The 57671-nt window shown below is 41.9% G+C and carries 48 protein-coding genes, 1 other RNA gene and 5 pseudogenes (2 of these 54 running past the window's edge); 21 read left to right on the top strand and 33 right to left on the bottom strand.

Features of this window, described 5'->3' with window-relative positions; genetic code table 11:
- The 4 genes from rnpB to groL all read right to left on the bottom strand — a co-directional run.
- Nucleotides 1–97, bottom strand: an RNA gene (gene rnpB / locus ANSO36C_RS26100) — RNase P RNA component class A; it reaches 327 nt to the left of the window's first position.
- A 50-nt stretch (nt 98–147) separates the two neighbouring features.
- Nucleotides 148–843, bottom strand: a complete 696-nt coding sequence (locus ANSO36C_RS26095; RefSeq protein WP_251956998.1) for a hypothetical protein — start codon at nt 841–843, stop codon at nt 148–150.
- Between the two features lie 64 nt (nt 844–907).
- Entirely contained in the window at nt 908–2050 is a 1143-nt protein-coding gene (gene corA / locus ANSO36C_RS26090; RefSeq protein WP_251956996.1) for a magnesium/cobalt transporter CorA, read from the bottom strand.
- 371 nt (nt 2051–2421) lie between these two features.
- Complete coding sequence (gene groL / locus ANSO36C_RS26085) at nt 2422–4104, bottom strand: chaperonin GroEL (protein ID WP_251956994.1); 1683 nt, start codon at nt 4102–4104, stop codon at nt 2422–2424.
- A 157-nt stretch (nt 4105–4261) separates the two neighbouring features.
- Here groL and ANSO36C_RS26080 point away from each other — a divergent pair, with 157 nt between their 5' ends.
- Nucleotides 4262–5344 carry an MraY family glycosyltransferase gene (locus ANSO36C_RS26080; RefSeq protein ID WP_251956992.1) on the top strand — a complete coding sequence of 361 codons (1083 nt, stop codon included), beginning with the start codon at nt 4262–4264 and terminating at the stop codon, nt 5342–5344.
- Nucleotides 5345–5702: 358 nt separating this feature from the next.
- On the opposite strand, the gene fabG is transcribed toward ANSO36C_RS26080, so the two are convergent.
- Nucleotides 5703–6449 carry a 3-oxoacyl-[acyl-carrier-protein] reductase gene (fabG, locus tag ANSO36C_RS26075; protein WP_251956991.1) on the bottom strand — a complete coding sequence of 249 codons (747 nt, stop codon included), beginning with the start codon at nt 6447–6449 and terminating at the stop codon, nt 5703–5705.
- Between the two features lie 361 nt (nt 6450–6810).
- On the opposite strand from fabG, the pseudogene trxA reads away from it, so the two are divergent.
- The 5 genes and pseudogenes from trxA to ANSO36C_RS26050 all read left to right on the top strand — a co-directional run bounded on the left by trxA (nt 6811) and on the right by ANSO36C_RS26050 (nt 9585).
- Nucleotides 6811–7093: pseudogene (trxA, locus tag ANSO36C_RS26070) on the top strand (thioredoxin).
- Nucleotides 7094–7310: 217 nt separating this feature from the next.
- Nucleotides 7311–7475, top strand: a complete 165-nt coding sequence (locus tag ANSO36C_RS26065) for a hypothetical protein (protein ID WP_251956989.1) — start codon at nt 7311–7313, stop codon at nt 7473–7475.
- A gap of 280 nt (nt 7476–7755) precedes the next feature.
- Nucleotides 7756–8637, top strand: coding sequence for a hypothetical protein (locus ANSO36C_RS26060; protein ID WP_251956987.1), 882 nt, complete (start codon nt 7756–7758; stop codon nt 8635–8637).
- Between the two features lie 18 nt (nt 8638–8655).
- Complete coding sequence (locus tag ANSO36C_RS26055) at nt 8656–9096, top strand: hypothetical protein (protein ID WP_251956985.1); 441 nt, start codon at nt 8656–8658, stop codon at nt 9094–9096.
- Nucleotides 9097–9111: 15 nt separating this feature from the next.
- Nucleotides 9112–9585 carry a GUN4 domain-containing protein gene (locus tag ANSO36C_RS26050; RefSeq protein WP_251956983.1) on the top strand — a complete coding sequence of 158 codons (474 nt, stop codon included), beginning with the start codon at nt 9112–9114 and terminating at the stop codon, nt 9583–9585.
- Between the two features lie 96 nt (nt 9586–9681).
- Here the strand turns inward: ANSO36C_RS26050 and ANSO36C_RS26045 are convergent, their stop codons facing one another.
- The 4 genes from ANSO36C_RS26045 to ANSO36C_RS26030 form a co-directional block, all read right to left on the bottom strand.
- Nucleotides 9682–11601, bottom strand: a complete 1920-nt coding sequence (locus ANSO36C_RS26045; RefSeq protein WP_251960442.1) for an iron uptake porin — start codon at nt 11599–11601, stop codon at nt 9682–9684.
- A 528-nt stretch (nt 11602–12129) separates the two neighbouring features.
- Nucleotides 12130–12396, bottom strand: a complete 267-nt coding sequence (locus ANSO36C_RS26040; RefSeq protein WP_251956981.1) for a hypothetical protein — start codon at nt 12394–12396, stop codon at nt 12130–12132.
- A gap of 50 nt (nt 12397–12446) precedes the next feature.
- Nucleotides 12447–12644, bottom strand: a complete 198-nt coding sequence (locus tag ANSO36C_RS26035) for a hypothetical protein (protein ID WP_251956980.1) — start codon at nt 12642–12644, stop codon at nt 12447–12449.
- A 661-nt stretch (nt 12645–13305) separates the two neighbouring features.
- Nucleotides 13306–14097, bottom strand: a complete 792-nt coding sequence (locus ANSO36C_RS26030; RefSeq protein ID WP_251956977.1) for a DUF1868 domain-containing protein — start codon at nt 14095–14097, stop codon at nt 13306–13308.
- Between the two features lie 165 nt (nt 14098–14262).
- Between ANSO36C_RS26030 and holA the strand changes: the two genes are divergently transcribed.
- A complete protein-coding gene (holA, locus tag ANSO36C_RS26025; protein WP_251956975.1) occupies nt 14263–15252 on the top strand; it encodes a DNA polymerase III subunit delta in 990 nt (329 codons plus the stop codon).
- A 109-nt stretch (nt 15253–15361) separates the two neighbouring features.
- The gene (locus ANSO36C_RS26020; RefSeq protein WP_251956974.1) at nt 15362–15844 is read left to right on the top strand and encodes a DUF4168 domain-containing protein; all 483 of its coding nucleotides are present in this window, start codon (nt 15362–15364) and stop codon (nt 15842–15844) included.
- Between the two features lie 43 nt (nt 15845–15887).
- Here ANSO36C_RS26020 and ANSO36C_RS34530 read toward each other — a convergent pair whose 3' ends face one another.
- From ANSO36C_RS34530 to ANSO36C_RS25995, 8 genes and pseudogenes are all read right to left on the bottom strand, one after another.
- Complete coding sequence (locus ANSO36C_RS34530) at nt 15888–16181, bottom strand: helix-turn-helix transcriptional regulator (protein ID WP_323374516.1); 294 nt, start codon at nt 16179–16181, stop codon at nt 15888–15890.
- Nucleotides 16182–16209: 28 nt separating this feature from the next.
- On the bottom strand, nt 16210–16500 hold the full coding sequence (locus ANSO36C_RS34525; protein ID WP_323374515.1) for a hypothetical protein: 291 nt from the start codon (nt 16498–16500) through the stop codon (nt 16210–16212).
- Nucleotides 16501–17139: 639 nt separating this feature from the next.
- A pseudogene (locus tag ANSO36C_RS35090) lies at nt 17140–17965 on the bottom strand (ATP-binding response regulator); the annotation flags it as partial.
- 112 nt (nt 17966–18077) lie between these two features.
- Nucleotides 18078–18857: a GAF domain-containing sensor histidine kinase gene (locus tag ANSO36C_RS35085; RefSeq protein ID WP_410174727.1), complete on the bottom strand. Its 780-nt coding sequence runs from the start codon at nt 18855–18857 to the stop codon at nt 18078–18080.
- 101 nt (nt 18858–18958) lie between these two features.
- Nucleotides 18959–20377, bottom strand: coding sequence for a PAS domain-containing protein (locus ANSO36C_RS35080; RefSeq protein ID WP_410174633.1), 1419 nt, complete (start codon nt 20375–20377; stop codon nt 18959–18961).
- Entirely contained in the window at nt 20370–20798 is a 429-nt protein-coding gene (locus tag ANSO36C_RS26005; protein ID WP_251956972.1) for a PAS domain-containing protein, read from the bottom strand. The genes ANSO36C_RS35080 and ANSO36C_RS26005 overlap by 8 nt, the downstream gene beginning before the upstream one ends.
- Before the next feature lie 310 nt (nt 20799–21108).
- Nucleotides 21109–21525, bottom strand: coding sequence for a hypothetical protein (locus tag ANSO36C_RS26000; RefSeq protein ID WP_251956971.1), 417 nt, complete (start codon nt 21523–21525; stop codon nt 21109–21111).
- A gap of 192 nt (nt 21526–21717) precedes the next feature.
- Nucleotides 21718–24177, bottom strand: a pseudogene (locus ANSO36C_RS25995) (glycoside hydrolase family 31 protein).
- Between the two features lie 1534 nt (nt 24178–25711).
- Here ANSO36C_RS25995 and ANSO36C_RS25990 point away from each other — a divergent pair.
- Entirely contained in the window at nt 25712–26542 is an 831-nt protein-coding gene (locus ANSO36C_RS25990) for a squalene/phytoene synthase family protein (RefSeq protein ID WP_251956969.1), read from the top strand.
- Between the two features lie 34 nt (nt 26543–26576).
- On the opposite strand, the gene ANSO36C_RS25985 is transcribed toward ANSO36C_RS25990, so the two are convergent.
- Entirely contained in the window at nt 26577–27809 is a 1233-nt protein-coding gene (locus ANSO36C_RS25985; protein ID WP_251956968.1) for an RNA-guided endonuclease InsQ/TnpB family protein, read from the bottom strand.
- Between the two features lie 526 nt (nt 27810–28335).
- On the opposite strand from ANSO36C_RS25985, the gene ANSO36C_RS25980 reads away from it, so the two are divergent.
- A complete protein-coding gene (locus tag ANSO36C_RS25980; protein WP_251956966.1) occupies nt 28336–29919 on the top strand; it encodes a serine/threonine-protein kinase in 1584 nt (527 codons plus the stop codon).
- A gap of 22 nt (nt 29920–29941) precedes the next feature.
- Here the strand turns inward: ANSO36C_RS25980 and ANSO36C_RS25975 are convergent, their stop codons facing one another.
- Nucleotides 29942–30112: a hypothetical protein gene (locus tag ANSO36C_RS25975; RefSeq protein ID WP_251956965.1), complete on the bottom strand. Its 171-nt coding sequence runs from the start codon at nt 30110–30112 to the stop codon at nt 29942–29944.
- 114 nt (nt 30113–30226) lie between these two features.
- Nucleotides 30227–30589, bottom strand: coding sequence for a hypothetical protein (locus tag ANSO36C_RS25970; RefSeq protein ID WP_251956961.1), 363 nt, complete (start codon nt 30587–30589; stop codon nt 30227–30229).
- Between the two features lie 256 nt (nt 30590–30845).
- Here ANSO36C_RS25970 and ANSO36C_RS25965 point away from each other — a divergent pair, with 256 nt between their 5' ends.
- Together ANSO36C_RS25965 and ANSO36C_RS25960 are read left to right on the top strand one after the other, a co-directional pair.
- A complete protein-coding gene (locus ANSO36C_RS25965) occupies nt 30846–31922 on the top strand; it encodes a DMT family transporter (protein WP_251956959.1) in 1077 nt (358 codons plus the stop codon).
- A gap of 160 nt (nt 31923–32082) precedes the next feature.
- Nucleotides 32083–32712, top strand: coding sequence for a DUF2996 domain-containing protein (locus ANSO36C_RS25960; RefSeq protein WP_251956958.1), 630 nt, complete (start codon nt 32083–32085; stop codon nt 32710–32712).
- A 112-nt stretch (nt 32713–32824) separates the two neighbouring features.
- Here ANSO36C_RS25960 and ANSO36C_RS25955 read toward each other — a convergent pair whose 3' ends face one another.
- Nucleotides 32825–33025, bottom strand: coding sequence for a hypothetical protein (locus ANSO36C_RS25955; protein ID WP_251956956.1), 201 nt, complete (start codon nt 33023–33025; stop codon nt 32825–32827).
- Nucleotides 33026–33208: 183 nt separating this feature from the next.
- On the bottom strand, nt 33209–33904 hold the full coding sequence (gene lipB, locus ANSO36C_RS25950) for a lipoyl(octanoyl) transferase LipB (protein WP_251956955.1): 696 nt from the start codon (nt 33902–33904) through the stop codon (nt 33209–33211).
- 626 nt (nt 33905–34530) lie between these two features.
- On the opposite strand from lipB, the gene hpf reads away from it, so the two are divergent.
- Entirely contained in the window at nt 34531–35175 is a 645-nt protein-coding gene (gene hpf, locus ANSO36C_RS25945; RefSeq protein WP_251956954.1) for a ribosome hibernation-promoting factor, HPF/YfiA family, read from the top strand.
- 111 nt (nt 35176–35286) lie between these two features.
- On the opposite strand, the gene ANSO36C_RS25940 is transcribed toward hpf, so the two are convergent.
- A complete protein-coding gene (locus ANSO36C_RS25940; RefSeq protein WP_251956953.1) occupies nt 35287–35745 on the bottom strand; it encodes a peroxiredoxin in 459 nt (152 codons plus the stop codon).
- 118 nt (nt 35746–35863) lie between these two features.
- On the opposite strand from ANSO36C_RS25940, the gene ANSO36C_RS25935 reads away from it, so the two are divergent.
- Together ANSO36C_RS25935 and ANSO36C_RS25930 are read left to right on the top strand one after the other, a co-directional pair.
- Nucleotides 35864–36994, top strand: a complete 1131-nt coding sequence (locus ANSO36C_RS25935) for an acyltransferase family protein (RefSeq protein WP_251956951.1) — start codon at nt 35864–35866, stop codon at nt 36992–36994.
- A gap of 194 nt (nt 36995–37188) precedes the next feature.
- Nucleotides 37189–37893 carry a CAP domain-containing protein gene (locus ANSO36C_RS25930; RefSeq protein ID WP_251956950.1) on the top strand — a complete coding sequence of 235 codons (705 nt, stop codon included), beginning with the start codon at nt 37189–37191 and terminating at the stop codon, nt 37891–37893.
- 2 nt (nt 37894–37895) lie between these two features.
- On the opposite strand, the gene ANSO36C_RS34520 is transcribed toward ANSO36C_RS25930, so the two are convergent.
- The 4 genes from ANSO36C_RS34520 to ANSO36C_RS34505 all read right to left on the bottom strand — a co-directional run bounded on the left by ANSO36C_RS34520 (nt 37896) and on the right by ANSO36C_RS34505 (nt 39170).
- Entirely contained in the window at nt 37896–38078 is a 183-nt protein-coding gene (locus ANSO36C_RS34520) for an ATP-binding protein (protein WP_323374514.1), read from the bottom strand.
- A gap of 212 nt (nt 38079–38290) precedes the next feature.
- Entirely contained in the window at nt 38291–38602 is a 312-nt protein-coding gene (locus ANSO36C_RS34515; RefSeq protein ID WP_323374616.1) for a histidine kinase dimerization/phospho-acceptor domain-containing protein, read from the bottom strand.
- A complete protein-coding gene (locus tag ANSO36C_RS34510) occupies nt 38541–38852 on the bottom strand; it encodes a hypothetical protein (protein ID WP_323374512.1) in 312 nt (103 codons plus the stop codon). The genes ANSO36C_RS34515 and ANSO36C_RS34510 overlap by 62 nt, the downstream gene beginning before the upstream one ends.
- Nucleotides 38853–38858: 6 nt before the next feature.
- Nucleotides 38859–39170, bottom strand: coding sequence for a hypothetical protein (locus tag ANSO36C_RS34505; RefSeq protein ID WP_323374511.1), 312 nt, complete (start codon nt 39168–39170; stop codon nt 38859–38861).
- A gap of 244 nt (nt 39171–39414) precedes the next feature.
- Between ANSO36C_RS34505 and ANSO36C_RS25920 the strand changes: the two genes are divergently transcribed.
- A complete protein-coding gene (locus tag ANSO36C_RS25920) occupies nt 39415–40419 on the top strand; it encodes a Gfo/Idh/MocA family protein (protein ID WP_251956949.1) in 1005 nt (334 codons plus the stop codon).
- 10 nt (nt 40420–40429) lie between these two features.
- A complete protein-coding gene (map, locus tag ANSO36C_RS25915; protein ID WP_251956948.1) occupies nt 40430–41215 on the top strand; it encodes a type I methionyl aminopeptidase in 786 nt (261 codons plus the stop codon).
- A 254-nt stretch (nt 41216–41469) separates the two neighbouring features.
- Here the strand turns inward: map and ANSO36C_RS25910 are convergent.
- Nucleotides 41470–43664: pseudogene (locus ANSO36C_RS25910) on the bottom strand (lytic transglycosylase domain-containing protein).
- Between the two features lie 238 nt (nt 43665–43902).
- On the bottom strand, nt 43903–46476 hold the full coding sequence (locus ANSO36C_RS25905) for a HEAT repeat domain-containing protein (RefSeq protein ID WP_251956946.1): 2574 nt from the start codon (nt 46474–46476) through the stop codon (nt 43903–43905).
- A gap of 61 nt (nt 46477–46537) precedes the next feature.
- Between ANSO36C_RS25905 and ANSO36C_RS25900 the strand changes: the two genes are divergently transcribed.
- Both ANSO36C_RS25900 and ANSO36C_RS25895 read left to right on the top strand, forming a co-directional pair.
- The gene (locus ANSO36C_RS25900) at nt 46538–46696 is read left to right on the top strand and encodes a hypothetical protein (RefSeq protein WP_251956944.1); all 159 of its coding nucleotides are present in this window, start codon (nt 46538–46540) and stop codon (nt 46694–46696) included.
- 41 nt (nt 46697–46737) lie between these two features.
- Nucleotides 46738–47145 carry a Uma2 family endonuclease gene (locus ANSO36C_RS25895; RefSeq protein ID WP_251956942.1) on the top strand — a complete coding sequence of 136 codons (408 nt, stop codon included), beginning with the start codon at nt 46738–46740 and terminating at the stop codon, nt 47143–47145.
- Here ANSO36C_RS25895 and ANSO36C_RS25890 read toward each other — a convergent pair.
- Both ANSO36C_RS25890 and ANSO36C_RS25885 read right to left on the bottom strand, forming a co-directional pair.
- Nucleotides 47131–47697 carry a phycobiliprotein lyase gene (locus ANSO36C_RS25890; RefSeq protein ID WP_251956940.1) on the bottom strand — a complete coding sequence of 189 codons (567 nt, stop codon included), beginning with the start codon at nt 47695–47697 and terminating at the stop codon, nt 47131–47133. The two genes, ANSO36C_RS25895 and ANSO36C_RS25890, sit on opposite strands and share 15 nt — an antisense overlap.
- A gap of 76 nt (nt 47698–47773) precedes the next feature.
- Nucleotides 47774–48454 (bottom strand): HEAT repeat domain-containing protein, encoded by a 681-nt coding sequence (locus ANSO36C_RS25885; RefSeq protein WP_251956938.1) that lies wholly within the window; start codon nt 48452–48454, stop codon nt 47774–47776.
- Between the two features lie 560 nt (nt 48455–49014).
- On the opposite strand from ANSO36C_RS25885, the gene infC reads away from it, so the two are divergent.
- Nucleotides 49015–49548, top strand: a complete 534-nt coding sequence (gene infC, locus ANSO36C_RS25880) for a translation initiation factor IF-3 (RefSeq protein WP_251956937.1) — start codon at nt 49015–49017, stop codon at nt 49546–49548.
- Between the two features lie 111 nt (nt 49549–49659).
- Here the strand turns inward: infC and ANSO36C_RS25875 are convergent.
- A pseudogene (locus tag ANSO36C_RS25875) lies at nt 49660–50893 on the bottom strand (RNA-guided endonuclease InsQ/TnpB family protein).
- Between the two features lie 536 nt (nt 50894–51429).
- On the opposite strand from ANSO36C_RS25875, the gene ANSO36C_RS25870 reads away from it, so the two are divergent.
- Entirely contained in the window at nt 51430–54435 is a 3006-nt protein-coding gene (locus ANSO36C_RS25870) for a HEAT repeat domain-containing protein (protein WP_251956935.1), read from the top strand.
- A gap of 317 nt (nt 54436–54752) precedes the next feature.
- Here ANSO36C_RS25870 and ANSO36C_RS25865 read toward each other — a convergent pair whose 3' ends face one another.
- Nucleotides 54753–57671: the 3' portion of an efflux RND transporter permease subunit gene (locus tag ANSO36C_RS25865; protein ID WP_251956933.1), read on the bottom strand. It continues 270 nt past the right edge of the window; only the last 2919 of its 3189 coding nucleotides appear in the window; its start codon lies off the right edge, out of view; it ends in the stop codon at nt 54753–54755.

Raw genomic sequence — 57671 nt, 5'->3', positions numbered from 1 at the left:
CGCACTGGACGTTATCCAGCAAGTTTGGTCTTTCGGGAGTCCGGACTTTCCTCAAACCAGTAACTATGACTGATCTGCAACCACCTGCGCCTACTCTCTCCTTAGATCCAGTGTAATCTTTGGTTGACGTAGTATGTTGACATGGCATTACTTTTTTTTATTCCAAGGTAGAGCGTAAGTCCAAGGTAGTTTCCTGACTGTGAAAGGACAATTGATAATACTAATGGGAGGAAAATCACGACCTGGAGCTAGACCTAAACGCACTTCAGATATCCTTAGTACCAGTTGCAAGGAAAAGTCCAACTCTTTTCTTCTGTTAATAAAGTCGTTGTATAACTTTTTTTGACCTTTTTGTAGCCCATTGATATCAATTAATGGTTTTTTAGCTGAATAGGTTCCAGCTACTTGATCGCGCTCGAATACATCTTCTGCTGTCACCGTTTCCGAAAGTGTTTTCTTAGGGGCAATTAAGCTAGGACTTTGGGGTACTGCTAAGTCGCGGGTTAAGTCTGGTGATTTCCGAATTACGCGGCGCGATTGTTTGCTATGTTCAACGACTAAAGAGCTATTGTCCCAGTCAACGTATACGGCAACATTATCCGATTTATTTTCAATGCTAATTCCTAAATCTTTCAAATCGTCAATTGGGTATGAGGATTTGAGTTTAAAAGAAATCCCAATTTTATCGTCGAGATTGTTTTCTTTGAGTTGCTCATCAACGATTCCTTTTTTAAACTCAAACTTAATTTGATCATCGATGGATTCAACCATGCGGTTAAAAATGTAGGAAACACCGATAATATAAATCGTTAAAACTACTAAATTCTGGTCGCTACTCCTCATAACTTAAAATATTAACTCCCGGTGCTAATGAATGTAGATTTTACTTATCGTTAATCTAAAATTTTTAATTACGCTTGATGGTTACAGAATTTTGCAGCCAGCCTCGTCGCCAAAAAAAGAATAGCAAACCAAGTGCGATCGCTAACATTACTGCCCAACAAAGTGGATAACCCCAATACCAATTCAGTTCAGGCATATTATATGGCGATTTTTCAGTATTGAAATTCATACCATATATTCCGGCAATAAAAGTTAGTGGAATAAAAATTGTTGAAACTATTGTTAGTACCTTCATGATTTCATTCATTTTATTACTCACCGCCGAAAGATACACATCCATTAACCCAGATGCTAGTTCTCGATAAGTTTCTACCATATCCATTACTTGCACTGTGTGGTCATAACAATCTCGCAAGTAGATTCGCACTTCTTCACTAATCAAATCGGGAGCATCTCGAATTAAGGCATTAATTGCATCTCGCTGGGGCCAGATAGCACGACGTAGTTGCAGTAATTCTCGCCTAATTTGATAAATATTTTGTAGTGTTTGTGGAGTAGGTTTAACTATTACCTCCTCTTCTAACTCTTCGATTCGCTCCCCATAAAGCTCTAGTACTGGGAAAAATCCATCAATAATTGCATCTAACAGAGCATAAGCTAAATAATCTGCTCCCTGTTTACGGATGATCCCTTTGTTTTTTTCAATTCGCGATCGCACCGCTTCAAAGCAATCATGTTCTGGTTCCTCTTGTACTGTCAGCAAATAATTTTTCCCTAATATCAAACTCACTTGCTCGCTGTGAAAACCACATGTTCTTTCCTTTGGTACTACCATGCGGGCAATGAATAGCAATTGGTCTTCATAATCCTCTGTTTTGGGACGCTCTGGCACATTGACTATATCTTCTAAAACTAGAGGATGTAATTCAAAAACCTGACCTAATCGTTGTAATATATCTTGACTGCCTAAACCTTGTACATCTACCCAAGAAATCGATTCCCTGTCCAGATAAGGGATACATTCTTCTGGAGTCGCTATTTGTTTGCGGATCAAATTGGTTTGGTTATAGTCAATCAAAAAAATTACCGGTGGTGGAGCATCTGCATCAATAAAAATGGTTCCAGGTATAGCCCCTGGTTGGTGATAGAACTCATCTTCATATAGCTTGCTGATTATTTTGGGAAGGCGACTCAGTTTTCGTGCCATGCAATATTACCTAATAGTTATTAGTCATTAGTCATTAGTAAAAATAATTGGCTAATGACTAATAACCGATTACACATAATTTTACAAAAATTAATATAAAGACGGCAATTTCTAGATTAATCAATTATTTAGGTTGCTAATTTGGTCATCAACATTTTGTTAATATTCAGTTGTAAGGGCACAGCAATGCTGTGCCCCTACGATATGTGTGGTTTAAATAGATGAAAACTGCTGTAAGTTTATTTACGTTCAATGAGTTAACAGCAATACAGATAACATATTGCTTCTGAATCAGCAATGGTAAGTATAAAAAAACAGTTTGCCTTGGTAAGACAAACTGCTGAAAAAATATTTATCTGGGTGAGCAGAAGTTAGAACATGCCCATGCCGCCCATACCGCCCATGCCACCCATGCCACCCATGCCGCCCATGCCACCCATACCGCCCATATCAGGGGCAGCAGCAGCAGATTTCTTCTCCGGCTTTTCAACAACGATCGCTTCGGTGGTTAAGACCAAACCAGCAATGGAACCAGCGTTTTGCAAAGCTGAACGCACGACTTTGGCAGGGTCAATAATACCAGCAGCAATCAAGTCTTCAAATTCGCCAGTAGCGGCGTTGTAACCAATGTTAAAGTCGCTATCACGAACTTTCGAGACGATTACAGAACCTTCAGCACCAGCATTGTCTGCTATTTGGCGCAAGGGGGCTTCTAGCGCTCGTCCGACAATATCAGCCCCAATTCTTTCTTCGTCATTTTGTAGGGTCTTTTTAATCTCTTCTACCTTCTTAGCTAAGTGAATTAGAGTTGTCCCACCACCAGGAACAATACCTTCTTCCACAGCAGCTTTAGTAGCGTTCAGCGCGTCTTCAATCCGCAGCTTACGGTCTTTGAGTTCGGTTTCGGTTGCCGCACCCACTTTAATCACTGCCACACCGCCAGCAAGCTTGGCGATGCGTTCTTGCAGTTTTTCTTGATCGTACTCAGAATCGGTTTCTTCCAACTGTCTGCGAATTTGACCAATCCGCTTTTGTACCTCTGGCTTGGTGACACTACCAGCGACAATTGTGGTGCTTTCTTTGTCAATGGTGATTTTGCGGGCAGTTCCCAGCGCTTCTAGAGCAGCGGTATCCAAACTTAAGCCGATTTCTTCCGAAATCAACTGTCCATCGGTGAGAATAGCAATATCTTCTAACAAAGCTTTGCGGCGATCGCCAAACCCAGGTGCTTTAATTGCAGCCACGGCTAGTACACCCCGCGCTTTGTTTACCACCAAAGTTGCCAAAGCATCACCTTCGACATCTTCAGCGATGATCAGCAAGGGCTGACCAGAACGGGCGACTTTTTCCAAAATTGGTACTAAATCTTGGATGCTGCTGATTTTTTTGTCAGTAACCAAAATCCGGGCGTTTTCAAATTCCACGATTTGCCGCTCGTTGTTGGTGACAAAGTAGGGTGAAATGTAACCTCTGTCAATCTGCATCCCCTCAACTACTTCTAGTTCGGTGGTTAGAGATTTAGATTCTTCAACGGTAATTACACCATCTTTGGTGACTTTTTCCATTGCTTGGGCTAACATTTGGCCAACTTCTTCATCGTTACCAGCAGAGACAGTGGCAACTTGAGCGATCGCACTTCCTTCTACTGGCTTGGCTATTTTGGCAATTTCTAGTACCAGTGCCTCAATAGTTTTGTCGATCCCGCGTCTCAAGCTAACAGGGTTACTACCCGCCGCCACGTTCTTCAAACCTTCTCGAATCAAGGCTTGTGCTAAAACTGTGGCGGTGGTTGTACCATCCCCAGCGACATCTTTAGTTTTTGAGGCTACTTCCTGGATGAGTCTTGCACCAGTATTTTCCAAAGGATCTTCTAATTCAATTTCCTTGGCAACAGTGATACCATCGTTGACAATTTGAGGTGCGCCAAACTTTTTTTCTAAAAGGACATTGCGACCTTTAGGCCCCAAGGTGATTTTTACGGCATCGGCAAGGGCGTTAACACCCCTTTCTAGAGCTCGCCGCGATTCCTCGTCAAATGCAATAATTTTCGCCATGTTTTATTTCTCCAGCGCTTCCATTAGACAATTTAGCACTCACAGCGCCAGAGTGCTAATCTCCCAAGCGGCTCAAGTTACAAATGGAAATAAAAAAATTGATTAATATACAGGTGATGCTCATATTAGATACAGGCAGTAATGCTTGAATTGGGAGATGAATCTAGACAACTCCCTTAAGTTCCTTGGTATTGCCGAACCTAGCGGCACCGGCTGGTTGGCAGTAGTATTTACGTTCCTCTTGGCTTGGCTGGTAACTTGGCGTTTAATTCCGACAGTACGCAAATTCGCCTTGCGGGTAGGTTGGGCTGATCAACCCAACGCACGGCGACTCAACCGAGAACCTTTACCCAACGCAGGGGGGTTAGCTATCTACGCGGGTGTAATTGCCGCGCTGGTATTAGCTAGCCTATTACGACCTATCGAACTCCAAACTGTATTGGCTCAGGTACTCACTATTCTGTTAGGGGGTTCGATATTAGTCCTTGTGGGCTTTATCGATGATCAGTTTGGCTTACCGCCCTCTGTTCGATTGTGGGCACAAATTGTCACAGCACTGTTGCTGGTAGCTAATGGCATCAGCGTCAAAGTTCTGTTTGGCACGCCCATCGACTCGTTCCTGTCCATATTGCTAACAGTACTATGGGTAGTAGGGATTACTAATGCTATCAACTTGATGGATGGCATGGATGGCTTGGCAGGAGGAATTAGTTTTATTACTGCCATGAGTTTGTTAGCTGTTGCAGCCCAATTTAACAATCGTGCAGCAGCAATTTTGGTACTCGCAGCCTTGGGAGGTGCTGCACTAGGCTTTTTACGCCATAACTTTCATCCTTCACGAATTATTATGGGTGATGCCGGAGCATACTTTTTTGGCTATGTGCTGGCAGCAACTAGTATTTTAGGCAAACTGCAACAAAACACAATTTATGCGCTAATTCCTACGGTTTTATTTCTACTGTTACCAGTGTTAGATACCACTCAAGTATTTGTGCGACGGCTATTAGCAGGAAATAATCCTCTGAGTACTCCTGGCAAAGACCACTTGCACCACCGCTTACTTGCTTGGGGACTCTCCCAGCGCCATGCTGCGTTTACCCTTTGGTCAATTACCTTAGTTTTCAACTTGCTGGCGATGAGAATACAAGGTATGAGTTTGGCTGTGATGCTGGCTACCGCCAGTAGCATTATTATTCTTTTGGGCTTTACTGTCTGGCAAAGGATACGTCAACAGCCTTAATTGTTTGTAGGGTGGGCATTGCAATGCTAGCCCTACTATGATTTATTTTCGTATGGAAGCGATGTCTACGAGAGCTAGTACACAAAACCTATAAAACTGGGGTAAAGCTTACAAAAAAATTTATTCAACTATAAAGCAATACGGTTCAGTTAAGGCTAAAACTCTGTTACCAAAGTCGTTTTTTTTACGTAGACGCTTCGGCTTGCCGCAGGCTACCGCCTTCTCTACGAGAGGCTTTCGCCAACGCGTAGCGTCTCGTAGAGAAGGCGCAGAGAACGCAGAGAGAAGAAAGAGATGCTTAACTGAACTGTATTGACTAATAATTGACAAAAATCATTAACTCCTAACTCAGCACTATTTACGCCATGACCATACCACCATCGACATTAAAAACTTGTCCGGTGATGTAGTTGGCGGCGGGATCGGCGGCGAGGAAACGCACCATACCAGCGACTTCTTCGGGTTGACCGAAGCGACCGAGTGGGATGTACTTGAGAATATCTTCGGGGTTGTTGAGGTCGCTGGTCATGTCGGTGGAGATGAATCCAGGGGCGACGGCGTTAACGGTGATCCCACGAGTAGCTAGTTCTTTGGCAACGCTTTTGGTGAAGCCGATTACACCTGCTTTGGCGGCGCTGTAGTTTGATTGCCCTGGGTTGCCCATTTGCCCAGCAACGGAGGTAATGTTGATAATCCGCCCCGATCGCTGCTTGAGCATAATTTTACTTACGGCGCGTGTACATAAGAAAACACCAGTTAGATTAAGGTCTATCACAGCTTGCCAATCTTCTGGCTTCAAACGCAAAAGCAGTGTATCACGAGTAATACCCGCGTTGTTAACTAAGATATCCACACGGCTGAACTTTTCCATGACGGTGTTAACTAATGCGTCTACTTGATCGCCTTTAGAAACGTCTGCTTGGATAGCGATCGCCTGACCTCCCGCACTTGTAATTTCTGTAACAACCGCCTCAGCAGCAGCACTCGAACTGGCATAATTGACAACTGCGATCGCTCCTTGTGAGGCTAATTCAATTGCGATCGCACGCCCAATTCCTCGTGATGCACCTGTAACAATTGCAACTTTATCTTGTAATAGTGTCATTCAATGTTCCTCAATCTTAGAAATACCGCGCTAATTATCTTATGGTGATTTCGGGAACATCTGAATATTGTCTGAATAAAATCTAACTCTTGCGGGATGACAATCTTACCGTCATGTTGCAAATTAAATAGCTAATAGATAAAGTTATACGTCGTATTTAGCGAAATATCACAATCCCAATATTATAATTATTTAAGATTTTGGACTAGAAATCAGTTTATATTAACTAATCTAATATTTTCCCAACAAAAACCCGTGAATCTATACCGCTTTTATTTTCTAAGAATTACTATTGAAACAAACAATTGAAAATCGGTGTGTGTCACATGGCAACTAAAAGCAATTTAATAGCTTTGAAGAGATGCTATCTGCTTCTGATGTACCTGTATTAGTAGATTTTTACGCTGACTGGTGTGGGCCCATGCCAAATGATGGTGCCAATTTTAGAGCAAGTCAATGTCCAACTTAAGGATCGCCTGCGAATTGTCAAAATCGACACAGAAAAATACACAGATTTGGCTACTCAGTATAAAATTGCCTCTCTACCAACCTTGGTACTGTTTAAGCAGGGTCAACCTGTGGATAGGATAGAGGGAGTGATGCAAGCACCGCAGCTGGTGCAATATCTACAAACAAAGGTTTAAGCTAACACTTAAAATTTGGATTTTAGCTGCCAGAGGCGCGGAATATCGCGTCTTTTTTAGTGGGGTAGCACAGCTAGCTGTTGCCCTACGAATAACCGTGTAAAACCCTAAGTAAATATTAAGCATATCTACTTATACGTCTAGAGATTGGAGTTTAGAAATTGAGATGGCTATATTGTATAGATATAACAAAATATCTTGACAAGTAAAGCAATATATGAATCATAAGCAGCAAAGACCTGACAAAGCCTATATTTGGGTGAATATTGATTTTGATAAGGTTAAATATAGAATAGATGCGGTGACTTCCCAAATTGAGCAGGTTATACAAAAGCACCAAATTTCAAATCAAACTGGTCAATCAGGCAAAAGAAATAATTAGGTTATCTGTGGGGCGATGTCTACGATGAGCTACACCTACATAATTTATTTTTAGTGTAGTTTTGTATAACAAGGTAGGCATCGCACCAGTTTCGCACAACAGATTTTAGACAAAGCAACTATATTTTTGTCAAACACTAAATAATAGTATTGTGTGATAATAGTCCACCGAATTTATACTTGTTTATTAGCCATGATTTTATCCTCGACACTCCTGAAAAAGAGTGTTATTTTTGTGAGGATATCTGCTTGCTAATTATGTTGTGAAAGGATGTGGATAAATGATGGGATGGCTATTTGGAGGTCTTATTAAACAATTTGAGGGTGCAGCTAAGAAGCTTGTGAGAGAGAGTAGTAAGGAAATAGCTAACTTATTTGATGACAAACTTTACCCTTTAGCTGACAAGCTTGATTATATAGCTCAAGAAAGCATTAATCACGCAATAGAAAGAATTGAGGAATTAGAAAGCAAAGCTAAAGTTGATATTGAATATCTGTTGAATACCGCAGATGAAAAAATTAAACATCAACTTGAGGAAATAAATAACATTCGTGAGAGATTCCTCACGGAGACTGTTAGTAAAAGTAATTTTTATATAGAAAACAGAATTAATCAAATGTCACTAGCTGTAATGCAGGCGATTAGCTTGTCTCAAAACAGCATTGAGCAGAGTTTGGAAAGAATCGAATATTTGGAAAATAAGTTATTTCAAGATGCCAATCAAATAGTTGATAAAATATCGGAACTGATAGATGGAAAATTTGAACTAATTCGGAATGAGTTAAAAAAATATTTAGTTCACGGTTTACCCAGTCCTCTTGATAAATGTAGACAAAGGCTCAAAATCGCATGGAAGCCTGGTGGTCTATTTTCTGATGTTGAGCTTTATGAGTTAAGCGAATGCTATGAACTGAGTAAGTTAGATGAAAATACTTCTATTGACGAGGTATTGAAAATTTATGGACAATTACAACAAAATGCCGCTATGATGGCTGCTTTAGTCAGAAATTCTCCAGAATTGAAAAATCGAGCTATTAAAGACTGGATAAAATATGGTTTACTTTGTAATTTTTGGCGTAACATAATGAATAATTATGATTTCAAAAACAATCTTATATCAGAGGACAAGTCTTCACAAATATTATTAATAGATAAGCAATAAAATAAGCAAATTTATTTTATGTTCAAAGCAGGTAATGATAACTGGAAAACGCCATTAGGATATTACGAAAAAGCAATTGAAGAACTCAGACGTACCCGTGAAGAGTTGCAGGATATGAAAGCAAATAATAATTTGCATAATATTGAATCAACTATTGCAAGCTTTCAAACGGAAATAAAGGAATTAAAATCTGAGCTTCGGACTATGCAAAAGCGATTGGCAAATACTGAAGAAACGGCAATACAAGCTCAGATTACTTTAGCTGAGACTCAAAAAGCCTCACTAGCTGCTCAAGCTGAACTACAAGCTTTGAAAGAAATTATGACTGATGAACAAAAATTAAATTATAAAATTTTTGAAGAATTGGTTCAAATAAAAGAGCAAATATCTCAATTACCATCTCAAGTTGTGGAGTCAGATTCACAAACATCAATTATTAAATCTTTATCAAATGTGTAGTTACATCTGTCTCAATTGACAGCAGAATTAACTCTTGTATCTCATACATCTGGTATTGATTATAGAAAATTACAGGAATTACTAGCAGAGCAAAAATGGCAGGAAGCTGATAGAGAAACTTACTCTACTATGCTCAAAATATGTGAGCGTGAAGAAGAAGGCTGGTTAGATGATGGCGAAATTAAAAGATTTCCTCGTCATGACCTTTATATTATTAATAAGCTCTGGGTTCAATATAGTGAAGGCAGATTTGGTTTTAGCGTCCAACAACGTATTTGGCAAGCCAAGAAAGATTGTAAGCGCTTTGCTTATAAAGTTGGATGGCTACCAAGTCTTGTCAATCATGAATGGGTTAAATATGAAGAATATACTTTCAGCTTAGACGCACCTAAAGGACACTTTCCATCTATATGTCGGTTAGTGGGTTTAGATTCTACAAACCTTAGTGGGGTTCAGCATCGAGTAAAGATTTTTTTGTCACGATACTAGTGAGACAGGGCAATATTGTTATTACTGTGAACTTTGTTAACCAATCTCAAAATCCCCCAATTTATTGGGGGATTTTGACTCCCTACTGTCAATCTCTTAAAAGGTAAAAGTAGTCCGAAGTACACCTACTGTTGTAGTTTCATTGTTGCTGTTACCTTCTGGGTTAAAGAGAACAAATGCACCAGGGGTAATGCTGATATTATCGGTAACTTGAAGGCGGTAATAGGCTTCTAAATGGTAAGGAGTCGCCCGATTCTCGCCTGTGGGAGTAAGTTGAGCAGAACCACCTGTATCACTACGGAAAAGCGGCTGACCAAAAATAATCCCGGCAGTGTTCCCTGACTTGAATAAATCTCTGAAGTGAACTCCCGCCATCCAACTTGTAAAGGTTGTGGAAGCATTCACGCTATTTGAAGCAGCATCAACAAATAGTGCTGCACCGTAGCCAGATAAGGCTATCTTGGGAGACAGTCGCCATGTTACCGTACCGCCAACAGAGTTGAGTGTAACAGGTGTCCCAGCTGCAACCCCTGCTAAAGCACCGATATCACCACTAATTAATCCCGTACCCAAAATATTGATTTCGTGATAACTGTGGGCATAGTTTAAACCAATATCCAGAGCGGGACTTGGCTTGAAGGTTAACTGTGTGGCAATAACACTGCTACCACTAAATAAACCTGCTCCCAAAGGTGTAGTAGAAACTCCTGGTAGCGCTTCATCGGGAGATTTTTGGGTTAAATTGGCATTTGGATTGCCGTATAAAGCTCTTAAATCCAAATTTGGCGAAATGTTGAAAATAAATCCCGCCGCCGATGCTAAACCAGTACCCGAAGTACCACCAGAAATCCGTACCACAGGATTCAAGCCGGCAAAACGAGAAATTGACTCTTGTCCTTCACCATAAAAAGGCGTAATTGCTGGGAAAGCATCTGATGTTTCCGCCGCAGTTCCCGCAAACAAGGTTAATTTACTAGCGACAGGAAAGATATACAACAATTTGTAAAGCTGAACACTGTTTGCGCCAACACTCGACAAAGTATTGACATTTAACCCCGGAAATTGTGGTTCAAAACTGGTACGAGCGCTACTTGCACTTAAAATCGGCGAAGCTAATCCTAAACTTTGTTGTAAGCTACCCTCTCCAGTGGCTCCACCCAAAAAGTTATAAGCTTGCAATCCAGTAATTAATAAATCTTTACCAGTAAAGCTAGTGGTGAGATTTAACCGCACTCTATTGACTAGGATGATGTTCGAGTCGCTGTTATTAGGAGCGCCACCGCTAGCACCAATACCAGCAATAATTACCTCTCCATTAAGTTTGGTAGTTGTAGAAAACTGATTTGCTTCTAGCTCTGCTGTGCGAGCTTCTACAGCATCTACTCGACCTCGCAATGTTGCCAATTCCGCCGCAAATTGTTCTTGTAGATTCTGCAACGTGGCTAAATCTTCTTTCTTGACCAAATCACCAGTTGCAGTCGCAATCAATTCGTTGATTCGGTCTAAACAAGCATTTAAGCCAGCAGCAAATTCATAGCGAGTCATCGCCCGATTACCGCGATAGGTTTGATTGGGATAACCTGCGATACAACCATAGCGCTCGACTAAAGATTGGAGTGCTTGAAAAGCCCAATCAGTTGGCTGTACATCAGACAACTGGGATACAGATGTTACTTGTGCAAGTTTGTATGAGGTTGGAGATGAACTTGCAGATTGTGGTATGATTGGCTGCCAAAAGTTAACAGTAGAATCTACTTCTAAATCTTGATTTTTCGGCTGTTGACTAACTGAGGATAAGTTTTTTTGACTCTCATTGGCTATCAACAATTTACTGGATATATTATTTGTTAAATTGCTTTGATGAGAATCATTTTTTTTATAGCTGCCATCATCTTGATTAACAGCTATGTTTTTATCTGCAATTTCTAAACTAGGAAGGGCTTGCACAGGTAATAACCCAGCAATTAAACATAAAAATCCCATCCCACTAGCAGAAGCTAGTAGATATTTTGCCATCATAACTCCCAACACCAATAAAATAGAGGAAAAATTAATTGCGATTTTAAAATGCATTGATAAGTAAATTTAAAGTAAATCTAGCAAGAGAGTCTTGTTAACTTTAAATTTTTGGGATCAGGATTTTTTCTGAATTAACTTACCAGAACATCAGCTTATATCGCAAGTATTAAATTATAGTAAATACTATTTCTGGAAAGAATTAACAATAAATTATATTGAGAGTTTATATAATTACTATAGTAAAGACTAAATGGTTTGTGAACAGTACGTTCGGTAGGATACCTGATTCATAAGCCTTCCAAATTTTCTCTGTTCAAATATAGAATCAGATTGCTATATTAACAAAATGATAATTAAATAACTCTGATTTTGTGATAAGGAATATTAGGTATTGAGTTGAAGATTTTGGCTCAATAGCTAACAAAGAATAATTTGTTCAAAAAAGACCAAGAGCCTGCGATCACAGGCTCCATTTAGAGTGCAGGTAATATCAGCAGGAAAACGGTGGAAATAACCTTCAAGAATTTAATCCCACCAATAGGTAACAATAACCGCATCACAATCCTGTTGAACATCTTCACCCTGTAGCCCCCCTTCCAATCTAGTTCTCAGTCGGCGCTTAAGCCGCAAACCGTAGTCTTCATTCGTGCCATCACTTACCTCTACTGAATCAGCTCGCCACTTTTTACCCAAGTCTAAAAGCTCAGACACTTTTATGTCTTGGTTCTCTGTCAGGATATACAACGTATCGGCAGGATAAGCAATAAAATGGATGATACTGGTTTCAGGCATAGGGCGATAGTTCGCCATTGCAAGCAGGGTATCGACCATGCCACCAAAGCTTAAACCGTTTTCATCTGGTGCAAAGATTGGTTTGGTGAACAGAAAGCTTGCCCATAATTTCTGTGGCTGGAAAGGTCAGTAATTACTTCTTCGCCATCAAACTCATTGAACCGATGCTGCCAAACCAAGGCAGCAAAGAGTTCTTGAGGAGAATAGGATTTCGCTATCGATTGGATTTTGGCTAAGTCAAGCATCACATTTACGGTAAGTAATATTTTTAACAAAACATTTGTAACTACCCTTGCAGTTTATTTACCCAGTGGCTGCTATTCTTATAGTTACTTCGGTCTGTCATAGCAGATAGATTATCCTCAATAATGTTTTTATTTATGAGCGCTCATATACCATCGTGGTAATGTGGGTGCTTTTACTTTATTGAAGAAGAATTCAGAAGTCAGAATTCAGGAGTCAGAATAAATCAGTGGGGGATTCAGACTCACCACTGATAGCGGCGCGGAAAGCGAGTCAGACGCTCCTGCGTCGCTAACGCTGTGCTATCGAGCGTCTTTAAGACCACCAAATTTTCAATTTGGTGGGGGTTTTAAACCCGTTTATTCAGACGCGACTCGAAAATACTCGCTAACGCTACGCTATCGCGGACTCGCTCTAAGCGAAGCATCCCGAAGGGTATACGCTGCGCTATCCGCCACTCGTACAGAATTCATTCTGAATTCTGACTCCTAACTCCTGAATTCTGTTCGATAAATAAATTCAGGGGATTGAAACCCTTATGGCAGGGGAATCATAAATCCTCTCCCAGCTTTTGGTTGTACAGGAAGCCTACAGTGACACTTTGCGTCACTGTAGGTAGTTCACTAAACCCAAATTTAATGTTGCTTAGATGATAGGCAAAGCAGGTCAAAAATCTAAAATTGGCCAGTCTGGTTCACGATAATAGCGTGTCATGTTGTCAAACTTTCGCAATTCGACGCGGTTGATTAAAAATTCTGGCAAATTTAATAGCCATTGTTCATTCAATTGAGAAAGCATTGTACTGAAGCCTGTGCGGTCTAAGTCAGATGAAACCTCCCCAAAATAAGCTAATGTAACATGGGCTGTGAAATGATAATGCTGTTCAATACCCAAGGCAATTAACTTGGGATTTTGATAAATTGTTCGGCGAAATTTAATAATTTCCTCGTAACAGCTTTCATTTTGGGGTACTAAACAAACAGCTATAGCTCTTGGCATGAGTATCAGCCCCAGTATTTGCCATTTAATCGGATGACTCCTGTTTGTCATCAATTGTTGATATTGCTGAAATATTTCGGCTAAACAAGAGTGTAACTCCTCGTCAAATTTGGGATTTTTTTCGCAGGCATGAAGATAAGCACTGTCCCAAATTAAATCTGCTAAAGTCAAATGGAAGCTAGCAGAAGGTACAGGTACAATCAAATTACGGTTTACAGGTAACTGCAAAAGTTCCTGTTGGTAAGTCTGTAATTTGTTATAGAAAGCAGAGTTTTCTGATTCTTCTTCTGCCGCAGGCGGGGTAATTAACGTATATCCAGGAAAGGATGCTGCTTCTCTCAACCCGGAATTTGGCTGAAATTTAGAAGATTCCTGAATATGCTGGACTTGGGATCTGTAAGTTTCTGGCAGCGTCAGTCGCGCTAACCGATTTAAGTAAGTTTGATAGTTATCGTCCAATCTTCATGGCCTCATGCTCTCACTTGATAGATTTTAGGGAAAATTACCCCGATTAACAGAATGATTTCAAAAGTATTTAATTTTTGGGAGGGGGACTGGGGAAGAAGAACTATTAATTATTGATAATGCCCCATGCCCAATCCCCATCTACTAAGAGGTTTATCTATGCCAATTTATGTTTACTGGGGTGAAGATGATTTTGCTATAGAAAAAGCGATCGCTATGCTGCGCGATCGCGTCCTCGATCCCCAATGGATAAGTTTTAATTACACTGCATTCTCCCCAGATCAGGCTGATGCTGCCATTCAGGGGTTAAATCAGGTCATGACACCTACTTTTGGCGCTGGTGGGCGCTTGGTATGGCTGATAAATACTACTCTTTGCCAGCACTGTCCAGACAATGTGTTGGCAGAATTGGGGCGATCGCTACCTGTCATTGCCGAAAATTCATTTTTATTGCTCACTAGCCGTAACAAGCCAGATGAACGCCTCAAATCCACGAAATTGTTAAAACAGTTTGCCACTGAATTTCGAGAATTCCCCCTCATTCCCCCTTGGAAAACAGAATTACTGGTGCAATCTGTTAATCAAGCAGCCCAGACTGTCGGCGTGAAACTGACTGCCAATACTGCCCAGTTGTTGGCAGATTCTGTAGGCAATGATACACGGCTTCTCTACAATGAGTTAGAGAAATTGCGGCTATATGCCCAAGGTAGTAATAAGCCTTTAGACACAGATACCGTTACCAAGTTAGTAAGAAATACTACTCAAAATAGCTTACAATTAGCAGCAGCAATCAGAACAGGAGATACACCTAAAGCTTTGACAACATTGGCAGATTTGAGCAATGCTTCCGAACCAGGATTACGGATAGTTGCCACGTTGATTGGACAATTTCGGACGTGGCTGTGGGTGAAGATTATGATGGAAAGTGGGGAGCGCAATCAACAAGCGATCGCTCAGGCTGCTGATATCGGTAATCCCAAACGGATCTACTTCTTACAGCAAGAAATCAGGCTACTTTCTGTACAACAGTTAATCTCTTGCTTACCCCTACTACTGGAGTTAGAAGTGAGTCTGAAGCAAGGATCATCAGAAATGTCAACACTCCAGACTAAAGTAATTGAACTTTGTCAAGTTTGCCGAGGAAATTGACAATTAAATATAAAAGCTTGATGTATTGAGCAGTTGCTGGAACTTCCAACTCCGAAAATAATTCAAAGTCCCTATAATATCCCTGATGTAGTTTTGTGTCACATACTATATGAAGAAAATTTCCGATTTATTTTTCCGTTCCAGCCGAAAGCGAATTCTTTGGCAATCATTCTTTTTCGGCGCGATCGCTTCTGCTAGTCTGATTTCTAATTCTTTTTTATTGAGTTCAAAAGCTGATGCTCAAACTCCAGCACCAATAGTTAACAATACTGAAATCAACAGCTACGCTCAAGCTGTGTTAGCAATGGAACCAGCCCGTCAAAATGCCTTTGAAGAAATTAAAAAACTTATTGGCAACGGAGAAATTCCTAAGATTGTTTGTAACGATTCTGACAGCATAAATGGTCTTCCCCGGAAGGCTCAAGATATCGCGGTAAATTACTGTACTCGCTCTCAAAAGATTGTCGAAGATAATGGTTTAAGCATTGATCAATTTAACAAAATTACTATAGAGCTACAAAACAACAATATGTTAAAACGGCAGGTTTACAATACTTTATTACGTCTGCAACAGACTCCTGATTCTCGGTAAGGAGAAGGATTAATTAAATAGATGCTGATGGCAGTAATACTATTTAAGCTACAAGATATGCTTGTCGTTTAGTGTGAATATTTTTCATGTGCTTTTTCACTGTATTTATTGTGATGTAAAGCTTAGTGGCAATTTCTTTGTAGCTGTAGTTGTTTCTATAGAGAAACCAAATTTCAGCTTCTCGCGGTGTCAAGTCAAATTTTTTAACTTCAGTGATTGCTAAACTTTTCAAAGACTCATATTGATTTTCGATAGTCACTAATAAGCAAGGCACTTCAAATCCATCTATATGTAGCAGTCTTACCTTAATACGAAAAACATTTGACTTATCAACCACAATTTCATCCGACAGAAGGATCAGTTTATCAGAAAACAAATACCCACTGACTCAGTAAGGATTCACAAAGATTCCAGATGATTGACGGTACAAAATTTTGGTTGAAATTGCCTTGGTTGAATTGACAACACAGGCGAAGAGCAGATGCATTAGCATGAATGATTTCACCTGTTTGGCTTAAAATTAATATCCCCTCTTCTAAGCCTTCAATCACTTCTTGTAGAAAATCAGCCCGCTTCGAGTCATGTAATTCAATCGCATCTAGCTGTTGTAATTCAACTACCTTTTCTGTTACTAATGTTTTTGTTAAAGCAATCATAGGAGGTTTATTAATGTATAAAATACTGTTTATTGGTTAGATTTATGAAAGTTGAAATTTGCGCTATCTATTTTTTACATAATTAATGCGTTAAGGAGATTAAAAGGCAGACAAAATGTGTCTTAACAACTGTGTGTATCATTACGCAAGGAGTGAATAGTACAGATTAATTACACTCACTAAGGTAAACGAAAGTCTAATTCTTATAAATAACCTCCTAAAGTACCCAAGTTACACTTGATGTAGCCTGATTGAATTGTTTTAGGCTACATAATTTAAATACAACTCTGAAATTGCCTATTTCGGAAACCGCATTGAAGATATTTCAGATCACATCTAAGCAACTGTGGCGACCTCTTTTTTAAGAGCTTAGAAGAGGAAAAGAGCAAGTTTTTTTAAGAGAGGTTAGGGGAATGTTCTCGTAATAAACAAGCTAGCCGAAATATATTGAAGCCACTTATACTAAGTACTCATCACCCTAATAGACAATAATTATTTACATTGAAATAAAAATACACACATCAATATCTATATAGTGTAGGTATTCACCAACTACGCTAAATTGCAAATAAAAAACTGTTTTTTGGTAAGGGACTTGCAAAAAATAAATTATCCCAAATTTTCCAATCCCTATTTTTTCTAAGTCCGTCCCACAAGGCTAGCGACTACTGTAGCTAACTCAGCGGCTTCAATAGGTTTAGGTAAATGTAGCTGATAACCTTCTTGTATAGCTCGCATCCGATCTTCAGCCCTAGCATAAGTTGTCAACGCGGCGGCGGGAATATTCCCCCCTAGTTCTGGTGGTTGCGATCGCACTTTACGGATTAAAGAGTAACCATCCTCCTGGGGCATACTGATGTCGCTAACTAAAGCATCTGGCTTCCACTGTGTAATTACTTGCAATGCTTCTTGAACTGATGCTACAGCTTTAACTTCGGCTTGGCACTGTTCGAGTACTGTAGTGATGAATTCACGGGTATCGGCTTGGTCATCTACCACTAGCACGCGCACGCCAAGTAGAGAAACAAAGGGAGTGACACAAGGATGGAGGGGCACAGGAAGGGGCAGGGAAGCACTCTTCAAAAGTGGTAGTTTTGACTGTAAATGTCGCTCCTTGTTCTTTACCTGGACTATCTGCGTGGACAGTCCCACCATGTAATTCTACTAAATGACGGACGATCGCTAATCCTAGCCCTAATCCACCATAAGTTCTAGTATTAGAACTATCAGCTTGACGAAAGCGATCAAAAACGTAAGGAAGAAAATCAGGACTGATACCAATACCTGTATCAATCACCTGAATTTGGGCATATTTATCCGTTGTCTGTTGTTTTTCTTGTCCTATGACCACTGACAATTGCACCTCTACCCTTCCGCCGACGGGTGTGAATTTGATGGCATTGGATAGCAGATTCCAGATGATTTGTTGCAAGCGGTCGAAATCACCAGGAACTAAGAATTGAGAATTTTCGCCCAGCAAGCTGTCTGCTGAGTGTTGATTGGTTTGAGATTGTGCTTCTGGAAATTCTAGATTTCGTGATTAACTCCTAATCCCAAATCGGAATTTGGCGCGATTGTTACCACGGGGAGTATCCCGGTGGCACATTTTGCGTTTCTTTTGAGGGAATGAGGGAAAATCTCAAATCAATTTCCTTAGACTGGGCGGCTAGACTAACAGTTTCAATGGCTGACTCAATTATCGGAGCTAAATTACAAGTACTAACATTGAGGCGTAACTTGCCCCTAATCATCCGCGATACATCTAGCAAATCTTCAATTAGCTGGGTTTGCGCTTTAGCATTGCGTTCAATTGTCTCCGTAGCCCTAGCCATTTGGGTATCACTGAGCTTGCTTCGTTGTAATAATTGCGCCCAGCCAAGGATGGCATTGAGGGGCGATCGCAATTCGTGAGACAATACACCCAGAAACTCATCTTTCATGCGGTTGGCTTGTTGCAACTGCTCTGTCTGTTGTTGCAAAGAAGCAATTAAGATAGCCCGTTCCATTGCTATCGCTATTTGGTCGCAGACTGCTTGCATCATCGCTTTTTGATTTTCGGTGAAGCTTAACAGAGTGCGGCTGCCAAAAGAAAGAGTACCCAACAAACGTCCTTGGGCGAGCAATGGGTATGCATAATAAGCAGTAATGCCTAACGAGCGAATCAATTCTGTTTGCGGGTCAGTGGATTGCTGTACATTCTCTACAGCTATGGGATGGCGTTCCTGGGCGACAGTACTACAAACCCCTTGCCCAAATGCTAAACACTCAATTTCCTTTGCCATCTCTTGGGTAATGCCAGTATAAGCTGCCAACCGCATTACCTGAGAGTTATCCTCAACCAAATAGTTAAAGTAAATATCTAAATCAATTTGGTCTCTTAGTTTTCGATAGACGCTATCGATTAGCGCTACTGGTTGCTGACTCGATAGTAAATCGTTAGCTGTATCAAATAGTAGTTTTAGCCTTTTGAACTTAACGAGAGTGCCTTTTGTGCCTTTTTGAGGTTGCTGATTTCTTGAAACACCAAAATACAGGTAGCCGGATGACCGTGCATTGCTGGCAAGGTATCAGCAAATATTAATAGAGAGCGCACACCACCGGGAGTATGCCAATCTACTTCCAATCCATTCAGGCGTTCGCCAAGGGCAACCCGTACACCTGGCATAAGTTCATTGGGGATGCGATCGCCAGCCGCATTCGTGTAGTGATAAACTGTGTGATACTCGGCGGCTGGTACACCTTTGGGAAATTCGCCCCCAGCTAATTCGTTAGCAGAACGATTGGCAAAAGTTACCCGCGCTGTTCCGGGTTCGATAAATAGCAATGGTCGTGGCATCAGATTTAACACATCCTCTAGCCATTTTTGCTGATTCCAGAGAACTTCTTCTGTCTGCTTACGCTCCGTAATATCTAAAAATGCACCAACGCTTCCTCTGGTTTTACCCTCTTCGTCGAACAGGGGTGCAACGTACTCCAACAGCTTGACAATTTTTCCGTTTTCATGGATGACATTGAGTTCACAATCCAGAACTTCAACACCATGAGTTGCGGAATATTGCATGGGGAGTTCTTCTGCTGACAGTTCCCTTCCCTCGCGGTAGATTTTAAAGTTTGTTGGTCTTTCGTTCAAGGAAGCACTGAGGGAGGCATTTGTATCTGGCAATATCCCCAACTGCTTGGCAAAAGAAGGGTTGACTTTGATATTTTGGCATTCTGGATCTTCAGCAATACCAATTCCAATCGGAATTACTTCTAACAAAGTTTGTAACTCAGTAATGCGGCGCTGTAGATTCCTATTTAGTTGTAATATTTGTTCTTTGGCCTGTTTTTGCTCGCTGATGTTGCGAGTTACAGTTGCTAAGGCAATTGGCTCACCTGTCTTCTTGTCTGTAACAGTGAAGATGTTGTAATCAACTGGTATCGGTTGACCTGTTTGAAGGTGGCAAAAGCAGAATTCTCCCTGCCAGCGCCCTTGGAACAGCACAGTTGGCAGTATATGTTCTTGAAAATAGGCTTTGTCTTTGGGCATGACGTAATCTAATACTGCTTTTTGCCTCACTTCTTCAAGGCTGGCAAGCCCTACCAGTTTTTGACCTGCATCATTTATGTAGAGTAATTGACCTTCAAGAGTGGCAATACTGATAAAGTCAGAGCTATTTTCTACCAGCGATACTAATTTTTGTTGCTCTGTTTCTGCTTGCTTGCGTTCGCTTAAGTCGAGAACAAAGGCTACTGACTCTTTCCGGTTTTCTCCTAGTAGCACGTAACCAACTAAAACCGGGATGCGGCTACCATCCTTACGGATATATTCTTTTTCGTAGGGTGTACAAGCAGCGTTGGTGTTTTCTTGTGCTTCAGCAACACTTCGCTCATCCAAGTAATAAATACTCTGGTGGTGTGATATTGCTCCAACTTAATTTACCTGCTAACAAATCCTCCCGCGTGTAACCAATTATCCTCAGAAATTCGTCGTTTGCCTGCTCGATACCGCCAGACACGTCGCCAAACAAAATGCCGATAACGTTAGCATCGACAAAACTCCCCAGTTTCGCTTCGTAGGTTCTCAGTGCTTTTTGAGCGCAGTCGCGTTGATTGCTGAGGCATTCAATAACCGCCGCGCTTTGCCAAATTAAAATAGTAAAAATTACAATTAAAATGATCGCAAATATCGATATTGCAAACGCCGGATCATATTGTTCTGCCCGTTGACCTTCAACAATTACCCAGCCTAATACAAAAGGTACTGCGATCGCAGCAACTAATAAACGGCGTGCAAGTAAGCCACCGTAAGTAATCACTTGTAACTACCTTCATTAACCCCTGTTCTGCCCGCGCCGATAAAAATGCCCATACTTAGTAAGCTGAACAATATAGCTGTATGTAAGGCCATTGAAGTTGTGTAAGGCCAAGTCCATAGAGAACTTTCCTTTGTAGGCATAGCCCATCAGTGCTTGAAAAGAAATTAAAGTAGCTATCAGAGTAATAATCGGGGCATACCAATAACTGCGGTGGGTTTTTGGATAAATCAGAATTTGTAGGGCGATGCTGATTAGCATCAGTTTATTGCTGTGTTCGCCCCCATTCGCCCCGGATGCGATGTCGTTTATGCTATTGGCAAATCAGGAACACCAGTTCATCAATACCAAGATTCCAGCCAAACAGATATTGACAGAGTGTGAGTGTCCCAATTGTGGTGACAGCTATTGCACAGACGCTGGAAATTAAAATAGAGGGAAAGTGGGGAAAGAATTTTGAATTGTTTTTTCCTGTTCCCTCCTCCTTGCCCTTTCCTTTTAAAAATAGCCACAGCGACACTCCACACAGCACAAAACACAGCGCTGTGTTGACTTTCATTGTGGCAGGACTATCGGTAAAGCCGCGCTTGAGAACTTCAATGCCAAGCCACCAGCCAACTAACACGAAACTACCAACCATTATGGAAATTGCACTTGCGACTTTTGCCACAAGTGAATTTGTAGAGATTTTAAATCTATCTTGCAGCCGCAAGCGGTTAACGTTTAACATTTGGTGTTCTCTAACCGCATCTATCTAGCGTGGTAAACTTCCGTATTTCTTACGGGTTAATCATTAATACTATTTGTATTTTATGTTACCCATTGACTCGGTTTTCATCTACCTCTATGCATATTTTCTCTGGCACAATCAATTTAAAGTAGGAAATAATGGTGGCTCAAAAAACCACCTTTGCGAGTATATTCAGAATTGCAGGCTATGTCGCTTACCATCATCCTGAAAACGCTGCTCTCCAACCCCAACAACTTCTACAATTACTTCACGCGGTGGAGGTGTCCATTCTCCAACTCTTGCTCCAATTTCCACTACTGTTTGATTAAAGTTAGTAATACGCTGATATTTGCTAGCGAAACTTTTTATCTTGATACTTGTTTGTTTGTCCATCATCTTCAAATAGCTGATATTCATTATTACCAGGCCAAATCCGTAATCGGATCTCGTCGAGTGGAGATTCATCAACATATTGCCTGATAGGTTGCATGGGAACGATCGCACCGCTACGGACATACAGTGGCATTTTTTCCAGTGGTGCATGGGCCAGAATGTGAATTGGGCCTTCATAGCGATCGCCAGTCCACCAATCATACCAAGTGCCAGCAGGTAAGTAGACAGCTCGATGCTCAACTCCAGGGCGGTAAATTGGTGCAGCCATCAGCGACGCACCTAGCAATACTTGATCGTAGAGGCTATAAGTTTTCAGATCGTTAGGGAAATGGTACAATAATGGTCTTAAAATCGGCGCGCCCGTTGTTGCCGCTTCCCAGAAAAGACTATAAATGTAGGGAAGTAGCTGATAACGTAGATTAATATATTCTCGACAGATATTTTCAACGCGATCGCCAAATACCCAAGGTTCATGACGAGCAGTAGACATTGCCGAATGAGCGCGCATCAATGGGTAAAGCATTCCTACCTGCATCCACCGAGCGAATAATTCAGCTGTGGCATTACCAGCAAACCCGCCAATATCGCAACCCACAAACCCCACACCCGAAAGTCCCATATTGCAAAGCATCGGCAGAGACATTTCTAAATGCTCCCACAACGATTGGTTATCTCCCATCCACACAGAAGACCAGCGTTGCACACCAGCATAACCCGATCGCGTTAACACAAATGATCGCTGTGAACTTCGATGCCGTTCCAACCCTTCATAACAAGCTTTAGCCATCATCAACCCATACAAATTATGCACTTCCGTATGAGTCACATCAATTTTAGATTTTAGGTCGCACCTTTGGTGCGCTTCCAGCGCAACTTGGATTTTGGATTGGTTCTCCTCCTCTCCCTCTGCTTCCCCTGCTTCCCCTGCTCCCCCTGCCCCCTGCCCCCTGCCCCCTGCCTCTTCACTCCCCTGCGGTGCATCTAAGGGAAACCAAATCTTTTCACCATCATCGCCGAAAGGACGATCGTTTATGGCAGGTTCATTCATATCATTCCAAATTCCTGCCACACCAATATCAGTTAGGCTTTTGTGTAAATCACCCCACCAGTTAGACACATCAGGACGTAAAAAGTCAGGAAAACAGCTTTCTCTGGCCAAACATAGCCGTGGAACAACGTACCATCAGCTTTACGCACAAAATAGTCGTTTTCTATTCCTTGGTCAAAAACATGATAATTACCTTCTGGTTCATACTTCACACCAGGGTCAATGATTGTGACTGTTTTGAAACCATCCTCTGCTAAATCACTAATGAGTTTTGCTGCGTTGGGGAAACGTTGAGGACTCCAACTAAAGACTCGATAGCCCCGCATATAGTCAATATCCAAGTGAATAACATCACAGGGAATGCGACGCTGACGAAATTCTTGCGCCAGTTCCCGCACAACGGTTTCTGATTCATAACTCCAGCGACATTGATGATAACCTAGCGCCCATTTCGGCGGTAATGGCATTCTCCCGGTTAGCTGAGTGTAAGTCTCCAGGATTTCGGCAGGTTCGGGGCCATAGATAATGTAATAATCCAATTCACCGCCACGAGTTTCCATCTTCCAAGTACCTGGTTGTTCAGCACCGATATCGAACTGACTCCAAAAAGAGGTGTTGAAAAAGATGCCATAGCCTAACCCTGGGCGCAAAGCCATAAAAAATGGAATTGCTTGGTACATTTCATCAGTGAGTGAATCATAATCTAGAGCATCCGTTGTCCAGTTGGTTTTCACTTCGCTGAGTTTATCCAGAAAGCCTGTGCGTTCACCAAAGCCATAGAAATGTTCATCAGCTGCAATTTCCTTCCACCCTGCAACTGCACCCATCCGCCAACCTATACCCATCTCTGCATCTTGGGCAAAAGGGCGATTAGCTTTATCGAAACAGGCAATGCGACACTTTTCTCGCTGGATGTACACATGAATCTGTGCTGTTTCAATTTCTACCGTTGCTTCATTTTCTTGCACCGTAAAAGGTGTTGTTGCCCATTCTCCATCATCCAGCGTCACTGCCCAAGGACGGCGGGGCATAAATTCCCCAGTCGGTGCAAAACGTACACGGAGTAAATTGGGCGCAAGTACACTGATAGTAAGGCGTGAGTCGCCACAGTCAAAATTAACAATATTATTGTTCCAGGTTACAGATTTTACATTGCTAACAGTTGTCCAAGGTTGGTTAGTTGTGGGTAATTTTCCGAAATATTGGGGCATATCAGTTATTAAGCAGGTTAATACTTGTCCGCATTCATGATTACAGAGATAATCAGCCTTAAACTCTTTCTTTCATTAGAAGTTGGGTTAAATATGAGCAGATATTTTTTGCTTAAGGTTCACTTTTATGCTGCTAATTATCCTAGTTTTTGCCGTACCTTTGAATGATTTTGTCTGGGATACTGTTAACTGATTTAATTTTAGGACGAAAGAATACTTAGGCAAAGCTTTATGAGCGATCGCGTGTGAGGATTGGGGAAATAGGTGACTTACAGCAAATTGCAATCAAACGTGCTACAGATAAAAGTGCTGAAAGCAATACTGGGCTTTGTTTTAGGATTTATTTTTGTGGTGGGTTTGATCGAAAACTGCTGTAATATAGCGGTTCTCGTTTGGATGCAACACAGTAGGGGCACAGTATTACTCATTGGTGTCAACTTAACGTGAAAAGCAGTCTAGAAAAAGCTTTTAGGATTGCCTCGTTCCCAGTCTCCGACTGGGAATGCCTGTCGTTGAGGCTCCGCCTCAAGACTTGCGGCAGAGCAGCTATGATGAGCATTTCCAGCCAGAGGCTGGAAACGAGATTTGAAAGGAGTTTTACCTTAAGTTGACACCAATGAGCATTGCTGTGCCCTTACGAATGCTCTGTATTCTATGCAATTGAGAACTGCTATATCCGAAAATCTCAACGTTGCTGCCCAATATTTATAGGACTGACTTACGCAAGAGTTACGGAATAACGAACCACAGAGGCGCAGAGTACACGGAGAAATAAGAGTTTGAGAGATATTTTGCGTAAGTCCTAATTTAGAGTGGGTGAAACCAGGGGATGTTGATTCCGTCGAAAAAGTCGCCCCTGCTACAGGTGCAGTCATGCTGCTCTTTGGTAAAAATATTCACAAATGTTTTTTGAGTGGACAACAGTCCACTTTGTCCACTTTTTTATTGTCAATCAAGTAAATATACGGCAACTTTTGGTTCTAGGTTATGGTCATTTGATGTCACTATCGTAAGTTACGCGTAGACATCGACCGCCGCAACCCTTTGTGTCCAATTTAACTTACCCTAACTCATCGGCAAGCCACTGTACGAACGTTGAGATGCGTACAAATGCTGTTATCCGTCATCAGCTTTTCCTAAATTGTCTTTATATATACAATAATTACACTTTCTTAGTCAGATTAACGCAGACTTTAAACACTTTCAAATGCCGAAAATGACTGTTTGCTTATAGAAAAAATTTGCAATATTCAACCAAATATTAGCATAATTCTTTATATATCTCCTAAAAGTTTATGAACGCTATATCAAACGACACCTCAAACACTTTTGCACCCAAAAACCTATATACTAGACTAGACTTTGATAAATTTGAGAGCTTTGTTAATTGCAACACCAAAAACTATTAATTTTTAGATGAAATACTAGCGTATCTTATAGTCTATAGTTTTTAAAGTTTAGTCAAAACTATATCCAGTATCATCAAAAAACTGCAAACTTCATGTGGTGCAAAAATCAATCGGGGAGTGAAAACATGAATTTACGTAGAGATGCATTGCAAATCCTCAAAGAAACTAGCCGAACTTTTTATATTCCAATTAGTCTTTTACCGCCAGGATTACAAGAGGCAGTAGCATCAGCATATTTGTGTATGCGTGCCATTGATGAAATTGAAGATCATTCCGAATTAGATAGCGCTACTAAAGCGAAGCTGTTAAAAACAATTAGCCTGACATTACAGGCAGGGGTAGATGGCTTCCCGCTAGATGCTTTCTTGGCAGGATTTAGTGGGTATGAGAATTCATTAGAAGAAGTCACTTTAAGCATTAGAGAATGGTCACTGCTAGCACCAGACACCATTGCACCTCGAATTTGGGATGCAACTGCTGCAATGGCAGACCGCATGGCTTATTGGGCAGAAAGAAACTGGAAAATTTCTACAGAATCTGATTTAGATCGCTATACCTTTGGGGTTGCTGGTGCAGTGGGATTGTTACTTTCGGACTTATGGGCTTGGTATGATGGAACACAAACGAACCGTACCCAGGCAATTGGGTTTGGTCGGGGTTTACAAGCAGTCAATATCCTACGTAACCATACTGAAGATTTGGGGCGTGGGGTAGAATTCTTCCCAGAGGGTTGGAGTGCAGAAAATATGCAAGAGTATGCCCGGCGAAATTTAGCCTTGGCAGAAGCTTATGTTAAAGACCTTCCTACGGGCCCCGCCTTAGATTTTTGCCAAATTCCCTTAACCTTGGCTAATGGCACTCTTGATGCCCTTGCTAATGGTAAAGACAAACTTAGCCGCAGTGATGTTTTTGCACTTATCGAACAGCTGATTAGTGTGAACATGAAAGCCAGCTAATAGTCTGTTAACGAATAACGGAGACGATTGTGAACTACCTACACTGACCTGACGGTACAGTGTAGGCTTCCTGTCCAACAGAAAGCGCAGCAGTGGATTTCTTGCGTCCTCCCTTACTCCGACTTACATCTGGACAACAGGCTTTATTATCCCCCGTTCCAGAGGTCAAAATCCGTAGTCCCTCATCTCTGAGGTTAATACTTGCGTTGATATCCCTGTCATGTCTGGTTTGACAATTATCACAAGTCCAAAATCTGATATCAAGAGGCAAACTACCAACTTGATTTAGGCACACATGACAGGTTTTTGAACTAGGGAAAAATCTATCAACTTCCTGATAAATCTTTCCTTCCATTTCTGCCTTGTATTTCAGCATGGTGCAAAACATTCCCCATCCCACTTGATGTATGGATTTGGCGAGTTTGTGATTTTGCATCATGCCTTTAACATTGAGGTTTTCCACAACAATAACTTGGTTTTCGTTAACTATCCTACGAGATAGCTTGTGTAAAAAATCTCCACGGTAGTTAGTAATTTTTCTGTGAACAAAGCCAACTTTGTTTCTAGCTTTAATACGGTTATTAGAGCCTTTCTGTTTTCTAGATAGTTGCTGCTGCTTGAGTTTTAAATTCTTCTCATACTTGTTTAATATTCTGGGGTTATCAAATTTAGATCCATCGCTAGTAACAGCGAAGTGGGTCAATCCCAAATCAATACCTATCGCTTTACCTTCTGGATTTGAACTAGGTTTATCTTTACAATCATCAAAAAGAATAGCTGCAAAGTATTGATTAGAGCAATTTTTAGAGATGGTTACGGTTTTGACTTTACCTTCAATAGGTCTATGAATTATCGCTGTGACATCTCCTATTTTTGGGAGGGTCAAACAACTATCAACAACTTTAACATTTTGAGGGTATTGAATTGACTGTTTGCTATGCTTTGATTTGAATCTAGGGTATTTAGCTCTTTTTTCATTCGCGCAGCGTCTCGCAGAGAAGAAGTTATTAAAAGCTACTCCTAGATTTAAACAAACTTGTTGCAAACATTGTGAATAGGTCGATGTCAACCATTCATACTCTTTTTTCAACTGCGGGATTATCTTTTTTACTGCGTATCCAGACAGCCCCTTACCAGTTTCTTTGTATGTTTGATTCATCAAATTCAGGCAATAATTCCAGAGCCAACGACAACTGCCAAAAGCTTGCGCTAGTGACTGCTGCTGTTGAGAATCTGGATATAATCTGACTTTGACAACCTTTAACATTTTAGAGTAAATAGCGTTTGCTATAAAAAAGTATAATATAAGAATTGCTCGTTTCCTCCATGTCTTTCTCCTTCTTATCCCTGCGGGATAAATTGGTCGAAAGACTGTCGCCAACTCGCCCGCCATTCATACCACGCTCCCCTATCGGGTGAGACGTGGGGCTTCTGTCGGTTCAAGCTAAATTGCCTCCAAACTTGGACATCCAAATTCTACAGCGATTTTCTGTAGGGGAGCCAGTGGGTAAGGCTGTGTGATCTTGGGGATCTCTCCCGTTCGCGCAGCATCCATCCCGTTGGCGCAGTCTCTTGTAGAAAAAGAAACAGAATAGGGTAAACACTATTTTTAAATGTTGAGTATAATAAATTATCTTTTTCTAGCGATCGCTTTACGTAATATTCAGTTAAACTTTAGGAAATCTTCACAGTATTTCCAGCAAAAATTACCTGGCAGAAGTTGATCAATATCTAAATAATTGAAAGAGAGTATAACAGTCCCCGTGATTATTCGTGCAGCGAGTTAACAGTGCATGAGCTACTGCTTAAATCCTACCTGTCCCAATCCAGAAAATTTGGTATATAGCCAAAACTGTCAGTCTTGTGGCTCGCAATTACTGTTGCGCGATCGCTATCAGGTGATCAAACCATTAGGTCAGGGTGGCTTTGGAGCAACCTTCTTAGCCAATGATCAAGGCTTACCAGGAGAACCGAGTTGTGTAATTAAACAATTACGCCCATCAGGAAGCGCCCCACACGTTTTACAGATGGCCAGAGAACTCTTTGAGCGAGAAGCCAAAACTCTAGGTAAGATTGGCAATCATCCCCAAGTACCAAGATTGTTAGACTATTTTGAAGATCATGAGCAATTCTATTTAGTTCAAGAATACATCAGTGGTGATACCTTGCAGGAGGAGGTCAAACTTAACGGCATCTTGAGCGAAACTGGAGTCAAGCAATTTTTGAGCGAGATTTTGCCACTGCTGCAATATATCCATGAGCAAAAAGTGATTCACCGTGATATCAAACCAGCCAACTTAATTCGCCGCACTCAAGATGCCAGAATGGTACTCATTGATTTTGGTGCTGTTAAAAACCAAATCAGCCAAGGTACGACAAATCCATCAGGACAGACAGCATTAACTGCTTATGCCATTGGTACTCCTGGTTTTGCACCGCCAGAGCAAATGGCTATGCGTCCAGTCTACGCCAGTGATATTTATGCACTGGGAGTCACATGTATTTATTTACTGACTAGCAAAACTCCTAAAGATTTAGATTACAATCCCAATACTGGCGAGATGATGTGGGAGCAGCTTGTGCAAGTGAGCGATCACTTGAGCAATGTATTGCGAAAAATGTTAGAAGTGTCTGTACGTAATCGCTATCAGTCAGCAGCAGATGTTCTCAGAGCATTAGAAATAGAACCGTACTTAGATAGTTTAGCCAACGGTTTACTGACTAAATCTGATAGTGGATCTAAAGAGCGAACACACAACCACCTAGAAAATTCTGCTGTTTTATGTAATAACCCTGCTACTGCTACCAGTGCAGGAGTGGCACAAGTAGCGGCGGCAATTCGTGCTAGAAGAGCCAAAGCAGCAGAAGCGGCTGGATTACACCAGGGTTCTAATTTAGCCAATAGCAACAGTAATAGTTCACAAATTCAAAATTCTAAAGTTGAGCGTAAGTTAGATACCCAAAGTTTATTAACCGCCTATCTGAAGGGAAGACGAGATTTTGCCTTACACAATTTAAGTTTGTTGAATCTGCAAGGTGCTGACTTATCCCAAACAAATTTCCATTCCGCTCAATTGCAAAAAACCAATCTCCAAGGAGCTAATCTTCACAATAGTGACTTTGGCAGAGCCAGTCTAACTCGAGCAAATCTTAAGGATGCTAATTTGAGCAAAGCATACTTTAACCATGCTGATTTAGAAGGGGCAGACCTACGAGGTGCTGACCTCAGCAATGCTTATCTCAACAATGCTAATCTCCGAGGGGCTAATCTGTGTGGTGCTAATCTCACCAGTGCCAAAATTTCTGATGAGCAGCTAGCATTAGCAAAAACAAACTGGATGACCGTGCGCCCCAATGGTAAAAGAGGCTTGTTGTGATTTGAAAGTTTAAATTTGGAATTCACATCCTTGCTCTAATTCCATCATTTTTAAAGATGGAATTAGAGCAAGGCTTTTGAAGGGTTTTCAACTCACCAATTTTTTTTATTGATTGCAGTAGAAAAAAATAATATTTTAGGTTATTTTCTGGGAAATGTAGAGCCATCTTAAGCTCGACTTTATCTTCATCCATAATCTGTGACGTGGAAAAAGTATTTGCCAAAAAGCCAGTGTTGTTGCCGAATAAAGAAAGCCAAGTTTTTAATTTTGGATAAAGTCGAGCTGAGACAGAAGCAGCTTCAATAAGTTACTTTACTTCACTGGGTTCAAATTTAGTTATCTTACCTTTCTTAACGGCAACAATCACATCGTAATGCGAACAGTAAGCGAATGTGACATCATTAGCTTTGTTATAAAGGTTAACTACGTGACCTGCACCGCCTACTTGGATACCGATTGGCTCTAAGTCAGCAAAAAAGAAACGACGGAGTTGATCGCCACTACCAATCTGACCCTTATTCTTAGTGAGCAAGTCTAATTTCTTTGTTACAGACAATTCTTCGGCTGCTGAGGCTTGCACTAATGATGGATTGATCACCTTTAATGGTGCGTCCCAAACTGTCAAAAAACCAACCAAGGCTACACTTGTAAGTAGGGGTGAAAGTTTCATTTGTTACTTCTCTTTTCTGTTTTATCCCGAACATCCAAAGCATCTCACTTGGGACTTAGAGTTTATTGAAACTAAGCCATTATTTTCATGAATTTATCCCCAGAGAAAATTTAGTTAATTCTCAGCATTTTCTCAGGGAAAGATGGTAGCTGGAAGTCACAGTATATTTTAAGTATTTTCTCAACAAAACCTCATTTGGAAGTGCATGAGGGTAACTTAATATAATAAGCAATGCTTTCATTGCAGTAATCTTATTGTGACTAGACCCAGAAAAGCACATCGCCTAACCCCTAGAATTTCGGGACAAACATATCTCTGGCTAGCAATGCTAATTTTTGCAGCATCCGGTGCAGTTACCCGGAAGTTAACAGAAATTGGCGCTCAACACTTAATAGGCGATGCCTACGGCGGCAAGTTAAGCAATCCGATTTCTTTGTGCAATGTTTTATTTGTGGGAAACCTTTGTGCCTTGATATTGCTGATCCTAATCTATGGGCGACAGTGGAACAAAGCTAATTTGAAGCAACTCTCAAGGAAGGATTGGGTCAGTTTAACGGTAGTAGCTATTTTATCAGGAGCGTTAGCCCCTGGTTTAATTTTCCAGGCACTGGCACTCACAGAACTGAACAATATCATCTTGGTTGGACGTTTAGAACCGCCTCTAACTCTGGCTTTATCAGTCTGGTTATTAAGAGAACGGGTAAATATTTGGGAATTTATTGGAGCGATCGCAGCATTTATCGGCGTTATTCTAACTATTATCCTTCAACCTCCAACAGAAGCCATGATGAACATGGGAGGTTTTGGTTTGGGCATAGGAGAGATTTTGGCAGTAGCAGCATCAGTGGCTACTGCCGCTTCCACAATTATTGGCAAGAAACACCTCTCTCAAATACCCCTAGGAATCTATAATATTTTTCGGACTGCACTCGGAACCGTAATCTTTTTTTTCATTGCTTTAGTCCTTTATGGCAGCGATCATTTCGCTGGTGTTCTCTCACCATTTTTGTGGCAATGGATGTTTCTTTATGGCGGTTTGATTGTAGTTGTAGGACAGTCTTTTTGGGTTAAAGGCTTGAAAACTTCTACTGTATCTATGGCTTCCTTAGTTAGCTCTTTTAGCCCAGTTGTCGGGATTATAGCAGCCTATTTTATTTTGGGTGAAGCTCCTACCCTACCTCAATATATTGGTGGTAGCTTAATTTTAGTAGGCATATTCTTGAGTCAAGTTGGCACTAAGTATAAGACTTCTAGGACAGTTGCATCTGACAAGATAAGTTCTACTCCAGCGCAGCAAGAGGTAGAAAGTGGGATGGGATTCAAGGGAATTTGAAGAAGGCAAAGGGGAAGAAAGCTTATATCCTAAGCCTTGACTTTATTTCTAACTGCACAGTTATTTTTACCCTTCTGCCCTAGTATGTCAAAATAAAAATACCCGATACATCAAGGTGAGCGATCGCTCCAAAAGCTAGATTAAAGGATTGACCTGAGCAATGGCAGACCCAACCAATCACAATCAAGCGGGAGAAGTAGCTCCCAGCACTGTTGACAAGCAAGCTCCCAGTGTGGCTGAAGAACACGCTCCTAGTACAGATTCACCAGAAGCCACAGACCTTCCTACTGCTAACACGCCAGACCCGAAAACGGCAAACCCCGAAGATAATCCCAATGCTGCTAAACCAGCTGCCGCAGCAACAGGAGAAAAACCCGCAGCCGCAGCTAAAGCCGCCAAAAAAGAAAAAGCCCCATCTGTTGAAGATAAGCCATTTGTAGAATTTATCGAGCAAGACTACTTGCCAGCTTTACAAAAAGCGATCGCTCAACAAGGTGTGCAAGATTTAGAGGTGTCTTTTGCCAAGCAAAAGGTTCCAATCACTGGCTTTGAATCTGCCGAAGAATGCTGGCAAATTATCGGTAGTTGGTCGGAAAAGGGTCGGCGTCAGTTTAACGTGTATTTCCCCGAAGAAGATATTCAAGGGAAAAAGGGATTTTCCTGCAATGAAGGCAAAAAACCAAGCACTCTTGAGTCATTCTTAATCGATGAGCGCAAAATTACCCTCGATTTGTTGGTATTTGGGTTAGTTCAGCGATTAGATGGTCAAAAATGGTTAGGTAGAAATTAGTTATTAGGTATGGATCATGGAGCATTGCTTATTCTCCTTGCTGCTCCTTGCTCCCTGCCTTATGCCAACAACTGGAATTAAATTAGACGGTGTGGCAACTCTTGCGATCGCATCAAAGATACTCGCGTAAGAAATCAAAGGGATCGTCTTCCCAACAAGGTTCAGGTATCAGCCAAATTAAACTACTATGGATGTCGGCTTCAATTTCATCACCGTCGTCCCTATCAAATAGTTCTATCAAAGCTGTCCAATCACGTTCTCTCAAAGACGTTAACGATGGGGCATATACCTGGAGATTATTTGAGTAATTCACGCGCAAAGTTGTGCTTGACAGCTGTAAAAAGTTAGTATATAAATTTGTAAATAATCGGATTTTAGCTTTAATAACCGCAGTTAAATAGTTATTTTTTTACTATTAAATATAAACTACTCTCATCAGTGTCTCACAATTTAAATCGGACTGCTATAGTATTTGTTACATAATTAGAATCTGAACTTACTCAGACTGGAAAAATCCTTCAAGCTGAGACTCGACTAATTCCACACCAAAGACTTCTGCAAAAGACTGTGCTACATAAAAACGCACTTCTTGGCAGGTAATTTCTGGAATCCATTCGGCTAAACTGCCTACAGGTTTATCAGAAATACCGCAGGGTACAATGCGTTCAAAGCCTGTCATATCTGGGCAAACATTTAATGCAAAGCCGTGCATGGTAATCCAACGGCTGACTTTAATCCCAATAGCTGCAACTTTTCGCCCTTGTAGCCAAACGCCAGTAAAAGCCGGAATTCTTTGTCCCTGCAACCCATAAACTGCCAATACGCGAATTATTACTTCTTCGAGTTGTCGTAAGTACCAATGGAGGTCTTTACGATAACGTTGCAGATTTAAAATTGGATACCCCACTAGTTGACCGGGGCAATGATAAGTCACCTCGCCGCCTCGTTCAATTCGATGCACATCATATTGAGTTTTGTCAATATCAAATTTGATAAAATCCGAGTTGCTTCCTTGCCCCAAAGTATAGACAGGTGGATGTTCTAGCAAAATTAACACATCATCTAGATTGGGGTCGTGGATGCGCTCAGTAAGGAGCGATCGCTGCCATTTATGAGCGTCTAAGTAAGGCATTAATCCTTGGTTATACAGCAAACAACTGTTTTTGTGCGGTTCTTCTTTACTATGGATCATGCCAAAATTCAACCGTATTTAAGACTAAATATATTGCAAGTTTCAGGATTGAAATCAACAATTGTCAAGATTTGCAAAGGATTCTAAAGGAAAGTCAAGGGAATATGCATTAGAAAATACAAAGTGCTAGCTTGAATATATAACCTCAATAGGTTTTTAGGAGGAATTCTCTGCAATAAGCATCATGCCAAGACAATAAAGAAAAGACGAATGTACTGGCTGATGATTTTCATAAGATTGTTTGAAATACAAACAAAATCAAACTTCCACAAAGACTTGTATTATTAAACAACAGCAAGCAAACCTCAACCGAACACAGAAGGAGCAAGTATCAAAAGTTCTGTAAGCGTTGCTTTATTGAAGTTGGTAGTCAGAGTAGCTACCACTGAGATTGCCTCACTTAAGAGTCCTAGGTGGATATCCAATTGGATATCAGCGCAGAGATGAGGAGGCAAATCAAGGGTACACTTGATAACAACTTAGATGCAGCAAGCTCAGAAACAGCTTACCAGCAGTAAATACAATATAGTCCACAATTTGTTTTGGCGGGAGTAATAGAGCTTACCGCAACTTCTTTTCATACAAAGCAAATTCATACATCCAAATATTCAGCGGGAGAGTATTACATGAAGCTTGTCATCCACGGCAAAAATATTGAAATCACCGATGCGATTCGTGAGTATGTACATCAAAAGATTGAAAAAGCAGTTAGTCACTTTCAAAGCCTTACAAATGAAGTGGATGTGCATCTTAGCGTCGCCCGTAACCCCCGAATTAATACAAGACAAGCGGCTGAAGTAACTATTTATGCTAATGGTAGCGTGATTCGTGCCGAGGAAAGTAGCGAAAACTTATACGCCAGTATTGACTTAGTTGCAGATAAAATTGCCCGTCAACTGCGGAAATATAAAGAACGACGTCAAGACCAGAAAACTCAGCCTCAACCAGAAGAAGTCGTTGTTGTAGAATCGGTAGTTACAGATTTAATTGGCGATCGCACCCCCGAATTGCCCAATGAAGTCGTCCGCACCAAATATTTTTCCATGCCGCCGATGACCGTAGCAGAAGCCTTGGAACAACTACAACTCGTGGGACACGACTTTTATATGTTCCACAATTCTGAAACTGGAGAGATTAATGTAATTTACGAACGCAACCACGGTGGTTATGGTGTAATTCATCCCCGCAATGCTAATGCTCATACTAACGGCAAGAATGGTAAGGCAAGCCACGCTAATATTGTCATGCCGGAAAAGTCGCATTCTAAATAGGGCATAGGGAATAGGGCATAGGGAATAGGGCATGGGGCATAGGGAATGGGGAGCATATTAATTATTGTCCAATGCCCAATGCTCAATGCCCAACTCCCAATGCCCATTTCCCTATTTTGCAATCTGTTGCAAACTTTTCAGCGCTTCTTCAACATGACCTTTAAAGTTAAACATTGAATCAAACACGTATTGCACAACTCCCTGTTGGTCAATAACGTAAGTAACGCGACCAGGAAACAAGCCAAAGGCTGCTGTTGCGCCATATAGCTTCCGTACTTGGTCGCCTTTGTCAGTTAACAGAGTAAAAGGTAGATTGTATTTCGCAGCAAATTTTTGGTGAGATTCGATGGAATCAGAACTCACGCCGACAACTTCAGCGCCAGCAGTTTTGAAGACTTCATACTGATCACGAAAGGCGCAAGATTCAGTCGTACATCCGGGTGTGTCGTCCTTGGGATAAAAATATAAAATAACAGCTTTTTTGCCGCGAAAATCTTGGAGGCTAATTGTTGAGCCGCTTTGAGCAGGTAGACTGAAATTAGGAGCTGTATCTCCAACTTTGATTGGCATAGCAAATGGTAGTAATGACTTAACAAAATTTTACCTTGTATCCAAGTTTATAAATTTTGCTTGATTACCTGCATCAACCGGAGTAGCTTAGATACTCATCTAACACCAAATTCCGCTTATGCGCTTGACCTCATTGGATGTTTTTCGCGGCATCACGATCGCTGCGATGATTCTCGTCAATATGGCGGGTGTCGCAGATGATATATATCCTCCCTTAGCCCACGCCAATTGGCACGGCTGCACACCAACCGACTTGGTATTTCCCTTCTTTCTCTTCATTATCGGTGTAGCAATGACTTTCTCGTTGTCAAAGTATACCGAAGGTAATAAACCAACCTCAGCTGTTTACTGGCGGATATTGCGCCGTGCCGCCATTCTCTTTGCCTTGGGATTGCTACTAAATGGCTTTTGGAATCAAGGTGTTTGGACTTTTGATTTGAGTAGTATCCGCATTATGGGAGTGTTGCAGCGCATCAGCATTACCTATCTGCTGGCTTCTTTGATAGTTCTCAACCTGTCGCGTAAAGGTCAATGGATATTAGCAGCAGTGCTACTCATCGGTTACTGGTTAACGATAATGTATTTACCAGTGCCAGAATATGGCGCGGGAGTGCTGACGCGGGAAGGTAATTTTGGCGCTTATGTTGACCGTTTGATTATTCCCAAAGCACATCTATATAAAGGTGATAGTTTCAACTTTATGGGAGATCCAGAGGGACTCTTCAGTACTATTCCCGCCATCGTAAGCGTTCTCGCTGGCTACTTCACTGGGCAATGGATACGCAGTCAACCTGTACAGTCACGCACAAGTATAGGTTTAGCATTATTTGGAGTTGGTTGCTTAATTATTGGTTGGGCATGGGGGTGGACATTCCCCATCAACAAAAAGCTGTGGACAAGTTCTTATGTAGTCTTTACTAGCGGTTGGGCGTTACTGTTGCTGGCAGCTTGTTATGAATTTATCGAAGTACGGCTAATTCGTCGTTGGAGTAAACCTTTTGAAATTATGGGCTTAAATGCGATCGCTCTTTTCGTTGCATCGGTTTTATTGATTAAAATCTTAGTGAAAACCACTATTGGCAGTGGCAAAGACGTTCCCAGTACCTACAATTGGATTTATCAGAACTTTTTCGCACATCTTGGGCAGAGGGCGCTGAATGGTTCCCTATTATTTGCCCTAGTCACCGTGTTGTTGTGGTGGGCTGTTGGTGTTTTGATGTATCGGCAACGCTGGTTTCTCAAAGTGTAACATTTTAGGAACAAAGGCGATTGCAACTTTATCTATATTAGTGGGGCGTTAATCTGCGCTTTCGTTTGATGAACTGACTTAGGTTCTAAGATAGTTTCTAACGGCAGAAGCGTTTATAGACTTATCTGTGCGTTGAAAATTCTTATTTCTTCTAATTCCCTAAATTAATCCAGAGAAAAATTCTGAGGTAATGAATGCATCGCCTAAAATTTTGGGTATTTTTGCCAATAGCCTTGATATTCGGCTGCTCAGATCAACTATTTCAATCTAACCCGTCTGTAGCCAAACCTAGCCCCGCAGTAGTTAAACAAACTAGTCCAACTTTGTTAGCAAAAGCAAGTTACCTTACACCGTTGGAACAACAGGTAATTGTTGAAACAAATAAAGTTAGAACAAATCCCAAGTCATATCTCCCGATTCTGCAAAACTATAGAAAGCGCTTTGAGGGAAACCGAGTCAAAATTTCTAATAATACCTATTTGCGAACTCAAGAAGGAGTTAAAGCAGTCGATGAGGCGATCGCATTTTTGAAATCAGCGCGTCCCGTGGGAGCCTTGAGTGCATCTAAGGGTATGTCTTTAGGAGCAAAAGACCACATTAAAGACCAAGGGCCAAAAGGTGCTTTAGGCCATGATGGTAGCGATGGTAGCAACCCTTTTACTCGCATTAACCGTTATGGTACATGGTTAACAACCGCAGGCGAAAATATCAGTTATGGGCCAAACACGGCTCAAGATATCGTCATGCAGTTAATTATTGATGATGGTGTGCCCGATCGCGGTCATCGAAAAAACATTTTCAACGGTGCTTTTAAAGTCTCTGGCGTTGCTTATGGAACTCACAAATTATATAGAACAATCTGTGTAATTAACTATGCTGGAGGTTATAGGGAAAAATAATCTCAAAGTTTTAGAGGAAGGCTAATTTGAAATGTGGAGCCTTCACCTAGAATACTATTTACAGTAATTTGCCCTCCATATCGTTGCACAATTTGTTGAGCGATAGCAAGTCCAAGTCCAAAGCCACCTGTTTGCCGAGATCGAACAGTATCTACACGATAAAAACGATCAAATATGTGTGGCAAATCAGTGGACGGAATACCAATTCCGTTGTCTTTGACCTGAATTACCGCACAGTGGAGACTGGGTAAAAAGATTTAATTCTACCTTACCATCTGCTGGTGTGTACTTGAAGGCATTAGTTAGAAGATAATCACAGCTTGTTTGAGCAAAGTAGCATCGGCTTTTAACATGAATGGGATGCTCTGGAAGGTGAGCATTGAAATTGAGATTTTGGTCAGGAGCAAGGGCTGAGAACTCGCTGAGCAAGCGATCGCAATATCTCACACAAATCAACAGGTGTTAATCCGGTTTCCGCAAGGGAGCCATTATGACGCGACAAAAAAAGCAAATCATTGATCAGCGTACTCATGGACTTAGCAGTTTGGGCAATATTTTGCAACCGCAATCTTTGCTCCAAGGGGTCTTCGGGGGGCATCAAGGCAACTTGGGCATTGCTTAATACTGTAGCAACGGGTGTACGTAATTCATGGGAAGCATCGGCTGTAAATCGCTGCAACTGCTGATAAGCACGGAGGCTCGGTCGCATTGCCAACCCGCCCAAAAACCAACCTGTAATGACCAATTACACCAAACGTCACAGGAACCCCAAAAGTTAAAAACAAGCGGGCTTGGTTCAGGTTAACGCGTAGAGAGTTCATTGGCACTGCTGCTTGGAAGTAGCCAATGAGCCGCTTATCTTCAAAAATAGGAATTGTGACTTGGCGAACCCAGGTTCTTATCAAATATTCACTACCTAGTGGTAGTTGTAGCGTTTGAAATCCTGGTTCTGCTGTCAACTGGTGTTACCCGATGAACCGATATAATTGCAAAAGTTGTTTATCAGAGTTGTACCATCGCGCATATATTAGTCCGCCATTTAAAGATGCTCCGTTTTCTATGGGAGTTTTGCTGTGCTGATTTCTCCATTGACTTTGATAAAGCGAGTATTGAGTCTTGGCAGCAAAAACTTTACTTTGTGAAAAAAGTTCGTCGTCAAAAACTCGCAACTGTTCTTCTACACTCAGACAATAGCCCACCCCTGCAAAAGCGAACAAAATTCCACCCATTGACAGGGCGAACCAGTGAGCGAGATTACGACGGCTACGATCAAACATTTGTCATTAGTCATTAGTCATTAGTCATTACTCTAACTTTGACAAAGCTTTTATTTTATCTTATGGAGTCTCAGCTTAAAAAAAGAGGGCTTTTCTTTTGAAGTCTGCCATTTTGAGTATACGTACTTCTGCCTACCTTCAAATAAAGTCTTGTTCGTCCTTGAGGGCGTAAGACGAATGTTGTAGAGTCTAGACTGGTGAACCCCATGAAGAGAGAAGATCAAAAAGAGAACCAGCGAGAATCATGTATAATTCAGGAGCAGCTTTGGAAAAAGCAAGAGTGCGTGTAGGTTTGGTAGGTACTGGGTATGCGGCAAAATTTCGAGCTGAGGCATTGCTCCGTGATGAGCGATCGCATTTAGTTGCAGTTGTTGGTCATAGCCCAGAAAAAACCGAATCCTTTGCCAAAGAGTATCAGATTGAAGTGTTGAGTTCTTGGCAAGAGTTAGTAGAGCGTGAAGATATCGACCTAGTGGTGATCTGTACTATTAATCGAGATCATGGTGCGATCGCTCGTGCAGCACTTACCAACGGCAAACATGTAATCGTAGAGTATCCTCTTTCGTTGGATGTATTCGAAGCAGAAGAACTTATTGCCTTAGCCAAAGCCCAACAAAAACTGCTGCACGTCGAACACCTAGAACTTTTGGGTGGTTTGCATCAAGCCTTGAAGCAAAACTTAGCTAAAGTTGGTGAGGTGTTTTATGTTCGCTACAGCACCATCAATCCCCAGAATCCTGCACCCCGCAAATGGACTTATAACCACGAGTTGTTCGGTTTTCCCTTAATGGGGGCGCTGTCTCGCCTACATCGTCTCACCGATTTATTTGGTAAAGTATTTACAGTTAACTGTCACCAGCGATATTGGGAAATAGAACCGGAATACTACCAAACCTGTTTCTGCACTAGTGAACTGTCATTTAACAGTGGACTTTTAGCCCAAGTAGTCTATGGCAAAGGTGAAAGTATTTGGCAATCACAACGCAAGTTTGAAGTTCACGGTGAAAAAGGTGGTCTAATTTTTGATGGCGACACAGGAATTTTTATCCAGCCAGGGGAAACAACACCTATAGAGGTTGGCCCTCGCCGGGGTTTGTTCGCCAAAGACACAAGTATGGTGTTAGACCATCTTTTTGATGGCACTCCTTTGTATGTTACTCCAGAGGAGAGCTTGTATACCCTAAAGGTTGCTGATGCTGCACAAAGAGCTGCACAAACAGGCTTAACTATGTTTATGAAAGATATCTAGATAAAAGTTAATGAAAACCGAACTAATTGTTATTTTATCCCAACGAGAATTAGACAAAATGCGTCAAGCTGGGCGTTTAGCAGCTAAACTTCTCCAGCATTTGGAACCGTTTGTGAAACCAGGGGTGAGTACTCTTGAACTAAATGATGAAGCCGAACGTTGGACGCAAGCGCATGGAGCAAAAAGCGCACCTCTTGGTTATAAGGGTTATCCTAAATCGATTTGCACCAGTGTAAATGAGGTAATCTGTCATGGCATTCCCAACGCTAAACAAATCCTGAAGGAAGGTGACATCATTAATATTGATGTAACGCCGATTGTTGAGGGCTATCATGGCGACACATCCAAGACATTTTTTGTCGGTACTCCTTCCCCAAAAACGAGGAAGCTGGTAGAGGTGACAGAGGAGTGTTTGCGCCTGGGTATTGCTGAAGTGAAACCTGGGGCACGCATTGGCGACATTGGTGCAGCCATTCAAGAGTATGCTGAAGGACAAGGCTTTTCTGTAGTGCGAGATTTTGTGGGACACGGTATCAGTAACATTTTCCATACTGCACCGGATGTTCCCCACTATGGCACACGCGGTAAGGGCAAGCGTCTCAGACCAGGGATGGTTTTTACTATTGAGCCAATGATTAACGAAGGCACTTACGAAGTTGAGGTTCTGGGCGATAAGTGGACTGCGGTAACGCGCGATCGCAAGCTTTCTGCTCAATGTGAGCATACTTTAGCTGTAACTGAAGATGGTGTTGAAATTCTCACCCTCCCTGAAGGCGAGAATTATTGGTCTGCATAAAAAGATATCTCATCCCTCCGGTACACTCCGCAAACGTAGGGGCGCAAGGACTTGCATAGGTGTCAACTTAACGTAAAAACCAGTCTAGAAAAAGCTTTCAGGATTGCCTCGTTCCCAGTCTCCGACTGGGAATGCCTGTCATTGAGGCTCCGCCTCAAGACTTGCGGCTCTGCCGCAATTGATCTCGTTTCCAGCCTCTGGGCTGGAAACGAGATCAATTCTACAAATTTATTTTCTACCCTCAAACAGCAAAATTACTGTGACGGTAGTTTTGGGTGTGTAGTCGAATACTTTGCTACAATGCCAGAAATCTCAGGGTTGTAAAGCCTCAGATAATTCCAGTAGTTGCCAAATACTTGCCGCACATAATTTTTGGTTTCATCAAAGGGAATTTGTTCAACAAACTCATCTGGATCTTTTGTAGTGAGAGTTTGCAGCCATTTAGAGACATTGCCTGGGCCAGCATTGTAACTAGCGATCGCCAGCAAGGAGTTATTGTTATATTGCTCATGAGTATGATCTAAATACCATGTACCCAGCATGATGTTCTGATTGGGGTTTTCTAAGTTTATTGTTTTGCTATCCAGCTTAATTTGTGGGGCAATCCATTTAGCTGTACTCGGCAACACCTGCATTAAGCCAGTAGCATCAGCAACGGATTTGATTTTTGGCTCAAACCGTGACTCTTGACGCATCAGAGCGGTGACTAGCAGAGGATTAAGTTGACGCTCAGTAGACCACTTTTGAATCTCTCGGAAATAGGGAAATGGATAACGCGCTTGCCAGTAGCTGCTCTGTTTGCTGAGAGTCTGATATTGGGCTTGTTCATCTGGTGCTTCCCGATCTTCCAACTTAGAAATTTTGTCAATTCCGATGAGATTTTCTCCCCTAGCCATCCGCACCAGCCCTTCAGTAAATTGCTCTGCTACCGTTGGCTGAAGTTTATTCTGAAATTCTGTTTGCCATTGTAACCAGGCATCGCGGTCTTGGCCCAGCAGATACAGTTCTTTGAAAGTCTCAGAACCAGCAGGTGGTAATGGACGCTGGGGTGTGATTATTTCCGGGTTCATGACGCGCACATTGTCAAAGTTGCCGACGTTTAGCCCAGCATGGTTGCTGCTCGCCATGCATAATAAGAGTAGGGAAACTCGCTAACCACAAACTCATAAGCAGTTTGAGATTCTTGCTGTTTCCCTAGTGAAGCTGCCCATTTGCCTATCCAAAAGCCTGCTCTCGGAGCCAAAATACTATTGGGATTGTTGGTGACAATTGGCTCTGCCCATTGCCAAGCACCAACGTAATCTTTGACTTTAGCTTTATCTTGGGCGATTTTCCAGCGATACTCTGCGGCTTCATCAGAATTGCCGTATTTGGCTATGAGTAATTGCCACGCTGCGCTAGCTGACTTTTGATCCTTGAGAGCTTGGAGAGTTTTGGCTTTTTGTACCAGTGCAGTACCAGCTTGTTTTGGAAATTTACTAATTACCTGATCAAGATAGGGTAAGCCGTCTTTAGGAGTTTTTGCGGTTTCTGCTAACCGCAGTAGTGCAGTTCCAGTTTCTTCAGTATTCGGAAACTGCTGCACTAATTGTTTATAGGTAGCAATCGCTTTTTCTCTATCTTTGCCTCCTACCTGTAATCCCCGTGCAGTACGGTAGAGATTGCGCGATGTTTTGGGTGCTTTGGCATAAGCATTTGCCGCTTTGAGAAATTGACTATTTTCCCAATAGCTTGTACCAATCAGTTCCCAGTTTTCGGGTGTCAGGGTAGGCTGTTTTACTAGCTGATCCAAAACGCCCACTATGCCTGGCTGGTCATAAGCATATTTAGCCAAAATCAACTGTAATTGTGGCTGATTGGGATTTTCTTGCAAGCGTTTGCGAATAATTTCCCAAGTCAGAGGATTGGCAGGAAATTGAGCGATCGCTATTTCTTGTTGCTTCGGTTGGGCAATCAGATATAGCGCTTTTACCGTAGCCGCTTCTTTGGGATACAACTTCACTACACTTTGTCTGAGATCCGAGGCTTTGCCGTCCTCACCCAGCATACCCTCTGCCTGGGCTTGTTTGAGCAAAATGTAGGGCGCAAGAACGGGATAGTCTTTCTCTAGTCCTTGGAGTAAAGCTAGGGCTTTTTGCGCTTGGGTTCTTTCAATATAATCACTCGCCAAAAGATAACGAGCGCGATTCCGGTCTGGCGATCGCGATTGATCTGCGATCGCTGCTAGTTTTGCCGCCCGTTCTGGCAACGATTGCGAGATCAGGGGAAAGACGGCTGATTGGGCAATGCTACCGTCTGATGTTTGCTCTGTTTGATTCTGGCTCAGTTTGAGCCATTTTCCCAGAGACTTGCCAATCTCAGGTGCTGATACCATTGCCCCAGCTAGAAAGGCAAACAGTGCCGCACCCGCAATTATCGAAATTTGCTTTTTCTGTAGTTTCTTCAGCATGAATACCCGCTGAAAAGTTTCGGTGAATTTCTTGAAACTCTAACACTCCTAACCATCAGTGTTACCAATTTTTTATTTTAGATTTTTAATTTTATGTAGAAAAATCTTAATTTTCAATCCCACGGTTAACAGTATTGAAGAATAATCACATATTAGATACTATGACATCTATCTTGAGTATATAATTACTTAGCTTGATAATTTGCAGGCAAGCACAAGAGATCGCCCATTTCTAAACTTATGCTGCCGTTTGGATTAACGCTGCTTTACGCGATCGCACCAACTGGACAAACATATCGCTAACAGTGTGATCTTTCGTGTCAGCAGCATACTGAATCAACATTTCGCGGAGAGCGATCGCATCCTCAAACTTGAGAAAATTCGCCAACATGAAATATACACCTCGAAAGCGCGGATCGCCTAAGTGTTGCTCCTGTCGCTCTGGGTGTTCCAGAAAGGTCTGAAGAATGAAAAACTCCGCGATTTTGTCATGGCGAAAGTGCCATTCTTTAGCAGGTTTACCTTCGCTATCTTTGGACTGACGGCTGACCACCATTTTGTGCCGTTCCATGCCCAATAGTTCCTCTAAAAACTGTTCTTCTGGCAACTGTGTCTCATCCTTGAGCCGCATTTGGTAGACCGCTTCCGAGAAACTATCCAGAGGGAATTCTTGCCTCAAATGCTTTTCCTGGTATTCCTCGGTCATCACCGTATACTGTTGCTCTTGTAAGCGAAATAAATCAGGCTGTTTGCCTGCGGCAAGCATCGCAGCAATCACGGTCAAATCCATTGGATTAGAGAGAATCCGTTGATTTGCTTCCAGTTCTTCTAAAGCTTGCCGATCGTTTAGCACTTGTTCAAGATAACGAGAGCAAGACTGTTCATAGACTTCCTCTCGAACCGGAGCATAGTCAGGGATTAGAGGTTTGCGAGAGAGCAGGAATGCTTGAATGTGCGATCGCCCCAATGGTTGCATCACATACCGTTTTGCAGTTGAAGGGGGTGTCCATTCCATTGGTTGCGTTGCCAGAATAATGTCGCCCTTGAAGTAGTTTTCGGTGAACTCGACAATTTTTGCCCGTGTGTCAGCACTCACTTCATTTAAACCATCAATACAGATGGCGATCGCACCACTGTAAATCAAATTCTGTAAAAATTTCGGGTCTTTAATCTCCTCTCCATGCAGTTTCTTTTGAATTGCCTCAATTACACCATCAGCACACTTGGTTGCCGGAAGATACACCACAACTCGCTGCGACTGCTGGCAGAGATGCCGTAAAAACATCGTCTTCCCCAATCCCGACGCACCTTCCAGCACAACTTGCCCCTTAAACCCTGGAACCGCCGCTTGAATGGGTTGAATCTCTCCTGAATTTGGATTTTTGATGTCTGAATTCTCAAAGTAGGCGGCTGGTTTAAAGTTCTTCAGCCCTGCATCGGCAAGCAGTGATTCACGAAAGGGGGCAAAAAGCGATCGCCGCAAAAAGGGTATCCAGGTCAAGGCAAAGCCTACATACCCCAGTCCCATAATCTTCCGCACCCAGGGATTCCAGAAGAAGATAGCTTGAATTTGAGGCGACTTAGGATAGACGAGAATCAGAGCCAGCCAAAATACTGCATGAGCTAGCCAAATCTCTTTTCCGGCTGAAACCCATTTAGCAGATGATTGGAGCAGAAACGATTGTTTGCGATCGCCAAGTGTTGCTAAGGTTTTATCCACCCCTAAGCGAGTATCTTCAAATTCTGGTGAGTTGCCGAAAGCCGTCTGAATTTGCTTGACAACGGTGATCGCTTTTTCGGCTTCCTGAAGATTTTTAGCTTCTTCTTGTAGTTGCCTAGAGATGTTCCTTAGAGAGGTTGCTGCCTGATTACGAACTTTGACACTCTTATCTTTGAGGGCTGCAATTAAGGCAGGAACAACCACTTTATTGTCTTGAGCAAAGTATTCCAGACTGTAGGCAGATCCGGCACGCACGGTATCATCTTGATCCTTGAGCGCTGTCATCAGCGCAGGAAAAGCAGGTTTGTACTCTACATTTATTACGTTATTATTGAAGATATATCCCAGAGCATAGGCAGCATTAGCGCGGACAGTCGCATCTCTATCTTTCAGCAATTCAACCAAACCGGGAATTGAAGTTTTTGCCTTTTTGCCAATTGAGCCGAGGGCAGAAGCAGCAAAGGTACGGACAGTTGCATTCTCATCTTTAAGCCTTCTAATCAGTGCCGGAACAGCCGCTTCAGCATCCAAACCAAGCGCACCAAGTGCAGAAGCAGCATTCCCACGAACAAGAGAGTATTTATGCTCCAAGTTGTCAACCAGTACAGGAATAGCTTCTTTAGCTTCCGCACCCAAGTACGTTACCAAGTACATTAAGCCATTAGCAGCTATTATTCGGTTCTCTAAGTCTTGCCCTTGAAGAGCTTCAATAAAAAGATGCACAATAACTTTTTTTTCTTCGTCCTTCTTTGCCTGAACAACCAAAGCCCAAGAAATGCTTCTACGAGCATCTAGAGTCCCATGTTTAAAGGCTTCAATTAAGGTAGGAACAACGGTAACACCATCTGTATCGATGTATTCTAAAGCTTCAGCAGCAACCTCGCTTGTCGTTCCACCCTTTTTCAGAGCTTTGAGCAAATCAGGAACCGCTCCTGCCCCGCAGTCAATTATTGCAGGTCGATTTTTATCACTGATGTAGGTCTCAATTTCCTTTTCTGTACAGGTTTTTGCCCAGGCATTGCCAGCGAAGAGCAGAGGCAGTGAGAAGCTTAGGAAGGTGATTTTAAGGGCAGTAGAGAGAGGCTTTAGCATGGTTTTCTCAGTGTGGGCAACACGGTAGGGGAAATTCAAACCGGGCAATGGGATTTGAACAGTGTTGTTAGAGACTTCACCTGCGGCAGAGATAACTCCGGTTTTAGCCAGTTACATTTCTGATGTTCAAAACTCCAACTCTCAAAATTCTGTCACGGATGATGCGATCGCGCTTGACCCGTTTTTAACCGTGGTCAAAAAGCTGTCCGCAGTCCCCTAGATTAGAGATAATATTTATATCATCAGTAATTCTCGAAAGCCATGACTCAAGCTATACCCAAGCTAGTAACCTTTGAGGAATTTGTCGATTGGCTACCCGAAACCCGACGAGTACGCTACGAACTACATAAAGGAGAAATTGTTGAGATGGCGCAACCAGTGGGGGAACATGAAGAAGTTAAAGGTTTTTTAGCAAGAAAAGTAACAGTTGAGTTTGACCGATTACACCTCTCGTACTTCATGCCCAACCAAGTTATAGTTAGACCTCCTGAAAAAGATTCGGGTTACATTCCAGATGTGTTGGTGCTAAACCGTGCAAATCTGGAAAACGAAAAATTATGGAAAAAAGAATCTACCGTTAGTATCCGTCAAAATGTCTTTGACAGACTACTAGTTAATTCCCCCCATTTCTGGAGGGAATGTTTTGTAATTAAACTAACTAGATACTGAATTAGCCGCTTCCGAAGGCTTCTCGGCTGGCGGAAAACCACCCATGCGAATCTCAGAAGTAAACGAAGTGATACTAAATCCACCAAAACTCTTGAGGACATTTACCCGCATTCGCAAATTTGGGCTAGCAAACCACAGGCGCTCTTCTGACCAGATGGTTTCATCCTCTATAGTTAAAATCAAAGCACCATCACTATCAAATTTATAGCGTCCGGCAACTGGAGTTTTCTTCGCATCAACTATTTCTCGCAGTAATTTTCCTTGGGCTGGATTATCCGCATCAGGAACCGAAACTAACACAGTTGAACCACTGTGTTTTGCTTGATCCTTGTCCATTGTGCCGTTCCAGCTAATTTTCGTAGCACAAGAAGCAGAACTAGGATTAATGTTGTAATTCTGACACAGCTTGCTCACCTCTGGATGATCTACTGCCAGCGTTTCAATGATGATGTCTGACTTGCTATTTTCCGATTGATTAAAAGCCAAATGTTGACTAGTTCGATGAGAAAACCATTTACCGGCACTCAACTGAAAAAACTCTTCAATATTCATGAATGAAATTACCCTGCATCAAAATGCTAAGATTCTCACTTAATTATTTATTAAAAGGTAGCAGGAGGTTTTTATATTAAGCTTGATTGTCCATTTCTTCAAGCTTCTTGAGTCCAATCCTCGCTGCCTCAGCAACGTTGAAATGATTGTCTTTTTCCAAGTATTTCAAAGCGGAAACGCTCTTGGGGGTGGGAAGATTCCCTAAAGATTCTGCCAAACGCTGCCTTACTAACCAATCATCTGATTGGGCGAAGCGGAGGATTTTATCTACAGACTCAATGTCTTTAATTTCTCCCAGTGCAGAGATTGCAGCTTGTTGCAATACTACTTCTTTGCTATCCAATGCCTGAAGAAGAATTTGACGGGCACGGGGGTCTTTAATATTACCAAGAGAAACTGCTGCACTAAAGCGTACTAGCCAATCAGTATCTTCATAAAATGCCCGCGATAGTACCTCAAAGGCTCTGGCATCACCCAAATATCCTAATGCACCGGCGGCATCAGCCCTCATACCATAATCTGGGTCATTTTCGAGAATTCTGACCAAAATCGAATAACATTCTGCTGTCGGCTTGATTCCGAGGGCAAATATTGCCATCGATCGCAGTTGCAAAGATTCGTCGTCTAGTACCTTTTTTATCAAAGGGACTGCATCTTCAGGGGGAACATTACGCAGATTAGCAAGGGCTACCATGCGATCGCGTAAATTCGGACTTTCTAACTGAGTAGAAATTTCTTCTAAGCTTAGAGCTGCCATTTAGTTCAAAGCGTTTTCTTTACTTATCTTAATTTACCCGATTCGTTCATCAGGCTGTCACCACAGTGAAGTAGGAGTTTGTCTACTTGACAAAATACTTCGATTATGAGTAAAAAGTAAACAAATTTTACTTCCTGCTTGATTCAGATTTATTTAACACTCGATAGCATTAATGTATAAATAAGTACTCAAAGTGTGGATGCAGCGTCAAAACATAAGGAGAATTAGAATAGCTTAAATTGCACCAGAGAAAACTCAATCTGCCAAGCTAATTGTTAGTGCGTAGGCGTAGCCCGTCGTAGACATCGCAATAAAGTATTGCTAAATAATTGTAATAATATTTAACATAGTCTAGGTTGTGTAATTTAGATTAACTATTGCAGAGAAGTTCTCTGAGAGTTAGTAAAATGACAAATACGAGGACGCAACTATTTTATGGATTAGTTACCCTAGAACTGTAGACTATGTTTTCAGTCCTGAGTTACTTCTATATTTTGCCTCCGAGGCATCGCAAATTTAGACCACACCAAATCCTTCATTAAGAGCTCCCACAAATCATAATGCCTGTGATTGAGAAGAAAAGAACTCGCGATCTGCCCCAAATTAACGAACGAATTCGCTTCCCCAAAATTCGGGTAATTGATCCTGATGGTGCCCAACTGGGAATTATGCTCCCACAAGAAGCACTACAACTAGCAGAAGAGAAAGAGTTAGATTTGGTGCTAATAAGTGACAAAGCTGACCCGCCAGTTTGTCGGATTATGGACTATGGGAAATATAAGTTTGAGCAGGAGAAAAAGGCGCGGGAAGCCCGGAAAAAACAACACACAGCTGATGTCAAAGAAGTTAAGATGCGCTACAAAATAGAAGAACACGACTACAACGTTCGTGTCAAACAAGCAGAGCGCTTTTTGAAAGATGGTGATAAAGTCAAAGCGACTGTGATGTTCCGGGGTCGAGAAATTCAGCACAGCGACCTAGCAGAAGATTTGCTCAAGCGAATGGCAACGGATTTGGAGCCTTATGGTGAGCTTCAACAAGCGCCTAAAAAAGAAGGGCGAAACATGATGATGCTCATCTCCCCCAAAAAATAATCCTCTAATTGTTTAATAGACCAAGTTTGAAAATCCCCTGACTTTTAGCCAGGGGATTTTTTGATGTTTCGTTTCGATATGCGCCCAAGGCTTTGAGTTATGTGACATCTCCTACACTTCTGCTTTGCAGTAAGTGTAGGCTTCCAAGACAATCCGGCTAGTGCTTAGGAGACTCTTGGCTTTAAGAACGGAATGCCCTACCGCTCTATTTTTTATATTTATCGCTGCATTATGATCTCGATCTAAACTACACCCACAATTAGGGCAGTCGTGCCATCGAATATGCAGTTTTTTGGGAACCTTCACGCCGCAACTAGAACAGTCTTGACTTGTACCAGATGCTTTTACTGGGATAACACACAGACCAGCGTTTTCGGCTTTGTTTGTTAGTATCGACAGAAAGCTTGACCATCCAGCATCAAGTATAGACTTCGCTAATCGAGTCCGTGCAAGTCCTTTTATATTCAAATCTTCAACCGCAATAACATCATATTTTTTCAATAAATTGTTAGCGGTCTTGAAATGAAAATCTCTACGTTTATCAGCAACCTTTTTATGTTGTCTACCTAGTTGCTTGACGGCTTTTTTTCTACGATTACTACCTTTCTTCCTGCGAGAGAGATACACGCTTTTGGATAACTCGCAGACGTTTTTGAGCCTTGCGGCAATACTGAGGGATTGCGACAACTTCCGAGTCAGAGGTCGTCAGAAATTCTTTTAGCCCAACGTCAATACCTGTTATTGAATCAGGGTTGAAATCTGGTTTAACAGTAGGTACAGTCTTGTCTTCAAGACTCAATGTTACATAAAAGCCATCAGCCTTTTTCGTAACAGAACAAGTTTTAATTTTGAATCCGTCAGGGATAGTCCGATGTTGTACTAGCTTTACCTTGCCAAACTTAGGTAGGGTTATAAAACCATTGTCAATACAATCACTTTTGACTTTTGGATAGGTAAAAGTTTTGTATTGATTAACCCCTTTGAATCTTGGTCTTCCACTTCGTTTGCCATTGCAATCGCCTCCCAGAAACCTGTCAAAAGCTAATTCAACTCTTTTAGCTGCATTTTGCAACACTTGTGAATGAATTTCCTTGTACCAAAGACGATCCTTCTTTAGTTGTGGCAACGAGTCTTGTTGACTATTGTATGTAGGGCTATCTCCTAACTCTGGTAGATGGCAAACTAATATTGAACAGGAGTTAATTGAGCATCGATTTTCTTCATACCAACGAAATCTATCCGCCAACAAATAGTTGTACTGGCATCTCAACATATCTAGCCACCTATCAAGCTGAATAACCTGTGTTTTTGTTGGGCGTAATCTGTATTGGTATGACGTTCTCATTCTGTTCCTTTTGTTTCGACCTCTTGCTATAATAACACAAAGGATAGCCATTAACCACCCAAAATGAAAAATAAAAGACTAAGCCTAAGAATTAGCGAAAGAAGAATGCGAGTGTTGCAAACTTATGCTGCAACTAAAGACAAAACTATTACATCGTGTGTAGAAGACTGGATTGATTCTCTCAATTCAGAAAAAGTTCACTCGTCATTGACCAACGATACTAATTGAACTGCGTTCAATATCGCTTGTTGGTCAATGACGACGCTCGATGACTCGCTACCGCTTCGCTATCACTCACGCGCATTCATCCCACACTGACTGAGTACAGTACAGATATGGGACTTCTGCTGTTCTAGTTAAATTTATCTAAAATCGATAATCCTGAAGGCTAAGTGGGAAACATAATACTCAGTTGCTCAGGATTTTTCCTATTTCGAGAAGATGAGGGGGGCAAGGAAGTATTTTCTTACCCTGCTTCCTCTGCTTCCCCTGCCCCACTCCCATTAAGTAGTGATACTACCAGAAAATAAAACTGCATGGAACTGAAAAATTACTGGTTAGCTGCAAATAAAGTGGCTTTACCACGACTATTACAGTGGGTGAATCTCCGACCAGAGGAGAGCGAACGAACTCAGATAATGTTTATTTTTTACACAACTGTGTCTGTAGGATTGCGGTGGGCAGAGGACAGTACGGTGGCGCTGTTTTTGGATGAATATGGAACTAATCTGCTGCCGTGGATGTATATTGGCAGTGCTGCTATCAGTGCCGGAATGGTTTTTTTATACTCCTGGCTGCAAAAGATTTTTCCCTTACGGCGGGTGATTGTGGCGATCGCACCTTGCATGTTGATGCCATTAGTTTTATTAGTTGTATTACGTTGGGGATCTCATTTTTCCTATCTGGCAGTTATTTCGGTATTTCTGCTGCGGCTGTGGGTAGATGCGCTTTATGTGGTCAATGACCTCAACATTTCCATTGTCGCCAACCAACTATTTAACATTCGGGAGATTAAACGCACTTACCCACTGGTGAGTAGTGGTCTTTTGGTCGCAGATGTAATCAGTGGCTTTAGTTTGCCTTGGCTAGTGCAATACACCACACTGAATAGAATCATCCTTATCGCCTGTGTAGTGATATTACTAGGATCGGGGATTTTATTTTATTTGACGCATCATTATCGAGCAGCTTTTCCTGAAACCCCACAAAAACTAATTCCTGAAGAACAAGCTTCACGACAACGTTTCATTAAAAGTCCCCTGAAACGGTATGTCTGGCAGTTGTTTGCCTTTGTCGGTCTGTTACAAGTCATTGGCTTATTAATAGATTTTCAGTATCTGCGCGAACTCCAATCCAATTTGGGCGAACGAGAACTCGCCAGCTTCTTGGGTCTGTTTGGTGGGATGTTAGGACTGTGCGAGTTATTGTTGCAGTGGTTTATTTCCAGCCGACTCATCGAACGGATGGGGGTATTTTTCACTGCCACGCTTTTACCAATCACTGTAGGCTTTTCACTACCAAGTGTGCTGATATTTCTGCATTTAATTCCAGCCATCCAATCGCAAAGCTTTTTTTGGGGTTTGATAATTGTCAAATTCTGCGATGAACTTCTGCGCTACACCTTTGTCATGAGTAGTGGCCCCATCCTGTACCAACCGATTCCAGAGGGAATTCGCAGCCGGATGCAGACTTTATCTGGTGGAACTGCTGAAGCGATCGCTACAGGTTTGACAGGAGCGCTAATTTTTGCAACTCTAGTATTTTGTGGACGGTTTATACCTGTACCATTGCAAAAGTGGGTGTTAGTAGCAGAAACAATGCTGATAGCTGGCACTTGTTTAACAGTAGTTTGGGAATTGCGATCGCGCTATGTTGAACTATTAGTCTTGAGTGTGGCACGGGGTCAATTAAGTGCAGCCAACATGGGCTTACGATTCTTTAAACAGGGAGTAGTCAAAGCTTTGGCAGAAAAAGGCAGTGATGCTGATAAACGCTCTTGCATTGAACTTTTAGCCCAAATGGATTCCCTTGGAGCCGCCGAAGTTTTAGCACCTCTACTAGTCAAGTTAACCCCAGATTTGCAGCGCCAAAGTTTGGAAGTAATGCTGATGGGAGGTGCAAATCCTGCTTATCTATCTGCCATCCGTCCTTTATTAGAAGAATCTCAAGAAACTAGCCCCGAAGTTTTTGCCTTAGCGCTACGCTACGTTTGGCTGGCGGAACCAAATCCCAATTTAAGCCTCCTAGAAGAATACCTGAACCCCCGGCAAAACTCACTCATCCGCGCCACCGCCGCCGCTTTAGTTTTACGCCAGGGAACACCCATGCAAAAGGTAGTAGCTACCCAAACCATGCGCCGGATGCTGACTCATAAGCAAGAACGGGAACGGGTAAATGGAGTTAGAGCGCTGAGAGAAGCAGTTTATTTGCAGGCATTGCGGATTCACATCCCAAATTTATTACAAGATGAGTCATTACGGGTGCGCTGTGCCGTTTTGGAAATGATTGCAGCCACCCATTTAGAAGAGTACTATTCGGCACTGATTGCAGCACTTTATTACAAATCAACCCGCAGTACAGCCATGTCAGCCCTAATGCGGCTGGAAAATGAAGCTTTAGAAATGCTGCTGCGGTTGGCTACCAATATTTACAAACCAGAAGTAGTGCGGATGTACGCTTGGCGTACCATTGCTCAAGTCGGCACTCAGGAAGCATTGGAGACTTTATGGGAGAACTTGGAGACATCCTGGGGTAGTAATAGGGATCATATTCTCCGCAGCTTACTAAAAATCCACAAAAAACCAGGAATTACAGGTTTAGTGGATCGGTTTTATGAAAATCGGGTAGAAAATTTAATCAAACAAGAATTAAAGTTTTTAGGTGAGATTTACGCTGCATACATAGACTTTAAAACATTAGGCGAAAAAGAAAATCATCAATCAAGCCAGAGGGTTGGGATTGTCTCTGAGTTAATGCAACGCGCCCTTTTAGAATTGGAATTGGATGTCAAAGAACGGCTGTTACTATTACTAAAACTGCTTTACTCGCCAGAAAAGATGCAGGCTGCATCCTTCAATCTGCGATCGCTCTCAGTGGTAAACTTAGCGCGGGGGTTAGAAATTTTAGAGCATACTATAACTCTCTCTTCAAAGTCTCTATTGCTGAATATTTTAGATAACCGACCGCAGTCAGAAAAATTGCAACATCTTGTAGAAGCTAAGATCGTAGAATATGAGAATATGTTAGTTAGCGATCGCCTCCACAGATTGCTGATGTTAGGTAACTTCCTTTCTGACTGGTGTCTAGCTTGCTGTTTTCATTATGCTGAAGTTACGCGTATTCGACTAACCAGTTCGGAGATTTTAGTAAGTTTGCGTCATCCAACAGGCTTTGTTAGAGAAGCTGCGATCGCATACTTAAATATGGTTTCACATCGCGTTCTCCTACAAATTTTACCCCAGTTACAAAAAGATCCACATCCTTTGGTGGCTGCTCAAGTTAAAGAGTTACTCAAAAAATACCAAGTTACTTGTATCAGATAAACCTCATCTAAGTTGAGAACCATAGTTTTCGCCCTCACCCTAAATCCCTCTCCCATATCTGGGAGAGGGACTTTGAAATTCTAGCTCCCCTTCTCCCAGATATGGGGGATAGGTTGGGGGATGAGGGCAAATCCTTTTCATCAGAGAAGAACTACAGGTTTCAAGATAGACGTGGTTTAAATACACACATAGTTTATATTCCGATAGGAATAAAACAGCTATATCTCAAACATCAAGTTCAGCAATATAGCACCATAATTTGGGTTCCAGATGCTTCATACAGAATTGGCACTAAATAATCTAAAAAGGAGAAATATTTAATCCTCGGATTTTGTTGAATATACAGCAGTATTACCATTCAATGACATGGCTTCTGTTTGCACTTTTTGATGTCTATTTGGTTTGATAAAGCGCTCCGTTGTTGTCTTAATGACGATATACAAAATTGGCACTACAAACAAACTCAAGAAAGTCGCAATTAACATTCCACCAAATACTGTTGTTCCCAAAGATTGACGACTACCAGCGCCAGCACCTGTAGCAATAGCTAACGGGAAAATTCCCAAGAGTGTAGAAAAGGCAGTCATCAAAATTGGACGTAACCGCTCTTGTGAAGCCTCAATTACTGCTTTGGTAATCGAAAGTCCTTGGTCTCGCAATTGGTTAGCAAATTCCACAATCAAAATTGCGTTTTTACTAGCTAACCCAATCAACATTACCAGCCCAATTTGACAGTAAACATCATTAGAAAAACCGCGCAATGATTGAGCTATCAGCGCTCCAAAGATAGCTAAGGGAACTGATAACAATATGATAAAGGGATCAATGTAGTTTTCGTATTGAGCGGCTAATACCAAAAACACAAAGATTATTCCTAATCCAAAAATTAGGGGTGCTAAACCACCAGAATCTATTTCTTCTAATGCAGTCCCTGACCATTCATAACCATAACCTGCTGGTAAAACTTTAGCAACTTGTTCCATTGCCTTAATTGCGTCTCCCGAACTATAACCAGGAGCGGCAGAACCATTAATTTCAATTGAGCGGAATAGATTGTAGTGATTTATCGTTTGCGCTCCCACAGTCGGAGTAACTGTGACTAAGTTACTCAAAGGAATCATTTGATTCCTTTGAGAACGAACGTATAGTTTGCCAATATCTTTTGGATTGGAACGAAACTGTTGATCTGCCTGGATATACACCCGGTAATTGCGCTGCTGGAGATTGAAATCATTTACATATTGTGATCCCAAAGCAGTTTGTAAAGTACTGAAGATATCATCTATAGAAACTTGCAATGAATTGGCTTTATTGCGGTCTACTTCCACAAGCAATTGTGGTGTATCTGCGGCAAAGGTACTAAATACAGCTTGTAATCCAGGTGTTTGATTAGCTTGACCGAGCAACTTACCCATTGACTGGACTAAATTTTCTAACCCACTGTTACCTCTGCGGTCTTGCAGTTGAAAGACGAAGCCGCCAAAGTTACCTAAACCCTGAATTGGTGGCGGGTTAACTGGAAAAACCCTGGCTTCTGGGATTGACAATAATTTCCCTTGCAAGCTGCCAATAATCGCCTGTACTGATTGATCGGGTCTTGAGCGTTCTGCCCAAGGTTTTAAAGTGGTAAATATAATACCGCTATTGGCGGTGCTACCACTAAAACCAAATCCTCCCACGGCGAAAGTCCCTAGCACTTCTGGAAGTGGTAGAATTTCTTTTTCTACTTGTGCCATGACATCGCTGGTATATTGCAGCGAAACCCCTTGCGGCCCTTGGATGATGGTGATGAAGTAGCCTTCGTCTTCATCGGGTAGAAAGGCGGTTGGTACTGTGGTGTACAGCCAAGCAGTCATGCCCAAAGAGACGATAAATAGTCCAATGACGATGCTTTTGAATCGTACCATCCAGGTAAGCGATCGCTCGTAACTTGACCTGACCCATTCCAATAACCGATTAATCAGGTCAAAAAACCAGCCAATCCACCTTGGTACTTGTTGTTCTTGACGTAGCAGCACCCCACACAAAGAAGGTGTTAGGGTCAAAGCTAGAAATGTCGAAATCGCAATGGAAAAGGCGATCGTTAGCGCAAATTGCCGATAAAGTGCGCCTGTGGTTCCCGGAAAAAACGCCACTGGCACAAACACCGCCATCAACACAAGTGAAGTGGCAATAACCGCGCCAAACAGTTCTCTCATTGACTCACTTGCGGCTCGACGAGGATTTACGCCTTTATCCTGAATAAAACGGCTAATTTGCTCCACCACAACGATCGCATCGTCTACCACCATCCCCGATGCTAAAGTTAGACCAAATAAAGTCAAACTATTGATAGAAAAGTTAAAAATTTTGACAAAGGCAAACGTCCCAATTAGTGCTAGAGGAATAGTCAGTGCTGGAATTAAAGTGGTTCGCCAATCCTGCAAGAACACAAAAATTACAATTACAACCAGCACCACCGCTTCAATCAGAGTCTTGATGACTTCTGACATCGACTCTTCTACAAAGGATGTCGTGTCAAAAGCTACCTGATATTTCATGCCTGGCGGAAAACTCGGAGCTAATCGCTTTATTTCATCTTTGACTCCTTTGGCTACATCCAAGGCATTACTGCCAGGAACCTGATAAATCCCTAAACCTACAGCATCATTGCCCCGAAATCGCAAAAATGTGTTGTAATTTTCTGCCCCCAGTTCTGCTTTACCAACATCTTTGAGCTTGACTAAGGTGCCATCCTCTTCAGTTTTGAGGACAATTTCTTCAAATTCTGATGGTTCTGTTAATCGGCTAGCAGCACGCACATCAAGTTGATACCTTTGTCCTTCAGGAGCTGGTTCTTGTCCAATTCTCCCTGCACCAACTTGCAAGTTTTGTTCAGATAAAGCATCCGCTACATCCTGAGTTGTTAGCCTCCGACTGGCTAGGCGACTTGGATCTAACCACAAACGCATTGCGTAGCGGCGTTCGCCAAAAATTTGAACGTTGCTCACGCCTTTGACTCTTTTTAAAGCATCTGCTAAGTAAAGGTCAGCATAGTTGCTTAAAAAGATATTGTCGTACTCTTTATTTTCAGCGAATAAACCAATCGCTAAAAGAATGTTGCTAGATTCTTTCGATACCCGCACTCCCGTGCGCTGCACAGAATCTGGTAGTTGTGGTTGGGCAACAGAAACCCGATTTTGCACATCCACAGCCGCAATATCTTTATCCCGTGATGAATCAAAGGTGGCTGTAAT

Source organism: Nostoc cf. commune SO-36 (assembly GCF_023734775.1).
GTDB lineage: Bacteria > Cyanobacteriota > Cyanobacteriia > Cyanobacteriales > Nostocaceae > Nostoc > Nostoc commune_A.
This window is presented reverse-complemented; position numbering and strand designations above follow the sequence as displayed.

Coding starts and splice junctions, on each gene's coding strand:
- ANSO36C_RS26040 (WP_251956981.1), bottom strand. CDS start 12,396: ATGCCTGAAACCAGTATCATCCATTTTATTGCTTATCCTGCCGATACG.
- holA (WP_251956975.1), top strand. CDS start 14,263: ATGCCAATTTATGTTTACTGGGGTGAAGATGATTTTGCTATAGAAAAA.
- ANSO36C_RS25920 (WP_251956949.1), top strand. CDS start 39,415: ATGTATAATTCAGGAGCAGCTTTGGAAAAAGCAAGAGTGCGTGTAGGT.
- ANSO36C_RS25895 (WP_251956942.1), top strand. CDS start 46,738: ATGACTCAAGCTATACCCAAGCTAGTAACCTTTGAGGAATTTGTCGAT.
- ANSO36C_RS25990 (WP_251956969.1), top strand. CDS start 25,712: ATGAATTTACGTAGAGATGCATTGCAAATCCTCAAAGAAACTAGCCGA.
- ANSO36C_RS25985 (WP_251956968.1), bottom strand. CDS start 27,809: ATGTTAAAGGTTGTCAAAGTCAGATTATATCCAGATTCTCAACAGCAG.
- ANSO36C_RS25970 (WP_251956961.1), bottom strand. CDS start 30,589: ATGAAACTTTCACCCCTACTTACAAGTGTAGCCTTGGTTGGTTTTTTG.
- ANSO36C_RS25890 (WP_251956940.1), bottom strand. CDS start 47,697: ATGAATATTGAAGAGTTTTTTCAGTTGAGTGCCGGTAAATGGTTTTCT.
- ANSO36C_RS26095 (WP_251956998.1), bottom strand. CDS start 843: ATGAGGAGTAGCGACCAGAATTTAGTAGTTTTAACGATTTATATTATC.
- infC (WP_251956937.1), top strand. CDS start 49,015: ATGCCTGTGATTGAGAAGAAAAGAACTCGCGATCTGCCCCAAATTAAC.
- ANSO36C_RS25940 (WP_251956953.1), bottom strand. CDS start 35,745: ATGCCAATCAAAGTTGGAGATACAGCTCCTAATTTCAGTCTACCTGCT.
- ANSO36C_RS34515 (WP_323374616.1), bottom strand. CDS start 38,602: ATGCGACCGAGCCTCCGTGCTTATCAGCAGTTGCAGCGATTTACAGCC.
- lipB (WP_251956955.1), bottom strand. CDS start 33,904: ATGATCCATAGTAAAGAAGAACCGCACAAAAACAGTTGTTTGCTGTAT.
- ANSO36C_RS25980 (WP_251956966.1), top strand. CDS start 28,336: ATGAGCTACTGCTTAAATCCTACCTGTCCCAATCCAGAAAATTTGGTA.
- ANSO36C_RS25905 (WP_251956946.1), bottom strand. CDS start 46,476: ATGCTAAAGCCTCTCTCTACTGCCCTTAAAATCACCTTCCTAAGCTTC.
- fabG (WP_251956991.1), bottom strand. CDS start 6,449: ATGACACTATTACAAGATAAAGTTGCAATTGTTACAGGTGCATCACGA.
- ANSO36C_RS26060 (WP_251956987.1), top strand. CDS start 7,756: ATGATGGGATGGCTATTTGGAGGTCTTATTAAACAATTTGAGGGTGCA.
- ANSO36C_RS26080 (WP_251956992.1), top strand. CDS start 4,262: ATGAATCTAGACAACTCCCTTAAGTTCCTTGGTATTGCCGAACCTAGC.
- ANSO36C_RS34525 (WP_323374515.1), bottom strand. CDS start 16,500: ATGATTGCTTTAACAAAAACATTAGTAACAGAAAAGGTAGTTGAATTA.
- corA (WP_251956996.1), bottom strand. CDS start 2,050: ATGGCACGAAAACTGAGTCGCCTTCCCAAAATAATCAGCAAGCTATAT.
- ANSO36C_RS25930 (WP_251956950.1), top strand. CDS start 37,189: ATGCATCGCCTAAAATTTTGGGTATTTTTGCCAATAGCCTTGATATTC.
- ANSO36C_RS25975 (WP_251956965.1), bottom strand. CDS start 30,112: ATGGATGAAGATAAAGTCGAGCTTAAGATGGCTCTACATTTCCCAGAA.
- map (WP_251956948.1), top strand. CDS start 40,430: ATGAAAACCGAACTAATTGTTATTTTATCCCAACGAGAATTAGACAAA.
- ANSO36C_RS26055 (WP_251956985.1), top strand. CDS start 8,656: ATGTTCAAAGCAGGTAATGATAACTGGAAAACGCCATTAGGATATTAC.
- ANSO36C_RS25935 (WP_251956951.1), top strand. CDS start 35,864: ATGCGCTTGACCTCATTGGATGTTTTTCGCGGCATCACGATCGCTGCG.
- ANSO36C_RS25870 (WP_251956935.1), top strand. CDS start 51,430: ATGGAACTGAAAAATTACTGGTTAGCTGCAAATAAAGTGGCTTTACCA.
- ANSO36C_RS26045 (WP_251960442.1), bottom strand. CDS start 11,601: ATGGCAAAATATCTACTAGCTTCTGCTAGTGGGATGGGATTTTTATGT.
- ANSO36C_RS34505 (WP_323374511.1), bottom strand. CDS start 39,170: ATGTTTGATCGTAGCCGTCGTAATCTCGCTCACTGGTTCGCCCTGTCA.
- ANSO36C_RS25960 (WP_251956958.1), top strand. CDS start 32,083: ATGGCAGACCCAACCAATCACAATCAAGCGGGAGAAGTAGCTCCCAGC.
- groL (WP_251956994.1), bottom strand. CDS start 4,104: ATGGCGAAAATTATTGCATTTGACGAGGAATCGCGGCGAGCTCTAGAA.
- ANSO36C_RS26000 (WP_251956971.1), bottom strand. CDS start 21,525: ATGTTAAACGTTAACCGCTTGCGGCTGCAAGATAGATTTAAAATCTCT.
- ANSO36C_RS26065 (WP_251956989.1), top strand. CDS start 7,311: ATGAATCATAAGCAGCAAAGACCTGACAAAGCCTATATTTGGGTGAAT.
- ANSO36C_RS26020 (WP_251956974.1), top strand. CDS start 15,362: ATGAAGAAAATTTCCGATTTATTTTTCCGTTCCAGCCGAAAGCGAATT.
- ANSO36C_RS25885 (WP_251956938.1), bottom strand. CDS start 48,454: ATGGCAGCTCTAAGCTTAGAAGAAATTTCTACTCAGTTAGAAAGTCCG.
- hpf (WP_251956954.1), top strand. CDS start 34,531: ATGAAGCTTGTCATCCACGGCAAAAATATTGAAATCACCGATGCGATT.